General features: G+C 47.4%; 46 protein-coding genes (2 of these 46 cut by a window edge). 21 read left to right on the top strand and 25 right to left on the bottom strand.

All coding sequences use genetic code 11. The annotated features are described in order from the left end of the window. From V8Z93_RS07770 to V8Z93_RS07760, 3 genes are all read left to right on the top strand, one after another. On the top strand, window positions 1-525 hold the 3' portion of the coding sequence (locus V8Z93_RS07770; protein ID WP_439431182.1) for an ABC transporter permease. 723 nt of this gene lie to the left of the window's left edge; the window shows 525 of its 1,248 coding nt (coding positions 724-1,248); its start codon lies beyond the left edge, outside the window; it ends in the stop codon at window positions 523-525. A gap of 165 nt (window positions 526-690) precedes the next feature. Continuing rightward, window positions 691-2,358 (top strand): AMP-binding protein, encoded by a 1,668-nt coding sequence (locus V8Z93_RS07765; protein ID WP_439431181.1) that lies wholly within the window; start codon window positions 691-693, stop codon window positions 2,356-2,358. Window positions 2,359-2,373: 15 nt separating this feature from the next. Further along, complete coding sequence (locus V8Z93_RS07760) at window positions 2,374-4,050, top strand: AMP-binding protein (protein ID WP_439431180.1); 1,677 nt, start codon at window positions 2,374-2,376, stop codon at window positions 4,048-4,050. A 60-nt stretch (window positions 4,051-4,110) separates the two neighbouring features. Here the strand turns inward: V8Z93_RS07760 and V8Z93_RS07755 are convergent, their stop codons facing one another. Together V8Z93_RS07755 and lepA are read right to left on the bottom strand one after the other, a co-directional pair. Further along, window positions 4,111-4,710, bottom strand: coding sequence for a Crp/Fnr family transcriptional regulator (locus V8Z93_RS07755; RefSeq protein WP_299334903.1), 600 nt, complete (start codon window positions 4,708-4,710; stop codon window positions 4,111-4,113). A gap of 40 nt (window positions 4,711-4,750) precedes the next feature. Next, on the bottom strand, window positions 4,751-6,544 hold the full coding sequence (gene lepA / locus V8Z93_RS07750) for a translation elongation factor 4 (RefSeq protein WP_217763178.1): 1,794 nt from the start codon (window positions 6,542-6,544) through the stop codon (window positions 4,751-4,753). A gap of 101 nt (window positions 6,545-6,645) precedes the next feature. On the opposite strand from lepA, the gene V8Z93_RS07745 reads away from it, so the two are divergent. Further along, complete coding sequence (locus V8Z93_RS07745) at window positions 6,646-7,032, top strand: hypothetical protein (RefSeq protein WP_218411806.1); 387 nt, start codon at window positions 6,646-6,648, stop codon at window positions 7,030-7,032. Window positions 7,033-7,364: 332 nt separating this feature from the next. On the opposite strand, the gene V8Z93_RS07740 is transcribed toward V8Z93_RS07745, so the two are convergent. From V8Z93_RS07740 to V8Z93_RS07725, 4 genes are all read right to left on the bottom strand, one after another. Then, window positions 7,365-7,643 (bottom strand): TIGR03905 family TSCPD domain-containing protein, encoded by a 279-nt coding sequence (locus tag V8Z93_RS07740; protein ID WP_439431179.1) that lies wholly within the window; start codon window positions 7,641-7,643, stop codon window positions 7,365-7,367. A 5-nt stretch (window positions 7,644-7,648) separates the two neighbouring features. Then, window positions 7,649-8,392: a YebC/PmpR family DNA-binding transcriptional regulator gene (locus tag V8Z93_RS07735; protein WP_218411808.1), complete on the bottom strand. Its 744-nt coding sequence runs from the start codon at window positions 8,390-8,392 to the stop codon at window positions 7,649-7,651. A gap of 74 nt (window positions 8,393-8,466) precedes the next feature. Continuing rightward, the gene (gene pheT / locus V8Z93_RS07730; protein WP_439431178.1) at window positions 8,467-10,935 is read right to left on the bottom strand and encodes a phenylalanine--tRNA ligase subunit beta; all 2,469 of its coding nucleotides are present in this window, start codon (window positions 10,933-10,935) and stop codon (window positions 8,467-8,469) included. 217 nt (window positions 10,936-11,152) lie between these two features. Then, complete coding sequence (locus V8Z93_RS07725; RefSeq protein ID WP_439431177.1) at window positions 11,153-13,483, bottom strand: transglycosylase domain-containing protein; 2,331 nt, start codon at window positions 13,481-13,483, stop codon at window positions 11,153-11,155. 149 nt (window positions 13,484-13,632) lie between these two features. Between V8Z93_RS07725 and pyrB the strand changes: the two genes are divergently transcribed. The 4 genes from pyrB (at window position 13,633) to V8Z93_RS07705 (ending at window position 17,359) form a co-directional block, all read left to right on the top strand. Continuing rightward, window positions 13,633-14,580 carry an aspartate carbamoyltransferase gene (pyrB, locus tag V8Z93_RS07720; protein ID WP_203040979.1) on the top strand — a complete coding sequence of 316 codons (948 nt, stop codon included), beginning with the start codon at window positions 13,633-13,635 and terminating at the stop codon, window positions 14,578-14,580. Between the two features lie 44 nt (window positions 14,581-14,624). Further along, a complete protein-coding gene (gene pyrI, locus V8Z93_RS07715; RefSeq protein ID WP_203050588.1) occupies window positions 14,625-15,089 on the top strand; it encodes an aspartate carbamoyltransferase regulatory subunit in 465 nt (154 codons plus the stop codon). A gap of 129 nt (window positions 15,090-15,218) precedes the next feature. Continuing rightward, a complete protein-coding gene (gene glyA, locus V8Z93_RS07710) occupies window positions 15,219-16,499 on the top strand; it encodes a serine hydroxymethyltransferase (RefSeq protein WP_203050586.1) in 1,281 nt (426 codons plus the stop codon). A gap of 113 nt (window positions 16,500-16,612) precedes the next feature. Continuing rightward, complete coding sequence (locus tag V8Z93_RS07705) at window positions 16,613-17,359, top strand: DUF5020 family protein (RefSeq protein WP_439431176.1); 747 nt, start codon at window positions 16,613-16,615, stop codon at window positions 17,357-17,359. 221 nt (window positions 17,360-17,580) lie between these two features. On the opposite strand, the gene V8Z93_RS07700 is transcribed toward V8Z93_RS07705, so the two are convergent. From V8Z93_RS07700 to V8Z93_RS07650, 11 genes are all read right to left on the bottom strand, one after another. Further along, window positions 17,581-18,450, bottom strand: coding sequence for a GIN domain-containing protein (locus V8Z93_RS07700; protein ID WP_439431175.1), 870 nt, complete (start codon window positions 18,448-18,450; stop codon window positions 17,581-17,583). 433 nt (window positions 18,451-18,883) lie between these two features. After that, window positions 18,884-19,087, bottom strand: coding sequence for a hypothetical protein (locus tag V8Z93_RS07695; RefSeq protein ID WP_439431174.1), 204 nt, complete (start codon window positions 19,085-19,087; stop codon window positions 18,884-18,886). Between the two features lie 54 nt (window positions 19,088-19,141). After that, window positions 19,142-19,471: a type II toxin-antitoxin system RelE/ParE family toxin gene (locus tag V8Z93_RS07690; protein ID WP_439431173.1), complete on the bottom strand. Its 330-nt coding sequence runs from the start codon at window positions 19,469-19,471 to the stop codon at window positions 19,142-19,144. Beyond that, window positions 19,462-19,752: a hypothetical protein gene (locus tag V8Z93_RS07685; RefSeq protein ID WP_439431172.1), complete on the bottom strand. Its 291-nt coding sequence runs from the start codon at window positions 19,750-19,752 to the stop codon at window positions 19,462-19,464. Before V8Z93_RS07685 ends, V8Z93_RS07690 begins: the two co-directional genes overlap by 10 nt. A gap of 833 nt (window positions 19,753-20,585) precedes the next feature. After that, complete coding sequence (locus tag V8Z93_RS07680; protein ID WP_089544302.1) at window positions 20,586-20,969, bottom strand: hypothetical protein; 384 nt, start codon at window positions 20,967-20,969, stop codon at window positions 20,586-20,588. 10 nt (window positions 20,970-20,979) lie between these two features. Further along, complete coding sequence (locus V8Z93_RS07675; protein ID WP_022328649.1) at window positions 20,980-21,573, bottom strand: C39 family peptidase; 594 nt, start codon at window positions 21,571-21,573, stop codon at window positions 20,980-20,982. Between the two features lie 257 nt (window positions 21,574-21,830). Then, window positions 21,831-23,195, bottom strand: coding sequence for a MobV family relaxase (gene mobV / locus V8Z93_RS07670; RefSeq protein WP_117694495.1), 1,365 nt, complete (start codon window positions 23,193-23,195; stop codon window positions 21,831-21,833). Window positions 23,196-23,385: 190 nt separating this feature from the next. Then, window positions 23,386-24,336 (bottom strand): toprim domain-containing protein, encoded by a 951-nt coding sequence (locus V8Z93_RS07665; RefSeq protein WP_439431171.1) that lies wholly within the window; start codon window positions 24,334-24,336, stop codon window positions 23,386-23,388. Window positions 24,337-24,612: 276 nt separating this feature from the next. Then, window positions 24,613-25,869, bottom strand: a complete 1,257-nt coding sequence (locus tag V8Z93_RS07660; protein ID WP_022121237.1) for a primase-helicase family protein — start codon at window positions 25,867-25,869, stop codon at window positions 24,613-24,615. Window positions 25,870-26,250: 381 nt separating this feature from the next. Further along, entirely contained in the window at window positions 26,251-26,622 is a 372-nt protein-coding gene (locus V8Z93_RS07655; protein WP_089544307.1) for a hypothetical protein, read from the bottom strand. After that, on the bottom strand, window positions 26,619-27,842 hold the full coding sequence (locus tag V8Z93_RS07650; RefSeq protein ID WP_089544308.1) for a site-specific integrase: 1,224 nt from the start codon (window positions 27,840-27,842) through the stop codon (window positions 26,619-26,621). Before V8Z93_RS07650 ends, V8Z93_RS07655 begins: the two co-directional genes overlap by 4 nt. Before the next feature lie 353 nt (window positions 27,843-28,195). Here V8Z93_RS07650 and V8Z93_RS07645 point away from each other — a divergent pair, with 353 nt between their 5' ends. The 10 genes from V8Z93_RS07645 to V8Z93_RS07600 all read left to right on the top strand — a co-directional run bounded on the left by V8Z93_RS07645 (window position 28,196) and on the right by V8Z93_RS07600 (window position 41,655). Further along, on the top strand, window positions 28,196-28,441 hold the full coding sequence (locus V8Z93_RS07645; protein ID WP_439431170.1) for a hypothetical protein: 246 nt from the start codon (window positions 28,196-28,198) through the stop codon (window positions 28,439-28,441). Window positions 28,442-28,445: 4 nt separating this feature from the next. Then, window positions 28,446-28,655 (top strand): hypothetical protein, encoded by a 210-nt coding sequence (locus V8Z93_RS07640; RefSeq protein WP_203040987.1) that lies wholly within the window; start codon window positions 28,446-28,448, stop codon window positions 28,653-28,655. A gap of 459 nt (window positions 28,656-29,114) precedes the next feature. After that, on the top strand, window positions 29,115-31,547 hold the full coding sequence (locus tag V8Z93_RS07635; protein ID WP_439431169.1) for a hypothetical protein: 2,433 nt from the start codon (window positions 29,115-29,117) through the stop codon (window positions 31,545-31,547). Between the two features lie 127 nt (window positions 31,548-31,674). Then, a complete protein-coding gene (locus tag V8Z93_RS07630; RefSeq protein ID WP_439431168.1) occupies window positions 31,675-34,131 on the top strand; it encodes a hypothetical protein in 2,457 nt (818 codons plus the stop codon). Window positions 34,132-34,244: 113 nt separating this feature from the next. Beyond that, window positions 34,245-35,657, top strand: coding sequence for a TolC family protein (locus V8Z93_RS07625; protein ID WP_439431167.1), 1,413 nt, complete (start codon window positions 34,245-34,247; stop codon window positions 35,655-35,657). Beyond that, window positions 35,654-36,841: a multidrug transporter gene (locus tag V8Z93_RS07620; protein WP_439431166.1), complete on the top strand. Its 1,188-nt coding sequence runs from the start codon at window positions 35,654-35,656 to the stop codon at window positions 36,839-36,841. The genes V8Z93_RS07625 and V8Z93_RS07620 overlap by 4 nt, the downstream gene beginning before the upstream one ends. Beyond that, entirely contained in the window at window positions 36,838-38,442 is a 1,605-nt protein-coding gene (locus V8Z93_RS07615; RefSeq protein ID WP_439431165.1) for a hypothetical protein, read from the top strand. The genes V8Z93_RS07620 and V8Z93_RS07615 overlap by 4 nt, the downstream gene beginning before the upstream one ends. 27 nt (window positions 38,443-38,469) lie before the next feature. Continuing rightward, window positions 38,470-39,786 (top strand): glycosyltransferase family 2 protein, encoded by a 1,317-nt coding sequence (locus V8Z93_RS07610; protein ID WP_203050563.1) that lies wholly within the window; start codon window positions 38,470-38,472, stop codon window positions 39,784-39,786. 107 nt (window positions 39,787-39,893) lie between these two features. After that, the gene (locus tag V8Z93_RS07605; RefSeq protein WP_439431164.1) at window positions 39,894-41,150 is read left to right on the top strand and encodes a nucleotide sugar dehydrogenase; all 1,257 of its coding nucleotides are present in this window, start codon (window positions 39,894-39,896) and stop codon (window positions 41,148-41,150) included. Between the two features lie 37 nt (window positions 41,151-41,187). Then, window positions 41,188-41,655 carry a response regulator gene (locus V8Z93_RS07600; protein WP_439431163.1) on the top strand — a complete coding sequence of 156 codons (468 nt, stop codon included), beginning with the start codon at window positions 41,188-41,190 and terminating at the stop codon, window positions 41,653-41,655. Between the two features lie 11 nt (window positions 41,656-41,666). Here V8Z93_RS07600 and pflA read toward each other — a convergent pair whose 3' ends face one another. Then, entirely contained in the window at window positions 41,667-42,392 is a 726-nt protein-coding gene (gene pflA, locus V8Z93_RS07595) for a pyruvate formate-lyase-activating protein (RefSeq protein ID WP_439431162.1), read from the bottom strand. Between the two features lie 241 nt (window positions 42,393-42,633). Continuing rightward, window positions 42,634-44,880: a formate C-acetyltransferase gene (gene pflB, locus V8Z93_RS07590; protein ID WP_439432839.1), complete on the bottom strand. Its 2,247-nt coding sequence runs from the start codon at window positions 44,878-44,880 to the stop codon at window positions 42,634-42,636. Window positions 44,881-45,279: 399 nt separating this feature from the next. On the opposite strand from pflB, the gene V8Z93_RS07585 reads away from it, so the two are divergent. Next, window positions 45,280-47,646, top strand: coding sequence for a beta-galactosidase (locus V8Z93_RS07585; protein WP_439431161.1), 2,367 nt, complete (start codon window positions 45,280-45,282; stop codon window positions 47,644-47,646). An 82-nt stretch (window positions 47,647-47,728) separates the two neighbouring features. Here V8Z93_RS07585 and V8Z93_RS07580 read toward each other — a convergent pair whose 3' ends face one another. The 4 genes from V8Z93_RS07580 to V8Z93_RS07565 form a co-directional block, all read right to left on the bottom strand. After that, window positions 47,729-49,789 (bottom strand): TonB-dependent receptor plug domain-containing protein, encoded by a 2,061-nt coding sequence (locus V8Z93_RS07580; protein ID WP_439431160.1) that lies wholly within the window; start codon window positions 49,787-49,789, stop codon window positions 47,729-47,731. Window positions 49,790-49,827: 38 nt separating this feature from the next. Further along, window positions 49,828-50,637 carry an HmuY family protein gene (locus tag V8Z93_RS07575; RefSeq protein WP_439431159.1) on the bottom strand — a complete coding sequence of 270 codons (810 nt, stop codon included), beginning with the start codon at window positions 50,635-50,637 and terminating at the stop codon, window positions 49,828-49,830. Window positions 50,638-50,725: 88 nt separating this feature from the next. Further along, a complete protein-coding gene (locus V8Z93_RS07570) occupies window positions 50,726-51,733 on the bottom strand; it encodes a hypothetical protein (protein ID WP_439431158.1) in 1,008 nt (335 codons plus the stop codon). 179 nt (window positions 51,734-51,912) lie between these two features. Continuing rightward, on the bottom strand, window positions 51,913-52,896 hold the full coding sequence (locus tag V8Z93_RS07565) for a hypothetical protein (protein WP_439431157.1): 984 nt from the start codon (window positions 52,894-52,896) through the stop codon (window positions 51,913-51,915). 297 nt (window positions 52,897-53,193) lie between these two features. Here V8Z93_RS07565 and V8Z93_RS07560 point away from each other — a divergent pair, with 297 nt between their 5' ends. After that, window positions 53,194-54,858 (top strand): formate--tetrahydrofolate ligase, encoded by a 1,665-nt coding sequence (locus tag V8Z93_RS07560; protein ID WP_203050545.1) that lies wholly within the window; start codon window positions 53,194-53,196, stop codon window positions 54,856-54,858. A 105-nt stretch (window positions 54,859-54,963) separates the two neighbouring features. Here V8Z93_RS07560 and V8Z93_RS07555 read toward each other — a convergent pair whose 3' ends face one another. Beyond that, window positions 54,964-55,569 carry an epoxyqueuosine reductase QueH gene (locus V8Z93_RS07555; RefSeq protein WP_439431156.1) on the bottom strand — a complete coding sequence of 202 codons (606 nt, stop codon included), beginning with the start codon at window positions 55,567-55,569 and terminating at the stop codon, window positions 54,964-54,966. A gap of 213 nt (window positions 55,570-55,782) precedes the next feature. Then, complete coding sequence (locus V8Z93_RS07550) at window positions 55,783-56,919, bottom strand: metallophosphoesterase (protein WP_203050540.1); 1,137 nt, start codon at window positions 56,917-56,919, stop codon at window positions 55,783-55,785. A 445-nt stretch (window positions 56,920-57,364) separates the two neighbouring features. Between V8Z93_RS07550 and V8Z93_RS07545 the strand changes: the two genes are divergently transcribed. Next, window positions 57,365-57,671, top strand: the 5' portion of a protein-coding gene (locus V8Z93_RS07545; RefSeq protein WP_439431155.1) for a NigD-like protein. 443 nt of this gene lie beyond the right edge of the window; the window shows 307 of its 750 coding nt (coding positions 1-307); its start codon is at window positions 57,365-57,367; its stop codon lies beyond the right edge, outside the window.

Genomic DNA, 57,671 nt, shown 5'->3' with positions numbered 1-57,671 from the left:
TATATTATAAATAAGGTGAACCGCACCGTGGACCATTATGGCGAAACCTACAGCAGTGCCACCATCAAGGACTTGAATCCGAACATCTTCCAGTGGCTCGGCCTGATGGACCTCAACGTGTGGATCATCCTCGCCCTGATGCTCATCGTGGCAGGCGTAACCATGATCAGCGGACTGCTCATCATCATCCTGGAACGCACCTCGATGATTGGCGTGCTCAAGGCCTTGGGCGCCCGCAACCGTACCATCCGCCACACCTTCCTCTGGTTTGCCGTATTCATCATCGGCAAGGGAATGCTACTGGGCAACATCATCGCCCTGGCAATTCTAGCAGTGCAGTATTTCACAGGGGTGCTAAAACTCGATGCGCAGACTTACTACGTAAGTACGGTGCCCGTAGAGTTCAACTGGCTCTTCATCGTGGCGCTGAATGTAGCCACCCTGCTCATCAGCGTGTTCATGCTCGTAGCCCCAAGCTACCTCATCTCGCATATCCATCCAGCCAAATCGATGAGATATGAATAGAAATCATCCCATTATTGCCAACTTCAAATGGTAATAATGGGATGAAACTTATCCTTTTTTCCTAGTTTTGCAAATAATTTGCCATTACACTCAAAATAACGCACATATTTTTTTGTAGTGTGCAGTATTTTCCGTATCTTTGCACAAAATTTTGTAAATTGTGCAATGAATTCAATACCAAGTTTTAACTCGTATATTGAGAGAAGCATCATCAAGAACTGGAATCTGGATGCGCTCACCGATTACAAGGGAGCCACCCTGCAATACCACGATGTTGCTAGAAAGATTGAAAAGCTGCACATCCTGTTTGAAAACAGCGATGTGAAGAAGGGCGACAAGATTGCCGTCTGCGGAAGAAATAGTAGCCAGTGGGCAGTAGCCTTCCTGGCCATTATTACTTACGGTGCCATCGTCGTACCTATACAGAACGAATTTAAGCCTGAGCAGATTCACAACATCGTGAACCACAGCGAGAGCAAACTGCTCTTCGTGGGCGATGTGGTGGCTACGGAAATCAATCCCGAAGAGATGCCTACTCTGGAAGGCATCATCTATCTGCCCGACAATTCGCTCGTCATCTCCCGTTCAGAAAAACTGACCTACGCACGTGAGAACCTCAACGCCATATTCGGCCACAAATACCCAAAGTATTTCCGGGCAGAGCACGTAAAGTATCACGTGGATGATCCGGAAGAACTGGCGATGATCAACTACACCAGCGGAACCACAGGGTTCTCGAAGGGTGTGATGCTGCCCTACAGGGCACTCTGGGGCAATCTCGACTATCTCATCGACTCCGTGAGCAAGAAGATAGGAAAGAACTGCAACATCCTCTCTACCCTGCCGATGGCACACATGTACGGACTGATGACTGAGTTCCTCTTCAACATCGTGATGGGTAACCACATCTTCTTCCTCACCCGCCTGCCGAGCCCAACGCTCATCTCTGAGGCACTGGCTGAGATTCAGCCCGACATCCTCTTCGCCGTACCGCTCGTGGTAGACAAGATTGTGAGAAAGGAAGTGTTCCCACATATCCAGACCAACCGTGCCCGACTCCTGATGAACATGCCTGTCATCAACAAGCGCATCAAGGAGAAGGTTCGCGAGTTCGTGCTCCGCAAGTTTGGCAATCGCCCTTACGAGGTGGTTGTGGGTGGCGCACCACTCAACAAGGAGATTGAGAACTTCTTTATCAGCGTGGGCTTCCCTATCGCCATGGGCTACGGAACCACCGAAACCGCTCCACTCATCACCTTCGCCCATCAGGACAACTATGTGGCAGGAAGCTGCGGCGTTGCCGTGAAGCACATGGAGGTGAAGGTATTGAGCGATGACCCTGAAAACGTGGCCGGCGAACTGGTTTGCCGTGGCATCAACGTGATGAAGGGCTACTACAAGAACCAGGAGGCTACGGATGCCGTAATCGATGAAGACGGATGGTTCCACACGGGCGACCTGGCTACGATGGACGCCGAAGGCCACTTCTTCGTAAGAGGAAGAAGCAAGAACATGCTGCTGGGCCCTAACGGACAGAACATCTATCCGGAGGAGATTGAAGACAAGCTCAACTCCATGCCGATGGTGAACGAGAGCATCGTACTCCAGAAGGACGACAAGCTCGTGGCACTGGTGCATCCGGAAATGGACGAAAGCCAGGAGATGGGATTCAGTCAGGAAGACCTCGTCAACATCATGGAGCAGAACCGAAAGGACCTGAACCTGCAGATGCCAAGCTTCGCAAAAATCTCGCGCATCCAATTGCACGACACTGAATTTGAAAAGACGGCAAAGAAGTCAATCAAGCGCTACCTCTATCAGGACGCTATATAAAGAATAAAACGAGAAATGAATAAGAATATGGAAATTCCTAGCTTTAACGCACTTATACAGAAGAGCATCATAGACCATTGGGATATGGATGCCCTGACCGACTACAAGGGAGCCACCTTGCAGTATCACGATGTGGCACGCAAGATTGAAAAACTGCACATCATGTTTGAGAACTCCGGCGTAGTGAAGGGCGACAAGATTGCCCTCTGCGGTCGTAACAGTGCTAATTGGGCGGTGGCATTCCTCGCTACCTTGACCTATGGTGCCATCGCGGTGCCTATCCTGCATGAGTTCATGCCTGAACAGATTCACAACATCGTGAACCACAGCGACGCCAAGTTACTCTTCGTGGGTGATGTGGTGGCTACTCAGGTGGACGCAACCAAGATGCCAGGGCTGGAGGGAATCATCTACATTCCAGACTACTCGCTCGTGGTTTCACGCACCGATAAGCTGACATACGCCCGCGAGCACCTCAACGAAATGTTCGGCATCAAGTATCCTAAGTACTTCCGCAAGAACCATGTAAGCTACTACATCGATCAGGACCCAGACGAACTGGCGATGATCAACTATACCAGTGGTACCACCGGTTTCTCCAAGGGTGTGATGGTTCCTTACCGTGCCCTCTGGAGCAATGCCGATTTTGCCGAGAATGTACTGGGCAAGAAGATCAAGGCAGGTGATTCAATAATCAGCATCCTGCCGATGGCCCACATGTATGGCATGGCATTCGAGTTTATCTTCGAATTCCTCAAGGGCTGCCACGTCTTCTATCTCACCCGCATCCCTAGCCCAGCCATCATTGCTGAGGCATTCGGCCGCATCAAGCCAGCCGTTATCATCGCTGTGCCTCTGGTCATCGAGAAGATCATCCGCAAGAAGGTGTTCCCTAAGATTCAGAACAACCGCATGCGCATGCTGCTCCACATGCCAGTAATCAGCAAGAAGGTGAAGGAGAAGATCTGCGACCAGGTGAGCAATGCCTTCGGTGGCAACTTCTACGAAGTGATTATCGGCGGTGCTGCGTTCAACCGAGAGGTGGAGAATTTCCTGCACAGCGTAGGTTTCAGATATACAGTGGGTTATGGTGCCACAGAGTGTGCGCCTATCATCTGCTACGAGGATTACAAGAACTTCGTACCAGGTTCTTGCGGTAAGGCAGCGCTCCACATGATGGTTCGCATCGACAGTCCAGACCCAGAGAATGTACCGGGCGAAATCCTTGCCAAGGGTCCTAACGTGATGCTGGGTTACTACAAGAATGAGGAGGCTACCAAGCAGACCATCGATGAGAATGGCTGGTATCACACCGGCGACCTAGGCACAATGGATGGCGACGGCAATGTATTCATCAAGGGCCGCAGCAAGAACATGCTCCTGGGTGCATCGGGCCAGAACATCTATCCTGAGGAAATTGAGGACAAGCTCAACTCCCTAGCCCTCGTTGCCGAGAGCGTGGTGGTTCAGAAGGGCGAAAAGCTCGTAGGTTTGGTTTATCCGGATTTCGACGAGGCGCAATCGCTGAACCTTGGCAGAAAGGAACTGGAGGATATCATGGAGCAGAACCGCCAGGAACTCAACACGATGGTTCCAGGCTACAGCAAGCTGAGCGAAATCCGCATCCACGACGAAGAGTTCGAAAAGACGCCAAAGAAGAGTATCAAGCGATACCTCTATACGGCGGAGTAATATCCAATAAACAAATGAGGGTGTGTCATTATTTTATGACACACCCTCATTTGTTATAAATTATAATAATGTATTCGATCTGATTCTCGACAACGTTTCAGGCGTCATCTGCAGATAACTGGCGATATACGTAAGTGGCGCACGGAGCACCACCTGCGGATTCAGTTCGCACAGACGCTTATACTTATTCGGTGCCGTCTCGAATCTCATCAGGTCGGCATGCACCTGCGACTGAATCAGACTCTCCTCCAATATCTTACGATAGAGCATCTGGATATTCACGTTACGCATGGCGGCAGCCTCCAGCTTCGCCTTCGGCAAGGCATATACAAGTGTAGGCTCAAGCGCCTCCACCTGCAATTTCGTAGGCTCTTCCTTGAAGAGACTTTCTATGCACATGAAGATGGAATGATCCACACCCAAATGTTCCGTCACTTCCTTGTCGTTCTTGAAGTAATACTGGCGGATCAATCCCTTCTCAATATACGAGATGTTCTTGCACACCTCGCCTTCAACCAGGATTTTCTCTCCCTTTCCATACTTAATCGGTTCCAGAATTGACTCCAGCACGTCCAACTCGCTATGAGTCATCGTACTGTACTTACGTGCAAGCTCTCGGGCTATGTCGCGCGTTGGGGTGATTACTTTAAATGCATTCATATTCATGTTCCTCCCATTATAAATTTCGGTTTAGTTCATATTAGTCTAATTTCAATACCGCAAGGAATGCCTTCTGTGGCACCTCTACGTTACCAATCTGCTTCATACGCTTCTTTCCCTTCTTCTGCTTCTCAAGCAACTTGCGCTTACGGCTCACGTCACCACCATAACACTTGGCGGTCACGTCCTTGCGCACCTGCTTCACAGTCTCACGGGCCACAATCTTGGCTCCGATGGCTGCCTGGATAGCAATGTCAAACTGCTGACGAGGAATCAAGTCCTTCAACTTCTCGCACATGCGGCGGCCGAAGCTCACGGCATTGTCGCGATGAGTCAAGGTACTCAGCGCATCCACAGGTTCTCCATTCAGGAGAATATCCAGTTTCACCAGGTCGGAATGGCGGAACGAATCGATGTGATAGTCGAAGGAAGCATATCCCTTGGAAATACTCTTCAGCTTATCGTAGAAATCGATTACAATCTCGCCCAGCGGCAGCATGAAGTGCAACTCCACACGGTTACCGCTCACGTATTCCTGGTTAATCAATTCGCCACGCTTATCCAGACAAAGCTTCATAATCGGACCGATATAATCGGCTGCGGTGATGATGGTGGCACGGATATATGGCTCCTCGATATGGTCAATCATCGTTGGGTCTGGCAATCCCGAAGGGTTGTGAACCTCCTTCTCGCCACCCTGCTTGTCGTATACCATATAAGATACGTTAGGCACGGTGGTGATAACATCCATGTTGAACTCGCGGTCCAGACGCTCCTGCACAATCTCCATGTGGAGCAGACCGAGGAATCCGCAGCGGAAACCGAAGCCCAATGCCACGGAACTCTCTGGCGAGAAAGTAAGCGAAGCATCGTTGAGCTGCAGCTTCTCCAATGAGGCACGCAGATTCTCGTAATCGCTAGGATCGATAGGATAAACGCCAGCGAAGACCATCGGCTTCACTTCCTGGAAACCGGCAATCGCCTTCTCGCATGGACGGGCGATGTGCGTAATGGTATCACCCACCTTTACCTCGGTGGCATTCTTGATACCCGAGATGATGTAGCCCACCTCTCCGGCACCCAGTTCCTTGCGAGGAATCATATCCATCTTGAGCACACCGATTTCATCGGCATCATATTCCATGCCGGTGTTAAAGAACTTCACCTTGTCGCCCTTGCGGATAACACCGTTCTCTATCTTGAAATAAGCGATGATACCACGGAAGGAATTGAACACGGAGTCGAAGATGAGTGCCTGCAATGGCGCCTTGTCGTCGCCCTTAGGAGCTGGCACACGGTTTACCACCGCCTCCAGTACATCCTCAACGCCCTCGCCGGTCTTACCGGAAGCGCGGAGGACATCCTCATGCTTGCATCCGATGAGGTCAACGATTTCGTCTTCCACTTCCTCCGGCATAGCCGAAGGCATATCTATCTTGTTGATCACTGGAATGATTTCCAGGTCGTGCTCAATAGCCATATAGAGGTTAGAGATGGTCTGCGCCTGGACACCCTGAGTGGCATCCACGACCAAGAGCGCTCCCTCGCAGGCTGCGATGGAACGGGAAACCTCGTAAGAGAAGTCTACGTGTCCCGGAGTATCGATGAGGTTGAGGATGTAAGTCTGTCCATCCTTTGCCTTGTACTCCATCTGGATGGCGTGGCTCTTGATGGTGATACCACGTTCCCTCTCCAGGTCCATGTCGTCAAGCATCTGTCCCTCAGTAATCTTGATGGTCTGGGTCTTCTCCAACAAACGGTCTGCCAGGGTACTTTTACCATGGTCGATATGTGCAATAATGCAGAAATTTCTTATTTTATTTATATTCTCCATATAATTTTCTCTCTTTAGACTGCAAAGATACTTATTTTTTTTGTATCTTTGCACAAAAGATTGAAAATAATAGAGTTTTTTAGATAAAAAAAGGAAAAATCATGAAGAAAAAGTTGATTTACATCGGTATTTTCGCTTCTTTGCTGGTTTCTTGCACCGAAAGTCTGGAAGATAAGGCGGCGAGAGAGGCGAAGGAATATACGGAAAAGTACTGCCCTACTCCCTACGTGAACGACAGCCGTACGGATAGTGCCACCTTCGATAAGACTACCAAGGTTTACACCTATTATGTAACCTTGAGAAACAAGGCAGACAACAAGCAGGCGATTGATGCCAACAGGGAGAAGCTGCATAAATTGCAGAAGGAGGCGCTGGATAACAACCCGGGCTTGAAGAAATACAAGGAGGCGCATTTCTCCTTCCGTTTCATCTATCATTCAGAGAAAGATCCGAAGCAGGTATTGCTGGATGATAGTTTTAAGTATTAGAAAAGGCACGGATTACGAGTATAAGAAAAGAGGGTGTGTCATTATTCATCGGATTGCGCGGAATAAACGGAACCTTAACCGCCTTCCTCGGATTACGCACGGATTTTAAACGGAAACTCGACCTGACGGTCGTGGCGATACCCCCTAAAGCTGGAAAAAGCCAGCCTATACGGCGCTAGCCCAATGGCCGTAAGGCCAAATCCGTTTAAATTCCGTGCGTAATCCGTGAAGCAAGAATGTTCCGTTAACTCAGCGTAATCCGATGAAGAAAATCGATAAAGAAACGAAAAAGAGGGTGTGTCATGGACTTATGACACACCCTCTAAAAACTCTTAATATCCCATTTCCTGCAAGGCTGTGGCCAGCTGGTCTGGACAGCTTGTAGGCTTGTTACCACAAGTGATACCCTTCAGTCGGGCGATGACTTCCTTAGCCTTCATGCCCTGAATCAAGGCACAAACGCCCTTGGTGTTGCCATCGCAGCCACCGATGAACTGGGCATCCTGCACAGTTCCATCTTCATCAACACTGATGCAGATGTATTTTGAGCAGGTGCCATGAGTCTGATAAGTTACCTTGGTCAACTTATCCTGTTTCTCTTGCTGCAACATAAGGCTTATTCTGCGTCTGCAGGAATCTCTGGCTTCATGTTGGTGTAAACAGTCTGAACATCGTCAAACTCCTCCAACTTCTCAACCATCTTGTCGATAGTCTCGCGCTCCTCAGCAGTAACATCCTTCAAATCGTTAGGAATGTAGGTGAACTCAGCACCAGTTACCTCGAAGCCCTCAGCCTCCAGGTGCTTCTGAATCTCGCCGAAGCTTGTAGGAGCACCGTAGATAGTGATTTCGCCTGTCTCCTCGTCCTCATCGAACTCATCCTCTACACCGTAGTCAATCAGGTCGAGAATCATCTCGTCCATATCCAGACCATCCTTCTTCTTGAATGTGAACACAGCCTTGTGGTCGAAGAGGAAAGACAAAGAACCTGTTGTACCCAAGTTACCGCTGAACTTGTTGAAGATAGAACGAACGTCAGCCACTGTACGGGTTGTGTTATCTGTCAATGTATCAACGAACACTGCAACTCCGTGAGGGCCATATCCCTCGTATGTTACCTCCTTGTAATCGCTGGTATCCTTGCCACAAGCGTTCTTGATGGCACGAGCGATATTGTCCTTAGGCATGTTCTCACGCTTACAGTTAGCGATGATAGCACGCAATGTTGGGTTGTTCTCTGGCTCTGGACCGCCTGCCTTCACTGCAATAGCAATCTGCTTACCCAACTTAGTAAATGTCTTGGCCATGTGGCCCCATCTTTTCAGCTTTGTAGCTTTACGATATTCAAATGCTCTTCCCATTGGAATAAAATTTTAAATGTTTATCGTTTTTTAAATATAATATTATCTTAATTCTGCATTGAGCACCTTCTGCATTATCTCAATTCTGCGTTGAGCTTGCCTGTGAGGTTGGCAATGAGCTTCTTCATGATAGCATCAATCTGCTTGTCATTCAATGTCTTCTCCTCATCCTGCAGGATGAAGTTCACGGCATAGCTCTTCTTGCCCTCTGGCAGGTTCTTACCCTCATATACGTCGAAGAGTACCACGCTCTTCAAGAGCTTCTTCTCTGTCTGATGGGCAATCTGCTCAATCTGTGCAAACTCTACGTTCTTGTCAACGAGCAGTGCAAGGTCGCGGCTCACAGATGGATACTTGCTGATATCTGTGTAAGTAAGGTTCACCTTCTTTACGGTCTTCACCACGTTATCCCAGTGAACATCAGCATAGAATACATCCTGCTCTATGTCGAATGCCTTCTTCAACTTGTTGCTCAGGATACCCATCTCTACCAATACCTTGCCGGCACGGGTCTCGTAGTTCACGCCCTTGGCAAAGATGTTGTTGTCGCTGTGCTTGATAACCAGGTTGTTCTGTGGCATACCCACACGGCGGAGGATATTCTCTACCACTGCCTTCAGCTCGTAGATGCTGCTCTGCTCATCTGCATGAGCCCAACTGCCCTCTACGCGCTTACCGGTGATGAAGAGTGACATGTGAGCCTCCTGAGAGTAAGCCTTGATAGGACTCTCCTCGCTCCACTTCTCCTTATTATATATATAGGTGTTACCCACCTCGAAGAACTTCAGGTTCTGGCTCTTGTGGTTGATGTTGCGGGCTATGCTCTCCAAACCGCCGAAGAGCATGGTCTGGCGCATCACGCCGAGATCTGCACTCAATGGGTTCATCACCTTCACCACGTTCTCCATTGGATACTTGTTCAGCTCCAGGTCTGTGTAGTAGCTAATCTTGGTCAGAGAGTTGTTGAGAATCTCCATGAAGCCCTCGCCTACCAACTGCTCTGCCACGAGGTTCTGGCTGTGATAAGCCTTGTCCTCATCACCCTGAACAGTCAGGGAGCTCTTCAACTGGGTTGGAATCTCCACATTATTATATCCGTAGATACGGAGGATATCCTCTACCACGTCGCAAGGACGCTGAACATCCACACGATAAGCAGGAACCAGAAGGTCGATACCCTCAGCATCCTCCTTCACGATCTTCATCTCCAGAGATGTGGCGATATTCTTGATGGTCTCAGCACCAATTTCCTTACCGATGAGGCGATGTGCATACTCATAGTTCAGGCGAACTGGGAAATCCTGCATTGGCTCTGGATATACATCCTTGATCTGCATGGAAATCTTGCCGCCAGCCAACTGCTTGCAGAGGATAGCTGCCTGCTTCAATGCATAAATCTGTCCGTTTGGATCTACGCCACGCTCAAAACGGTAGCTGGCATCTGTACTCAAGCCATGACGGCGAGCGCTCTTGCGGATCCATGTTGGGTGGAAGTAAGCACTCTCCAGAACCACGCTCTTGGTGGTCTCGTAAGTACCGGAACCCTTACCTCCGAAGATACCTGCGATACACATTGGCTCCTCAGCATTGCAGATGCTCAGGTCGTGCTCACCCAGGGTGTGCTCCTCGCCATCCAGGGTCACGAACTTGGTACCCTCTGGCTGGGTGCGGACTACAATCTTATGACCGGTAACCATGTCGGCATCGAAGCAGTGCAATGGCTGGCCGTATGCCATCATGATGTAGTTGGTGATATCCACGATATTGTTGATTGGTCTGAGACCGATGATGTTCAGCTTATCCTGCAACCACTTAGGGCTTTCCTTCACCTCGCAGTCGGTGATGCTAACGCAGGCATAGCGCTTGCAAGCCTCGGTGTTCTCAATTTCTACATCGATAGGAAGATCCTCGTTGTCTACTACGAATTCATCGCAAGATGGGCGATGCAGACTGGTCTCATAACCATTCTGCTTCAACCAGGCATAGAGGTCGCGAGCCACACCCCAATGGCCGAGTGCATCGGCACGGTTGGCAGTGATATCAATCTCGATGAGCCAGTCGCTCTCCAGGTGATAGTACTCGGCAGCAGGCTGACCTACAGGTGCATCCTCAGGGAGCACGATGATACCGTCGTGAGAAGTACCCACGCCAATCTCATCCTCAGCACAAATCATACCCAAGCTCTCTACACCGCGGAGCTTGCTCTTCTTGATGGTAAAACTCTGGTCGCCGTCGTAGAGCACACAGCCCAGGTCGGCAACGATTACCTTCTGACCGGCAGCCACGTTAGGCGCACCGCAGACAATCTGCTGTGGCTCGCCCTTGCCCAGGTCAACGGTTGTAACGTGCAGGTGGTCGCTGTTAGGATGCGCCTCGCATGTCAACACTTTACCTACGTAAAGACCTTTCAGTCCACCCTTGATAGACTGAACTTCCTCCAAAGCGTCCACTTCGAGTCCGCAAGAGGTCAGCGCATCGGCAGTCTCCTGTGGTGTCAGGTCGAAATCGACGTATTCTTTAAGCCATTTGTATGAAACGTTCATTATAATGTTTTTTTATTATTTTCTCATTGTCAGATGCCAGGGCTTGCAGCCAGCATTCATGCCCGCAGCGCACTATTGCCCTAAAACTTTGCAAAAATACAAAAAATATTGCAGATAAACAAAAAACATCCGCCATTTTTGCACTATTTAAAAGAAATAGAGGCAAAAACGGCGGATAGCCTTTTTTATGATGCCTTGGGGAATACCCCCAAGCCTTTTATTCAAATACTTCGTCGATGGCATCCACCTTCTCGAAGGTGTCTTGCTCGCCGCCGCTGCCCGCATGATAGCATGGGTTGTAATCGGCTGGCATATCGAACTTCACGGTAGGACTGTAGCCCAGCGATGGGTCGGCATAAACCTTCTTCATGAAGATAGCCCAGATAGGCAATGCCATGGTGGCACCCTGACCCATACTCATCGAATCGAAGTGGATATCACGCTCCTCGCCGCCTACCCAGCAACCGCTCACCAGCTGCGGCGTAAAGGCGATGAACCAACCGTCACTGTTGTTGTTGGTGGTACCCGTCTTGGCACCAATCTGTCCCTCCAGTTTATATCTGTAGCGCAGACGGCCTGCCGTACCGTTATCCACCACGCCCATCATCATGTAGAGCATCTTCATGGCGTTGTCGGCACTGATCACCTCGTTCATTCTCGGCTGGAAGGTGGCGATGGTGTTACCCTCGTTGTCCTCAATGCGACTCACGAACATCGGAGCAGTACGGATGCCGTGGTTGGCAAAGGCGGTATAGGCACTCACCATCTCGCTCACGCTCACCTCGCACGGACCCAGACACAAGCTCATAGAAGCGTGAATATCAGGGTTGTTGATACCGTAGTCGTGCAAGAGCTGGACAAACTGCGACGGGTTCAGCTTACTCATCAGATAAGCACTTATCCAGTTGTTACTCTGTGCCAATCCCCAGCTCAGCGGCACCATCTGGCCGTATCTCGAATGGTTGGCATTTCTAGGCGTCCATGGTCTGCCAGCCACCATGTAAGTCTGCTGGCGATTAGGAGCCATATCACAAGGTGAGAATCCGTTAGACATCGCCAGACTGTAGAGGAATGGCTTGATGGTAGAACCCACCTGTCTTCTTCCCAGACTCACCATGTCGTACATGAAGTGAGTATAGTCCAATCCTCCCACATACGCCTTCACGGCACCCGTCTTAGGGTCCATGCTCATGAAACCGCTGCGCAGGAAAGTCTTGTAATAGCGGATGGAATCCAGCGGACTCATCACCGTGTCGATATCTCCGTGATAGGTGAACACGGTCATCGGAATCTTCTTCCTGAAGGCTGCATGGATTTCGTCAGCCGAGAATCCATCCTCCTTCATCTGGCGATAGCGCTCGCTCTGGGTCACGCTGCGGTTCAATATCACCTTAATCTGCTTCGGTGTCAGCTTGTCGCTGTATGGCGAACTAGGCTTGCGTGCCACCTCCTTGCTGAAGGCTGGCTGCAGATAGCGTGCCACATGCTGATACACGGCCTCTTCGGCATATCGCTGCATGCGGCTGTCGATGGTGGTAAACACCTTCAATCCGTCGCTGTAGATATTGTATGGCGAACCATCCTTCTTATAGTTCTTGTTGCACCAGCCAAACAATGGGTCGGTGTTCCAGAGGATGGAATCGGTTACAAACTGCGCATAGTTCCACGATGCATAATCCTTTCTCTCAGGGCGGGTAGCCATCATATATTTGCGCAGATATTCACGCAGATAAGTGGCAGAACCGTCCTTGTGGTCGGTGCGGTGGAAATTGAGCGTGAGCGGTTCAGCCGCATACTGGTTGTATTCGCTGCTGCTCAGATAGCCCGCCTTCTCCATCTGCGAGAGCACCACGTTTCTTCTGTCGCGGGCACGCTCCGGATAGCGCACCGGGTTGAAGAGCGACGGATTCTTGCAGAGTCCGATGAGCGTAGCAGCCTCGGTGAGGGTCAGGTCTTTCGGCTCCTTATTAAAATAGGTGTTCGCCGCCGTCTTGATGCCCACGGCATTGTGCAGGAAGTCGAAGTAGTTGAGATAGAGAGCCAGGATTTCCTCCTTGGTATAGTACCGTTCCAGTTTCACGGCGATGACCCACTCTATCGGTTTCTGCAGCAGTCGCTCCAGCGTGCTCGATGCCTTTTCGGAATAGAGCTGCTTGGCAAGCTGCTGCGTAATGGTACTTCCACCTCCGGCATTGGTCTGACCCAGGATACCGCGCTTCACGATGGCACGCCCCAGCGCACGGAAGTCGATGCCCGAATGCTCGTAGAATCGTTCATCCTCCGTGGCAACGAGTGCCTTTATTAAATAAGGTGACATCTTCTTGTAAGGAATCACGATACGGTTTTCCTTGTTCAGGTTCCATGTACCAAGCACCTTCCCATCGGCAGAGTACACCTGCGTGGCGAATCTGCTGATAGGATTCTGCAAATCCTCGATGTCGGGCATGTAGCCAATCCAGCCAAACCAGACGGCCATGAAGGCAAGTGCCACACTCACGATTCCGGCGGCAAAAATGCCCCATAACGTATAGATAAAATGTCTTCTCATTGTCTATTTTTTCGTCTATTTCTTCAAATACATTGTCTATTTCTTCTAATATTTGTGCAAAAATACATAAAACTTTTGAAATATCGCACATAAATCAGAAATTATATGTAACTTTGGGGGCGATTTTAGAACATTCAATCAAAATTCAAATGGAAAAACATAATTTTGTGACAATTGCAGACCTCTCGAAGGAGAAAATCATGTACCTCCTCGAAATGGCGCAGGAGTTTGAAAAGCATCCTAACAGGGAGCTGTTGAAGGGAAAGGTCGTTGCGACCCTTTTCTTCGAGCCTTCTACTCGTACACAGCTCAGTTTCCAAACCGCAGCCAACCGCCTCGGTGCCCGTGTCATCGGCTTCTCTGATGCCAAGACTTCCAGCACCACCAAGGGCGAGACGCTCAAGGATACCATCCTCATGGTGAGCAACTATGCCGATGTTATCGCCATGCGCCACTTCATCGAAGGCGCAGCACAGTATGCCAGCGAGGTGGCTCCAGTGCCTATCGTCAATGCAGGCGACGGTGCACACATGCATCCATCACAGTGCTTGCTCGACCTCTACTCTATCTTCAAGACCCAGGGTACCCTGGAGAACTTGAACATTTATCTTGTGGGTGACCTCAAGTATGGCCGCACCGTTCACTCACTTATCACCGCCATGCGCCACTTCAACCCTACCTTCCACTTCATTGCACCAAAGGAACTTGCCATGCCTGAGGAGTATAAACTCTACTGCAAGGAGCATAACATCAAGTACGTGGAGCATGAGGATTTCAACGAAGACGTGATTGCCGACGCCGACATTCTCTACATGACCCGTGTGCAGAAGGAGCGTTTCTCCGACCTGATGGAATACGAGCGCGTCAAGAACGTGTATATCCTGAAGCGCGACATGCTCTGCAAGGCGAAGGAGAACATGAAGATCATGCATCCGCTGCCACGTGTGAACGAGATTGCATACGATGTGGATGACGATCCACACGCATACTACATCCAGCAGGCACAGAACGGTCTCTACGCCCGTGAGGCTATCTTCTGCCACTGCCTCGGCATCACACTGGAGGATGTGAAGAACGATAAGACCATTATTGAGTAGTGTTTAGTGATTATTTATTAGTGATTAATTATTAGTGATTAATTATGGGAAACAATAAAAGTCAATTAGTGGTTGCGGCTATCGAGAACGGTACCGTAATCGACCATATACCAGCCGAAAAGACCTATCAGGTAGTGAATCTGCTCCAGTTGGAGAAGATGGATACTCCTGTCACCATCGGCTACAACCTGCCTTCCAAGAAGATTGGCAAGAAGGGTATCATCAAGGTGGCAAACAAGTACTTCACCGACGAGGAAATCAACCGCCTCTCTGTGGTGGCTCCTAACATCGGACTGAGTATCATCAAGGACTACGAAATCGTGGAGAAGAAGACCGTGAAGACTCCAGACACACTGAAGGGCATCGTAAAGTGCAACAACCCTAAGTGCATCACCAACAACGAGCCTATGCAGACCCTCTTCCACACCGTAGACAAGGTGCAGGGCATCGTGCGCTGCCACTACTGCGACAAGGAGCAGAAACTGGGCAAAGTGGAGCTTTGCAAGTAGTTTTTCAATAGAAATATAACAAAAAGTAAGCAATATCACTCAAAATACTTCAATTTATTTGGTAGTTTGAGAGATATTGCTTATTTTTGTACCCGAATTCATTAATATCAACCATAAAAAGTATAAAGAATGGTAAAAGATCAAGAGATTTTCGACTTAATCGAAAGAGAACATCAGCGTCAGCTGAAGGGTATGGAGCTGATTGCTTCTGAGAATTTCGTAAGTGACGAGGTGATGAACGCTATGGGTTCTTACCTTACCAACAAGTATGCCGAGGGTCTGCCTGGCAAACGCTACTATGGTGGCTGCCAGGTGGTGGATATCGTAGAGAACCTCGCCATCGAACGCGTCAAGAAACTCTTCGGCGCTGAGTATGCCAACGTGCAGCCTCACTCGGGCGCACAGGCCAATGCTGCCGTTCTGCTCGCCGTTTTGAAGCCGGGCGATACTTTTATGGGACTGAACCTCGACCATGGTGGCCACCTCTCTCATGGTAGCCACGTCAACACTTCGGGCATCCTCTACAACCCTATCGGCTACAACCTGAACAAGGAGACCGGCCGCGTGGATTACGACGAGATGGAGAAGCTGGCGCTGGAGCACAAGCCTAAGCTGATTATCGGTGGCGGTAGCGCCTACAGCCGTGAGTGGGATTACGCCCGCATGCGCAAGATTGCCGACGAGGTGGGTGCTCTCCTGATGATTGATATGGCTCACCCAGCCGGACTCATTGCAGCCGGACTGCTCGACAACCCATTGAAGTATGCACACATCGTTACTTCTACCACCCACAAGACCCTGCGTGGTCCTCGTGGCGGTATCATCCTCATGGGTAAGGACTTCGAGAATCCTTGGGGCTTGACTACCAAGAAGGGCGAGGTGAAGAAGATGAGCATGCTCCTCAATTCAGCTGTATTCCCTGGCCAGCAGGGCGGTCCGCTGGAGCACGTCATCGCAGCCAAGGCAGTAGCCTTCAATGAGAACCTGCAGCCTTCATGGAAGGAGTATGCAGCTCAGGTGAAGAAGAACGCAGCCGTGCTGGCTGACGACCTGATTGGTCGCGGTTTCGGCATCGTGAGCGGTGGTACAGACAACCACTCCATGCTCGTTGACCTGCGTTCAAAATATCCAGATCTTACAGGTAAGGTAGCCGAGAATGCTCTCGTTGCTGCCGATATCACAGTAAACAAGAATATGGTTCCGTTCGACTCACGTTCAGCCTTCCAGACCTCAGGAATCCGTCTCGGAACAGCGGCTATGACAACCCGTGGTGCCAAGGAAGACATGATGCACCTCATCGCAGAACTCATCGAGGAAGTGCTCAATGCTCCTGAAGACGAGAAGGTGATTGCCCGTGTTCGCGAGAAGGTGAACGAAACCATGAAGGATTATCCTCTATTCGCCTATTAGGCGACATTTTTTTCAATTAGGTTGGAGAGGCTGTGGATGTGATATCCGTGGCCTCTTTTTTGATTTTCAAGATATCATTTAAACAACATTTTAATATTTAAAGAAAAAGATTTATGAAAAAGCTGAAAAGCCTGGTTCTCATGGCATTGGCATTGCTTCCTACAAGCAAGGCATTAGCCCAGACCAACGCTCAGGTGCTCTATGATTTCGGCACCGACCGCAAGTATGTAACTTTGACATTGGAGATGTTCAAGCAGGACAAATGGGGAAGCACGTATTTCTTCGTAGACCACGACTTCAACTACGACAAAATGGACCCCAACAGCGACAATGTTTCCCTGGGCGGAACCTACACCGAGATTTCGCGTGCGCTGAATTTCTGGAAGGATTCAAGCCTGAAAAACTGGAGTCTGCATGCTGAGTACAATGGCGGTATCACCAAGAACTACCCTATCAACAACGCATGGCTCTTTGGTGTGGAGTATCTCATTCACGATGCCACCTACAAGAACACCCTGAACCTGGATGTGCTCTACAAGACCATCCGCAAGAAAGACCAGAATGTTCCGATGCAGCTGACAGCCGTATGGACCTGCAACGACCTCTTCGGCGTAAAGGGTTTGAAGTTTGACGGCTTCGCTGATTTCTGGTGGGAGACCCACGCCACATTCGATGGCGACGGACAGGCAAAGACCCGCCACACGGTATTCATCACCGAGCCACAGCTCTGGTACAATGTAGGTCAGCACTTCGGCTGCGAGAACCTGAGTCTGGGTGGCGAGGTAGAGATTACGAATAATTTCGGCAGCACCGACGGAGCCAAGGTTCGCCCTTGCCTGGGTATGAAGTGGGACTTCTAAGGAATGCTGATAGCTTGACGAGAATTGCTTGAAATAAGCATTTTTTACTTCTCTAGAACAACTTTTGCTCAAATTCGAGCAAGTTAGCTTCCGCTAGAATATATTATATAATATATATAAAAGAAAAATATATAAAAGAAAATATATAACTATACTAGCGGAAGCTAACTTGCTCGTTTGTTTTTTTGAAAGTCAGATTATCTTCCGACTTTCAGTCTTCCTTATCTTCCAACTTTCAGTCCTCCGTCAGAGATGCTTCCCACGCCATCCTTGTGACGGGTATATTTGCCGGTAACACCGCTCAGATGCACGCCGCCTACTCCATCCAGATCCACGTTCAGAACCTGGCAATCCACCTTGGCGCTAACCTTGCCCACGCCATCATTGTTGATCTTCAGATTTCCGCCCTTAAAGAAATCGAGCGTCACGGAGCCAACACCCTCGTTATCCACCTTCAGGTCGCCCATAGCCACACGGCCCACTTTAACGGAGCCTACGCCTTCGTTATCAATCTTCATCACATCGCCCTTGGCTTCATCGATGGTGACGGAGCCAACGCCTTCGTTGGTAACCTCCAGTTTGTTGGCGAGAATCTTGTTGATGTTAACAGAGCCTACGCCCTCGTTATCGATTTCCAGTCGGTCGCTGTTGATGGTCTTGGCATAGAACGAGCCCACGCCTTCCTGTGTAATCTTCACCAGGTCGGGGCTGGTGATATAAATCTTGAGCCTATTCTTTTCAGAGCTGCACATGGCAGGCACCTTGAGTCTTCCGGTGAGACCGATCTTCACCTCGCCGTCACGATAAACCACTTTGAGTTTCTCCTTGAGTTTCTCTGCGAACTCAGCATCCTTGATGGCAGAGTAATCCAGTCGAACGCTGCATTCATCACCATTGTTCTGGGTATAATAAACACTGGCAACCACATCCACGTCGATTGCCTTGAAAGGTTTCTCTCTCAAATCATCCTGCACATAGTCCAGTCCTCCCTTCATTTCAGAAGTAGTAGTAGACCCCATGCTGCAGGAACAGAAGCCCATAGGGGCAAGTAACAAGGCGGCAGCCACCGCCCAAAAACCAAATTTCTTCATATCTTTCCAATTTTACGTTTCAAAATTCTGATGGTTAGACGAAAGAAGTTGCAGGAAAGTTGCAGGGAAAAGAAGAAATTTAAAGAAAAAAAACGAAGTAAGTTTCGTTAGCGATTGAAACAAGCTTCATTGGCGGTTGAAATAAGCTTCATTCCGAATCGAAGTAAACCTCATTCCAAGTTGGTTTGAGCCTCATTCAACCTTTACGTGAGTCTCAGTTAACCTTTACTTGAGCCTCATTCCAGCTTCAAGTAAGCCCCATCTCTGTGACTAACAGAGAATCCTCAGTGAATAAGATAGAATCATTAACAAAGCCCCGATGCATCTCGCACCAGGGCTTCCGAGTTCATTTACTTGTTTATATATGATGCAGTAATCTTTGATTAGAAAGAGACTGCTTTTAAATCTTCTTTCACCTTCTTCCACAGATGTTTTAAATTAACTGTTTATAAACTGGGATACGAATCTTATCTAATTGCTCTGTAGTCAGGGCTTTGACATTATCGTTAACCGTAAAATACACAGTAGGATATCGGTACTTCCCATTCGGCATAAGCACCTTGGTTACCTGCTTGATAATCTCAACACCATCAAGCGTAACTATCTTAGTCTCCGTTTTATCTACTATCTTTCCCATAAGCAGAATTTTTATCAATTGATTCATTTACAATGCAAACAATGGTTCTTTTCGCTATCTATAACTTTCCAATGACCGCATAACAGTTTTATACACTGTCTTAGGAGACTGCTTATAATGCATAACAGCTGTAATTATTATAAAATCACCTTTCACTACATAATAAAGCACATTAGGAAACAGCTGCAAATGCCTAACTGTGAATTGAGAATCCGACAAATCTGAATCTAATATACCGCGATTCGGATTTCTCTGTAAGCTACATACATTAGCATCAAACTTATCTAAGACTTTTTTTGCTGTCATAGAACCATATTCTGCTTCTACAAAATCCAAAATCTCGTCCATTTGTCTTGAAGCTAGCAATGACCATTCTATTTCCATCCTCTTTCCTCTTTGATGCGATTCATAAAACCAGAATGGGAAATGACATTACCACTTTCATGATCCTTCAATGCCATCTCAACACTAGCAGCCAAGACTTCACGAGGTATCTCATTCACAAAAGCATCAACTTTTTCTGACTCTGGAACGACATAAGGATTTACCTTATTCATCGTTGTATAAAGCAACGTGATAAGGGCACTCTTTTCATCGTCACTCCAGTTTTTCACTTCATTCCAAACTGGAGTTGATTCTATATTGCTATAATCTAAAAGTCTCATAATCATCACTGTTTAAAAACATTTTTGCAAAGATACGCTGCTTTTTCGTAACCACCAAATTTTTCGAGAAGAAAACAACATAAAACACAGAATTTTCCGATTTCGGGCTGCATTCGTATCATTTCACAAGTGGTTGAAAGTTCTGTCCGTGACTAACAGAGAATCTTCAGTGACTAACAGAGAATCTTCAGTGACTAACAGAAATTTCTCAGTGACTAACAGAGAAACCCCAACAAGCCATTGGCGAAATTGACTCAAAACAGAGGCCAAAACAAGGCGAAAATGGTGAAGGCAGGGTGTGATGTGAACCCTACTCCCTAAAAAAACTATATTATTTCATATAAAAACCTATATCTAAAACCCTGATATTCATTTCCTTTACCTTTAATAACACGCTGTATATACAAAGTTCGGAAGCATAGGGTTCACATCACAGGCAAAAACGGGGGTACCCAACCAACACCCCAACCCATAAAAAACCTGTTTTTCTCGAAAAATTACGCTAAAATCAGCCGAATAGCTAAAAATGAACTATTTATGAGTTTTTCACCTCAACAGAGGTAATGATTTAGCAACAGTTCTAAATTCTGCAATCTGCATACGTTTGCTGCCTAACAACTCTTTTCGGCTGCAAAAATACAAAAAAATAATGAATCTAAGAATTTTATTAAACAAAAAATATCAAACAGAGAAATATGTTGCAAAAAGCACTGTCTTACTAGTGGTCTGTAAAGTCTAAAAGTTGAGTAAAACGTCGTTCGTCACATACTGATGATTGATGAAATATCACACGTGCCTTACTAAACTTTTAGACTTTACAATCTACTAGTTGTTTATTTTGCGAAATACGTATTTACAACATTTGTTGTTGTATTTTGCAATTTTAGCAACTTGTCGGTAAATTCTAAAACTTTAAACTTAACAGAGAAAGTTTTTGTACCCTTTCCTTCTGATGGAAAAATAACATAAAATGTTTCTACGTTTTCCTGCTGTATTAAGTATGGCTTCTCTATAGTATGAGTCTGTCCATTAAAGGAGAAACTAGTTGTGTATGTCGTATCTTTGAATATAAGACTCGAAGTATAAGACTTTCCTTTTGGCAATTGCAACTCCCATTTTTTACCTTTTAAGCTGTCGATTTTAAATGATTGTGCATGAACTAATTGCCCATTTAGGAACAATAGAGAAATAAAAAAATATTTAAAAATCAACTTCATATTTATTTAATTACTTTATACCTGTTAATACTATATTATAATCTTGTAAAAAATACCCAGCATTAACTGAGTACATACAAGCAAGCTCAGGGTCCATATAAATAGCAGCACCCGTATTGGAGTTATATCCTACACATAACACATTATGGGCAGAGCTTTCTATTTGGCTATTTACATCAGTCATGACGGGATGCTTGGCATCTATTGCAGACTTATAATTTGTAAATGTTTGAGTTTTAAAGAAATGTGTTACAAAAGGCTCGATATAATCCAAAGAAACACCATCAATCAAAGGATTTGAATTATATGTCTGTGTATAATATAGAATATACGCTCCCTCATTTACTGTTCCACCAAAAACTTTATTGTTTGCATACTCCATAATTGATGTTACGCAGGCATTAGGTATTTGCTTTGCCATTGTTGTTGGCAAACTGCTTTTGACAAAGACATCACCTTTTTGTTTTGAATATTTTGTCGGGTTATAAATTATTTGAGTGGAAATCTGTTCTTTCGACACATTGTCTGGCTCGATTAAATCAGTCCCTTCACATGCGACCAAAAAAGTCACAGGAATAAAAAATAACAAATGTTTTATCTTCATATACATTTTCCTTTCCAAATGGTTTCGTCATTCAATTCTTGCACTTGTAGCAACCATCTTTAAATCTACAAGATTCTATATTTTTTTGCAAATTTACAAAAAAAATATTTTAAGTGTTGAAAAATCAAAATTATTTATCCTTTTTAACAATATATCTTTGTTTGCCTAGAAATATCTTTTTAAATTTTGACGCTACAAAGATAGCGTGATTTTTCTGACATATCCAAATCCTGAGCAACTTTTTGTTGCTCAGGTCTTTAGATTTTTTCTTCTTTATTTATCTTCGGATTTAAGGTTCTTCTATCTTTTGAGATATTCCATTGCTCCTTGAACCATTCAACAATAGGCTGTCTATTGATACACAGAAACAATTGGTTCGGTTTGGTAGAATCAGAGAACACCTTGATTTCTGCATTCTCCACATTGAACTTTCTTCTGTGCTTCTCGGAATAGAGTGAACCGCTAAAGTTGAGTGCCTTTCCAGCAAGGAGCACACTAATTTGTTCAGCCGTGAAGCCTATCCTCTTGCACAAACTTTCTATTTGCAAGTATGCCTCCAACATCGGGAACCAACGCTTGGCTTTGCGGATGATGTTGTTGAGCATCGTTACCTCCGTGGAGTGCTTGCTTTTCAAATCAACGACCTCTGCTTGGTGTTTCTGTTGCATCTCGCCGAGTTGTTGGGTGTGGCTGTCCTCCATTCGCTGCATTTTCCCATGGAGTTCGTCAATGTATTGCTCTCTGTCTGTCACAAGCTCGCACAACTTTTGGTTGTGCTGCTCCACCTCCTTCAATTTTCCACTACCTAAAAGAGAACAAATCTTCGACACAAAGGCAGTCTTGGCTTCCGTCTTAGCAGCCTGTAGTTTCTCCGTGTTGATTTCGCTCTTGGTCTGTTTGAGCAGTCGCTCTGCTTCCTCCACATCGGATTGCAGCAGTTTCATGCAGTTTTGAAGTCTCTCCGTCTCTCGCTTGATGTTACGGTAATACTGTGCCGTGGAGGTATGCCTCGCATCCGACCCACGGACACCTCGCTTCAAGCCATACTTGCCCATGGCTTCAGCATAGCTGTCGTGATAGCCAACCATCTTGTCACGGTTGAGCACATCATCGGCACACAACCTCACGACATTGGCTTTCTTGCGGTATGTCCGCTTGCCCTCTTCCGTTGTCTTGTTCTTCGCCTTTCTCCGTTCGCCAGTCACTATCGGAACGATGGAGGCGTGGAGATGTGGCGTGTGCTCGTCCATGTGGAGAACCACCGACACGACATTCTCCTTGCCGAACGTGTCCTGCAACCACTTCAAGCTGTCGTTGCACCAATCGTCAAGCTGATCATTGGCTGCGATGTTCATCATGTCCTCGTGCGTTCCAGACAGCACGGTTCTAATCACCCTCACCTGGTCATTGGTTATCTTGCGCTTGATGCCTGCCGTCTTGATGCGGTGGGCGATGGCTTCGTCACGACCATACACACCGCTCGGCATCTTGACAAGCTCACGGTTGAGGTGAGTTCTCGTAGGGTCAGCGTTGTCGGGTATCACCTTGCGCTCTATGTGGTCTGACTCCCTTGCGTCAGAGCTGCCCTTTGCCTTCTTGAAATCCAAACTGAAATGTCCCATAATAAACTTGTTTTTGAGTTGTACAAATCCGCTTGCCGCATTGCGTCCTGCGCATGGCTCACGGGGTTTCAAAAGGGGATGCCCCTTTGCTCAAATGGGTGTTTTTAGCGGTGGCGTGCCACTGCGTCAAGAAAACGCCCTATTGAGCTATGGCTTTTCCGTTCAGAATAGCTATTGGAGCAGGAACCGCCTACATACCTAAGGCTGCGCCTTTCTTCCGAGGTGGAGCAGTCCGCTTAACAGGCTGTACTTGGTGTACCGACTGTTTGGATTTCACTCCGCACAGATAGTCGTTCAAGTCGTTGTACTCGCTGTACAAGTGGGATGCATCCCTCACACGGTAGCTGAGGGCGTTCTCGATGGCAAGCGTTGCCTTCCGCCCTGCCTCGTCGTTGTCGAGCAGACAACTGATGCGCTCGTAGCCGTGGAGTGCGTCAACAGCCTTGTCCACATTGCTTGTGGAGTTGAGTATCACGTAGTCCTGCGCTTCCAATGACGGACAAGACGGAAACTTCTCCATGCGTAACGAGAGAAAGGAAAGATAGTCCATCATGCCCTCGAAAACATAGCAAGAGTATCTTGGCTCGCCTTGCTGTCGGATATGTGTGATGTCCTTGGGGGACATGCAACCCTTGAAGAATCGGTTACGAACCTCGTAACCGCCCGACTTGTTCTTGAAGCCGATGACGAAGTAGTTCTTGCCATTATGCGAGAAGTGGAGTTCCACACATTCCTTTCGGGCTATGCACAGGTCAATATTCCGCTCGCTCAGATAGCGCAGGAGTGCAGGGTGGTTGAGCTCCCTAACCTCCAATCTCTCAAAACTCGGCTCGGAAGCTTGCTGAGGGAAAGAAAAGTCGGTCGGGCGTACATGGGGCGCTTGCTTCTCCATCTTGTCCAAGAGATATGGCAAGTTGTCTGATGCGTAAAGGTATGACGCAAGGGTGATGATGTTGCCGCCCTTGCCCATTCCGAAATCGAACCAACTGTTCATCGTGGTGTTCACCTTGAAAGATGGCTCGCTCTCGTTTCTCAGCGGTGACTTGTACCAAAGGTTTGCACCCTGCTGTTTGACAGGGTGGTGTCCCAAACTTAGCAGATAATCTGCAATCTTGATTTGCTTTGCTTCTTGAATATTCATGTCTTACTGTGGATTAAGTGGTGTATGTATTTCTGATGAATTGTTGAAAATAGTATGTATTGGTATGATAACCAAAGGCTTATCTTCTCAACAAACTCTCAACAAATGGTTCTTTTCAACAAAATCACTGGGCAAAAGAGAAAGACAGGCATTAGCGGTCATGTTTTCTCTTTTCAACAGTCTCTTTCTTTTGTTGAGAGATTTGTTGAGAAAATGTTGAGCCTTAAATACTTGATATCCAACACTTCTTTCGTCATATTCAACAATTCAACAAAATTATATGCTATTTAGCTTGTCCCTCGTTACAGTGTAGAACCTGCCCACACGTTTTGTTGGCGAGTAGTGACCGCTGCTGTTGTAGTTGTACTCGTATGAGGTGTAGGTGAGGGCGTTCTCTGAAGGTTGCAGCTTCCAACAGTCCTGCACTATCTTTCGCACAAGGTGCTTCTCCGCTTTCACGTGGTTGCATTGCAACAAGGCGATTGCATCATTGAGGCAGAATTGCAAACTGTCGGTTTGGGTGTTCTCCATGACCTCAAGGAACAGCTCCGACATTTCCACCTCAAGTCGGTTGCGGTTGCAGCGTATGATTCTCCTCAGAGCATCGGTCGCTATCTGTTCGGGGGCGAACCACATACGGCTCTTCCGCTCTGTGGACAGCGTTCTGCCTTGCAGATGGAACAGAAAAGCGGGTATCTCCGCCTTCAGTTTCTCCAAGAAGTCGGTATCGTCAGATTGCAACGATAAAATCTTCCTCACCCAATATCGGGTCTCGCCCTCGTCAATGATGACAGGGAGTGATTCGTTGTTGGAGCACAGCACGAACTTGGCAAAGAAGGAAATCTCGTTCCTGTCCTTGCCCTTGGCTTCCACCTTGTACGAGAGTGTGGTGCTGAGGTTCTTCAACCGCTCGGAATCCTCCCTGCGGCTGAGCAATACCTCGTCCACGACTATGAGCAGTTTGCCAGCCCAATCGGAGTTGAACTGACTGCGGAAGTCCTCGTTGGTGTTGAATGTCACGTTGTCCTGGAACAATGCCTTCAGAAAGTTCAAGAACGTGGTCTTGCCTGTGTTTCTTTCCTCTGATACAAGCAATAGAATAGGCAGCTTCTGCACTGGTCTGAGATAAAGAAGTTGCAGGTAGTCCATGCCAAGCTCATATTGCTCACCGAAGATGTGACTAACCAACTTCTTGATATTTGGGAAGCCCCCTTGCATCGGCTTATGTCCTATCGGCTCGTATAGGTTGAGGAAACCGTCTATCACCGTGCGGTGGTTCACATGTTCGGGAACAGTACAGAAGCCGTCATACTTGTGAACGTACTTGATGAACTCCTTGCCGTAGTCCTGACGCAAGGTCTCCATGTTCCATGGGATGCGCTTTCTTACCTTTCCTCCATTGATGGTAGGTTGGTCAACCACCTTGTACAAGGTTGTGCCAACACGGATGAACACCTCGTTTGTCGGAGGTGCAGCCTGTGGCTTTGCATTTGCCACGCCTACAAGCTGATTGTTGTCGTTTGTCTTGCTCATAATCTAACCTTTGTGAGTTGATAAATTAAAGTTGCAAAGGTAAGGGCGGAAAATCAAAACGCAAAACACAAACTTGCGCAGAATGGAGAAGTTTGCACCGACAATGTTAAAAGATTGGAAATCAATGTGCTTGATGTAGCCTTTCGGGATAAGATAAAACGAAAAATCCCGAAGAGAGGCTTCCTTGCAAACCTTTCCTCGGGATGAACAAAAATGTATTCCTGCATGTCATACGTTTTATATGTCATACGATAAAACTGTAAAACGTTTGACATCAGCAGTTCTTCGTTCTTCACAGAAATGCTTGATACGACAGTGAATCAGTACGTAGGCAAGTCAATACGACAGTGAATAATAGAAGCGTCAAAGATACAACCAATCTCAGCTAATGGCATTTGTCCCTCCGTAGAGTTGTAGGACAATGGCTGCTTTCTCTTTTGCTCCGTACAGCCTCTTGAAGATGGCATTACGAAGTTGCATAGCCCCATTAGAGGTGAGACGGAAGCAAATGGCAACAACCATAGGGAATCCATACAATGTTTGCCAAATACCCTTGGAAGTTTCTTGTCTTTGTTGGACTTCCGACATAGACAACATGCCTTCTTTATATATGACTTGTATCACAGAGTTGAGTTTTGGGGCGGTAACATGAAGCATATTGACCAATTCTCCCTCACTCATCCACAAGTTCTCCAAGTTGGACGGAATGGAAAGTATTCCATTTCCGTCCACGGTGATTACAGTCCTTTTCATACCATTCCTCCCATAACAGGCAAGTGCCCCTTGATTCGACTTTCAAAGACTGCTATGTCATGGTCAAGTTTGTTGCTTGTCACCTTGGCGTATATCTGCGTCGTGGTGATGTTTGTATGGCCAAGAATCTTGCTCACGCTCTCTATCGGCATACCATATTCCAAGGCTAAAACAGCCCAAGAGTGGCGAGACACGTGAAATGAAACCCGCTTCTTGATGCCACACATTGCAGCAACTTTCTTGATGCGCTTGTTGATGTTGCTAAGATTGCCGATATTGAATACGTGGCTTCCTTTTCTGAAAGACTTGTATCTCTCAATAATCTGCATGGGAATATCCATCAACTTGATTTGAAAAGGTACACCAGTCTTCTGACGCTTGGACACAATCCAAGGAGCACCGTTTATCATGCTGATGTTATCTTCCGTCAAGTTCTTGATGTCGATGAAAGAGATACCTGTCCAACAACCAAAGAGAAAGAGGTCTCTCGCAAATGCCATATTCGGGTCTTCCAACTTCATCTCTGTCATGGCGGTAAGCTCGTCCAAGGTCAAGAACTCACGTTCCTTGTGATCTGGGTCAACGTGGTACATGGCAAACGGATTTCTTGGTATCTTGCCGTTGTAGTGAGCTGCCGTTACGATATGTTTCAGTGGTATGGAGTAAATCCAAATAGAGGACTGCGCAAGTCCTACAACATTCTTCAAGTACAGACAATAGTCACGAATGAACTCCTCTGTAAGCTCATTCATGGACATATCGCTGCGCTTGTACTGATACTTGATGAACTCGGCAACATACTTTCTTACCGTCAGATACTTGCGGTAGGTGTTCTTGGCTCTGTCCTTGCCTACACGCTTGGCAAAGGCTGCGTTCTCCTTGTCAAAGGCTCTGAGCAAGGTCTCGTACTCTGTGCCTATGCCTTGGTAGGCATTTCTCACCATCTCAGCTGTAACGAACGCCTCACGGTCGGAAAGGCGTTGGTAATGCTTGGCGATTTGAGCCTTGATGTTGTCAAGCGCAAAGTTCACCTCCTTGGCTTCCTTGCTCTTGCCAATGGCTCTGTTGCCCTTGGCATCCCAGATAGCCTTGGTCACGCTCTGCTTGCAACTGAACTGTGCGATAGTTCCGTTGATTGTCACTCGTCCCATGATAGGGACAATTCCGTTTCTCTCCTTGCTTCCATTTATATAGAAGACTGTCTTGAAAGTGCATCTCATAATTCTTACTTTTTTGTTCGGTGCAAAATTAAACTATGAGAGCTGCATGACAAAACCAAAACTTACGCAGAATGGGGAAATATGAACCGTCACCGTTAAAAATGCTTATTAGGGCGTTTCTGCGAGGTAATGATTTGAAAGCGTTTCTATTTCATCAATCTGCGTTTTCCGCATTTCCTTGTCTGTGCCACTTAAAGCCAACGGCTGCCACAACCACTTGAAACTCAAAATAAAAGCATCATTCTGCTATTTTTTGCTTTTTTAGGCGTTATTTTCTAGCAAAAAACCGCTTTTCCTTGTAGGTTTCACAAAATAATCGTATATTTGCAGCGGTTTTTAAAACGAAGAGAATTATGACAGCATTAGAGTTACAGTCAGAATACCAATCACTCGTCAGCAGAATAGCCAACGAGGATTACGAGACGATAAGTAAGGCAGTCAAAGCACTGAAGAAAATATTGTCTCCCAACAAGGCTGTGTCTATCAACAAGTCAAAGACTAAGAAAATAACCAGGGCAGACTTAGTTATAGACCCAAGAATTGCAGCCATGACTAAAGGCATCAACTCACCAGAGTCGTTCGACTACAAAAATGAATAGAATTATGATTTCAGAAAAAGAACTAAATAGCTATCGCTTGACAAGCATGGAAGAGCCAACAGACGAAATGCTGGCCCAGATTATGCATGAGGCTGCGGACTTATATCGGAAAGAAAACGAAGACGCAAGCAGAAGAGTAATCGACATGATCAAAGAAGCTTCCAACGAAGCAATAACACAATATCAAACCCGATATGGCAGACAACATGCATAAACCCGTCCTAACACAGCATGATTTTCGAGACAGAATTGCGGAATAGCATCGCAATACGCCGACCGCACCTACGTCTACGATAATTCTACAGACGGCGTAGAGGCTCAGCTCCTCTTCCGAATGACCGACGGCAAGGTGTTCAAGGAGTACGTAACAGAAATACCGGAATGGGCACAGGGCATCTCTGGCAAGTAAATACTCCCTCGTTATCGTGCACAACAAGTCAACATGGTGGCAATCAGCACAAAACATGAAGAATTAAGCTTATTTAACGCAGAAAATTGACTAGTTTTGGAATATTTACATTAAATTTGCACCCGATAAGAGCAGGTATGAGTAAAATAGCGTAGCAACTAAATACACTATCAAGCCCATAATCTACTGGGTGTTAAACCAAAAACAAGTTACTGAACGTAAAAGATAATAAATTCGTAAGTACAATTTAAACTTATAATAGATATGAAAGTAATCAATTCTAAGCTTGCTGCCATCGGTTTGGCAGCATTCGTTTTCGCATCATGTAGCGACAGCAACAGCGATCCAACCAATTCTGGTTCTACACCAGCCAAGGTTGACGCGACTACTATTGACCTCACCAGCAATAGCGGCGAGTCATTGATGTCTAACGTCATCAACTACAAGAACACTACTGCTAATGCACGTAAGTTCTTTGGTACTAGAGCAGCTAATGACGCAAATTTCGCAACTACATTCAACATGCCTGTGCAGAAGAATACCGATACCCAGGTTTATGGCAAGTGCAACCTGGATGGCGGCAGATACTATCTGAAGAAATCTGCAGGCGAATGTGACTTTACTAAGAACACCATCAAGAATGCAACTATCTTTGTAAATGGAGATGCCAAATTGCACTACTCTGCTACAACTTTCGAGAACACAACAATCGTTGTTGAGCAGGGCGGTTCTTTGATTTTTGAAGGCGAAGGCTCTATGATTAAGCCAGGCGTTACCGTCTATAACGAATTGGGTTATATCAAGACTAAAGAATCAACACAAGACATCGTCATCGAGGGTAACCTCTATTCTTCTTGGAGAGGTTTAAAAACCGGAAAAGACGAGAATGGCAACGATGTAACTATCAAGGAACTCAAATCTGGTTTAGGACAGCTCAAAACAGACAAGACGGCTCCAGCACAGAAGATTACCTTCAAGAACGGATCTAACGTTTGCATCATCGGTTCTATCCGTGGTACAGAAGTAAACGTTGAGGAAGGTGCCAATGTATATGCATCAGCTCACGTTTGGAACGCTACTGATGTTAACATCGATGGTAACTTGCAGATAGGTGGTTTCCTTACAGCAGCAACCCTCAACCTCAACAACAAGGGTTACTTGCAGTGTGGCGACAACAGTACCATCAAGGTTACCAAGGCTTTGACTATGAATGCAGGTTCTCAGATTGATGCAGACTACATCAATGTAACCAACAACGAGAAAGATGAGCACAACAAGGTTACCAAGGTAGGTGAAGCTCAGCTCAACCTCAATGGTGCCTGCAAGATCAACCTCGACAACAAGGGCGTTATCAATGTGAACAAGCTGGTTACCGACAACGCAGCATTGGGTCAGATTTCTCTGGATAAGACTAATGGTGTGGCTGTCATCAAGGCAGACGAGTTCCATTACAGCGGTGATGAGGCTATCCAGGCATTCGCTACTCCAGCTGAAGGTGCTACATTCCTCTTCCAGTTCACCAAGTGCTTCCAGGGTACAACCCAGCTTAATTCTGCCGAGGATCTTGACATCTCTGCTTCATACCTTGACTACGACAAGGCTACCACTGGTGATTTAGTTAAGCTGAAAGATGCCAAAAACGAGCAGTATGGTTATGAGTTGACAGTAAAGGCTGAAGACTTGATTAAAAAGCCAAAGCTCGATTTGTTCTCTGCTACAGGTGTTAAGCAGAACACCCTCTCTGCCACATCTATCCAGGCAGCCAACGACAAGTTGTATGTTACATACCACACCCAGGGCAATGATAAGAGTCATATGGGAGGCGGATTGGAAGTTGCTCATATTGACGGCAAGAAGCTTATTCTCGATCAGGCTGTTTCAGCTCAGGGAGGATTGGATGTAAACTATGGCATGATTGACGGCAACCGCTTCTATGTTGCTGCTACATCTTACAAGGAAGGTGCTTTCCTGGGTTATGCTAATCTGTCAAATGGTCAGTTGAGCGACACCAAGCTTGTTACCTACCCTATCGACAAGACAAATCCAGACAATAAGATTGATGCCAACTGCGTAGCTAAGTACAACGACAACTTCGTTTTGGCAACCAACAAGGGTTATCAGGTTTACAACTCTACATTCACCCAGCGTACTCCACACCTTACAGCAAACGACGTGAAGTTCGTTGCCGTTGGCGGTGACAAGCTCTATGGCTTGGAGGCAAATGGTACAACTACTGGTACAGTCAACATCTTCGACAACACAAGCCTGGATGCTCCTCAGAGCTATACCACTGTAGGTAAGGTGGGTGTTCCTGATGGAAAGAACACCATCGCTGTAGACGGCACAGACCTTTATGTATGCCAGGGTGACGGCGGTCTTGTACGTTACGATGCACAAGGTAACGGTACCGTTCTGTTCGATGCCCCAGTAGGCGAAAAGAACAAGATTATCGGTCGCGTTAATGGTGTTGCAGTAGATAACAACTATATCTATGTAGCATGTGGCGGTTACGGCCTCGTTGTATTGGACAAGACCTTGGCTAAGGGTAAAAATGTAGTTGCTCGTCGCCGTGCATTCTTTGATGGCAAGGAGAGCTACAACTCAGCTAACTACGTAACCCTGTATAAGGATTACATCTGTGTAGCTTATGGTCGCAGCCGTGTCCAGATCTTCAAGTTGGTAAATACGATAAAGTAATCAACTAAAATATTCTTTTCTCCCACACTCACCAAAAGAGTGTGGGAGAATTAAAACTTTTAGAGCTAGGATATAGCCCGAAAAGCCCCAACCAAATTATACATAAAACTATAAAAGAAAGATTAACATGAAACATTATTTTTCAAGACTTGTTACTTTCTCTTTTGCAGCAATGCTTCTGGCATCTTGTAGCGATTCAAATGACACGCCAATAGATCAGAATCCTGGTAATGCCATAAAAAATGTGGTAGGTGAAGAAGTAATTTCCATCACCGACCCTCAGGAGTTGGCTGGTAGCGTTATCAATTACAAGGCGAAAGCAGCAACAAGAGCTGCCGGCGCAACAGAGGCTAATCTGAGCGACGTCTACGGAATGCCTAGCCTGCCTAGCCATGACGGAGCTATCGAAATCAAGAATAACGATGGATGTAAGGGACTGGATGGTTCCAAGACCTACATCATCAAGAAAGGCACAAAAATAAGCAGTGGACTCAATCTGAACGGAGCCACTCTGTTTATCGAAGGCGAACTGACTACACAAAATATATGGGGATGTTCAGCCTGGATAAACAATGCCGCACAAAAAGGAAAAATCTACATCCTCGAAGGAGGAACATTACATATAGACAACAATAACACTGCACTTTTCCAGAATTCAGGAATATATTGCTACAATTATGGTGGAACTCTGAAAAAAGAGGGCAGCAACATGTATCTGGAAAGTAATGATGCCTATTTTACTACCGGAAACATTGAAGTAAAAAATGAACTGAAAGTTCAAGGATTGCTTTATGTGGGCGGCGATGCCAACGTAGGCAAGCTGTCAACTGAGTCTAATGCCAAGATCAATATTCAAGGCAATCTTCTTGGTACAGAAAATCAGGATTTGTCCGTAGATGGATGCATCCTGAACATCAACGGAAAAGCAAAAGTCAACAAGCTGACAATTCAAGGTTCTGCTCCAAAACTTTATGCTTGTTCATTTGAAGTGACAGACAAGACGGTTCTCAATTCAAATGGCGCTGAAGCGCACATCAATAATCTGAAGACAGGAGCTATCGACCAGTGTGCAGGAAGTACCATTTATCTGGTTAACAACAGCGTCATCGACTGTAAGGGTACTTACAAGAATGACAACAATGGCAACGACAGTAGAGTCATTCTTCAAGGAGACAATGCAAATGCCATCTTCAGAGCAGCAGAGGTGAAATACAACGGAAATAATGATGCCGGCAATATTCTTATTGCTCCGGGAACCTACGAATATTTCTCAACCTGCTATATCTTCCGAGCTAGCGGAAGCGGAGGCGTTATCTATATGGACTGCGATAAGTTTACCAATAATGGTCATTCGGCAACTTATACTTATGCTCCAGGTCTTTCAGACAATACAAAGAGATATGATATGTATAATGACCCTGTTGTCCCAACATCATGTGACGGTACGACACCAGACCCCACACCAACTCCAAACCCTGAACCAGGCAAGAAGATTGATGTGATTTCCGTGATTGATTATACAAATCATACACACGACATCTCTGCTACATGTATTCAGCCACACAATGGCAAACTATACATGTCGTACCACACCAACGAAGAGAACCAGACAGATCCAAACAAGAAGACGGGTGGTTGTATAGAAGTGTTTGAAACAAAGAACGACCAGACAACCATGTTGCAGTATCTGCAGGACAAGAAAGAAATCTACGACTTCAACCACCTCATGGTGGACGGCAAGGATGCTACGAAGTACGTATATATTGCTGGTCACTCAACCAACGGTGGTATGATGGGTAGAATCGCTTTGGATAGCAACGGACTTCTTGACACAGACATCAAGGATATCGATGATTCTACAAAACTGAACCCTCTCACCATCGTAGATTGGGAACATACAGGTTTGGCAAAATCAGACGAGAACTGCATCGTAAGAGACGGAAACAATCTGATGGTGGCAACAACCAAAGGATACGGAGTATATGATGCCAACACGCTGGATTTAATCGGCAAAAAGGAAACACCAGGCAAGGCTAAACACATCGCATTGGACAACCAACACATCGTTACCCTCCACTACAACAACCCAGTAGAGAAAGATAAGGAGGAAGTAAGTGGTACACTGCAAGTCTTCCCATTAGGTGCAGACATTCTTACAGCCACACCAGCAAAGACCATCAACGTAAGCAGCATTGCTCCTAACGACGGTAAGAATACAATAGCTATCGACGGCAATCATATCTACGTTTGCCGAAGTGCTAAGGGATTGTCTTGCTACGACCTTACCACTGGCGAAGAGGTATGGAACTGGGGAGCTCCGCTCACTGCCAACACCAAGGTACCGCAGGGATATGCAAACGGTGTAACTTTCGATGCTAATTACATCTACCTGGCTTGCGGAAGCTACGGTCTGGTAGTTCTCGACAAGAACAAGATGGAAGACGGCAAACCTGTAAAGGTTGTGAAGAAAAGAGCAGAAGCCGGCATGTCTGCCAACTATGTCACACTGGATGGAGGCTACATCTATGTGGCATACGGCAAGAGCCGACTCCGCGTAATGAAACTCATAGATGGAGCTAACTAATGCCCAATAGCAACTAGGAAAACTCCATAGAAAACATAGAATTCAAAAGACACTAGTTGAATGCAGCTGCAACAGCTTGCGGCTGCATTCATAGTGTTTAAACCAAAAAAACAATGAAGCAAAATTTGATACTATATACGACTACTGCTCTCCTCATCACACTCGGAGGACAAAGCACTATGGCTCAGGCTCAAAGGCAGCAACAGCTGAAGAAAAAGAGCTTTAGCCCTAAAATGCTCGTATATGAAAATCTGAAAAACAACAACGTGCTCAGACACTTCAAACAACGCTTCGCACAACTCGACACCCTACTCAATAACCCAATATGGGTAAAATCACCGGTCATTGACCTGGGACTCAACAAACAACATACAGCGGATATCAAAAAAACTGATTCCCTGTACTGGGCGAAGACGGCACACGAACAACTCGCCGTCAACCGACACAACGGACTGGAAGTAACCGGACAGGTTTATGCCCGGCCAGACGCCTACTTTGACTCAGAAAACGACGACGCCGAACAGGTATCAAAATATAAGGCTAAGGTTCAAGCCGAACTGGGATGGAACATCATCAACAGCAAGTTCTACCAGGGAAAAGAAAAAAGAACCAAGGTGGCTCTAGCCAACGAACTCTCAAGACTGCAAGGCAAGAAGAGACAGACGGCTGACATCTACGAAAAAGCTGCCGATGACCTCACCGAACAGTATAACTTCTACATCGGCACAGTGATAGCCCACCGGCTGGACAACCTCGACATCATGAACGAGGCATACCAGTACATGCTGGAGAAAGACCGAATCAGCAACGACAAGATGCTGAAAGTGATGAACGAAAAACTGGAAGCAGAATACGACATCTCTATCCTCTGCTCCGACCGTGACATCTCCAACAAGCCTATCTACAGAATGAAGCCATCAAAAGTGCTCGTAGATACGGCGGCCCTCTGGCGACACATAGACGAGGAAAGCATCGACGCACGAATCGTGATGGTGAAGGAACAGATAGCCGACAACGACAGCAAGCTCTCGAACTATCTGGGAACAACAAGAATCACACCCTTCGCCAGATGGTCAAGCTACTGGCAAAGCAACAACAAGATAAGCAACAACGGCGACGTGGGCGTAAGATTCACCTTCCCTATCTATAACGAGAATCCCCGAAAGCGCAAGGCACTGGAAACGGAGAAGGAAATCATCAGAAGCAGCCGCAACACCGACGTGAAGGAAATCAAGCAGTCGGTAAACATCCTGCTCAAGAGAATAGAAAATCTGAACCAGGCCATCGCCACCGAAGCTTACCACATCAACCAGACCAGCAAATACATCGACATGCGAAGATTTGCCTACAAGAACCAGAAGCAGGGGTACAACTACCTGATGCGAATGGACGAATATACGGGACTCCTGGAAAGCATGGAGAGAATGTATAAGCTGATGTTAAACCGCGGACTCGCCATCATCAACATTGAGAAGGCAGTAAGCATCTACGACAACAACAATATATTCAAGGAAATAGAACTATGAATGAGTTTCAATATAATAATACGCCACAAGAACAGGCTATGGCCGACTTGCTGAAGTCGCAGAGCCACCGACTGGCCAGGCAGCAGATTATCTTCGCGCTGATCTTCCTGCTGGTCATCGTACTGGCGGCATATTATATCATCACCCGAATGATATGGGTTATCTACGACGGGTATATCACCATCGACGAAAACCATATCTCAGCCGTAGATGACATCTACATATTGAAGGTGAACAAGGAAATAGGCGAAGTGGTACACAAGGGAGACACACTCTACTCCTACGTGCTGCTGGGAAACATCGTAAACCAGTATGACCCCAACATCCTGCCTACTGCTGTGAAGGAAACCCACGACATGGAGGTGCAGGCACAGCTGGCTAGAGAAGAAATTCCCGTGCTCAGAACCCGACTCGCCGAACTGAAGAAGCAGAAAGCCTCTGAAACATCAGACATCTACTACGGACTCACCGACAACAGCAAGCGAAACGCCCTGGATGCGGAAATTGCCGAAGTGGAAGAAGAGCTGAGAAAACAGGCCAACAAGGTGGAAATCTACGCACGCGCCAAGAACACCACCTATAACTTCATGGCAAAGAGAGGTGCCAACATGCAGAGCGCATCGATGCCTTACTCCAAAACCAGCATCTACAACGAGGGACTGATACACTACTGCTGCGCACCAGCCGACGCCTACATCGCCAAGATTAACGTGAGCGACAAGACGCTGGTGTTCAAGAGCGAAGAGGTGATGACCATTCAGCACACCGACTATGCAGCATGCCACCTGGGAGTAATTACCTACGTGCCCAACTCGAAGGTGAAGTACATGGAGAGTCCTGACGATGCAGACATCATCATCAACAACGACCTGGAACTGAAGGCGAAGCTGCAGATGGTGGGTCTGAGAGTGGAGGAAATCCCCAAGCACCTGCAGAGCAACTTCTCGCACGATGCCAACGCCGTGGTTGCCATGTTCACCTTCCGCCCCAACCAGCGAGTTCCGGCATGGGTGATGAGCAACCGACTGCCAGTGAGAGTGAGAATCAACAAGTTGAGTGCCATGCTCGACCCAAGACCGCTGCCGATGTACACCATCCCAGTGGATAGAAACCAGAACGTAGTGAGAAGCTCGAAGCTGATCTCTACAGAAAATAAAGAAAAAGACAACACAGAGAAGAAATGATTGGACTCAGAAGAAACAAGCGTGGAGACATGGTGCTGACCATCGACAGCTTCATAGATGTTGACTCAACACCAGATATCCAGTCCGACTACTTCGATTGCATATACATCAATACGACGAGTGAGCGTGCGTTCCATGCAATCATGTTTGGAGCCAGCCCTATCCTATCGTATAAATGCAGCTACAAACCGTTATTCGCCAACACGGCCTTATCGGGAAAGGAACAGATGATTGACTACATCGTGGATGCTTACGTGAGCGACATGAGCAACGAGAAGGTGTACGAGATTATCGACAAGATTAAGAAAGCCAAGGAGAAATATGGCATCAAGCAGGAGTTAGCACGACCTACGCAGCCCAACCAGCTGTTCTCCAACATCCTGAGATACCTGCTATCCAGAGACCAGAGAGTGCTGGGCCACCGACTGATGGAGAAATCGTCGCTGGGTTACATCAACCCTATCTTCGAGCACTACCACAGCATGAGCCTCTTTCATCTTGCCGAAATGTTTACCTTCAAGGACAGTATGGTGGAATGCGGAGCACTGCGCAAGAGTCACTACCTCATCAAGGAGCACCTCTGCCCTAAGTGCAACCACAGCCATCTGCTCTACACGGAGTGCTGCCCCAACTGCGGCAGCTCTAACCTGAAGATTCAGAACATCATCCACCACTTCTCCTGCGCCAACGTGGCTCCGGAAAGTGCCTACAATGTGGGTGGTATGCTCATCTGCCCGAAGTGTCACAAGAAGCTGCGCCACATTGGTGTGGACTACGACCGTCCGGCGGTGATTTACTCCTGCAACGACTGCGAGAATTCGTTCACCACCCCACTGACCAAGGCCACCTGCTGCTACTGCCAGAGCACCTATCCGGTGAATGCACTGGTGCCGCGAGATGTGGTAGACTATGAGATAACGGAAGAAGGAATCCGTATGTTGACAAAAACTGGACTCATGTTCAGCAACATGTCGAACACATACGATAACTATATGGAATACTCGCTGCTGATCAGCCGCCTGCGCCGCCAGTTGCTGGAGACATACCGCAAGGACGAGCTGACCGTGATGGTGGGCAAGATATGGATACTCGACAAGAACCAGGAGACGGTGAGAATCAAAGAGTCTATCCAGGCTCAGTTCTGCCGCCTCTTCAACAGTCACAAGGTATCCTACAACAACAACATCTTCTACGTCACCTTCATGGCGTTCGACGACATGAGCGTGGAAGCGGCACAGCAACAGCTGAGCCAGGAGATGTCGAAGGCCATCCGCAAGATAGCTACCGACATAGAACCGGAACAGATAGTATGCTGCGTGCTGAGCACGAAGAGAGCACTGACCAGCGGACAATATGAAGACTTCTTCAACCAGATGAGCTTCATAGAGCTGACGCCGGATGACTACTGCGGCTACGCAGAATCGCCAATATCGGAAGAAGAGGAAGTGAAACCACAACAGGAAACACTCGACCTCACGCCGAAGGAAGACGACAAGATCATGAAGCGCGTGAAACTCTACAAGCAGCTGGTAGCCGTGCTCATCCTCATCGCCGGCGTACTGATACTGCTTTCCATCCTGACGCTCACCGTGCTGAGATAAGTAAACAGAAGAAAGGGAACTACGCCTATGTTTAACATTGCAGAAAACTTGAACCACTTCTGGGACTGGATATCGACACTCTCGCTGTCGAGCATCGTGAGCACCTACTGGTTTCTCTTCTACATCGAGATGCCTAGATACTACATCCTGGAATACCTGGTGATCTTCTGGCGACTGATGGACAGGAACAAGAGAGAAAAGGAAAATGAGATTGCCAAGTTCTATCTCTACCGCGAGAATCCCCTCATCAGCATCCTGGTGCCGGGAAAGAACGAAGGCAAGAACATCTATAAGATGGTGAAGTCGCTGAACGAGCAGACCTACCGGAACTACGAAATCATCGTGGTGGACGACGGTAGCGACGACGACACCAAACTGATATGCACCGACCTGTATCGTGCGAAACTCATTACGCACTATCTGCGACTGGAAACCCGTGGCGGAAAGGCAGCAGCCAGCAACTACGGAGCCTACATGGCAAGGGGCAAATACATCGTGAGCCTCGACGCCGACTCCTCGCTCGACCGCGACGCCCTGGAGAAAGTGCTCATCCCATTCTATCTGGATGGAGAGGTGAAAGCCGTGGGTGGATGCATTGAGGTGAGAAACTACAAGGCAAGCATCTGCTCGTCGCTGCAGGCTTTTGAATACCTGAAGCGAATACAGGTGGGACGCATCGTGACCAGCGAACTGGGCATCTACCATATCATTTCGGGAGCCTTCGGCGCTTTCGAGACGCAGACGCTCAAGGAGGTGGGATACTGGGACATAGGACCGGGACTCGACGGCGACCTGACGCAGAAGATAAGAAAGGCAGGCTACAAGGTGAAATTCGTGGAGGATGCCATCTGCATGACCAACGTGCCTACCAAATGGTACAAGCTCTATCACCAGAGAATAAGATGGTCGCGATCGCTCGTGAGATTCCGCCTGCGCAAGCACATCGACATCCTGCTGCCTACCAAGAACTGGAGCATCCTGAACTGGATATCCAACATGGAGAGCGTGATGTTCGACTGCTTCCTCAACTTCCTGTGGCTGTGGTATATCATCAACCTGGCGATTACCTTCAACACACACATCGTGGAGGTGCTGGCTCTGGGCTACTTTATCCGAGTATGCTTCTCGCAGTTTGCCTTCCTGCTGGTGCTTCTGGTAACGGAAAGAAAGAAGACGGCACTGTTCCTCTACAGGTTCACGCCGCTGATGTCGCCATACACAGGTTACTTCCTGCGCTTTGCCCGACTCTCGGCACATCTGCAGGAGCTGTTCTTCAGAACATCCTACAAGGATGCCTGGAATCCGAAAAAGACCTCCCGCTATGCTCAGCTGGAAGGTATCTAAGGTTTACTGACCTGGGAAACAGATGACAGGGAAACGGAGGCCTGGGAAACGGACGCCTGGGCAATGAAAATCAAAATAGAAATAAACAATTAATAAAACGATATTATATGATAAACAAATCTTTTGAGTTTAAGATAGGAGTGATAGGATTGGGTTATGTGGGTACCCCCCTTGCCTGCTTATTCTCAAAGAAATATGAGACATGGGGTTACGACATCAATGCCGCCAAGGTGGATAAACTCGCCAACAGGCAGATGTCTGACAACAAGCAACTGTCGAAGGCTTTGGCTCACGGGCTGAAGTTGACGAGCGATATAGAAAACCTCAGAACCTGCAATGTGTATATCATCGCAGTGCCAACGCCCGTCAACAAGTCGAACAAGCCAGACATCAGTTGCGTAAGAAATGCCACACGCTCCGTGGGCAGCATTCTGAAGGAAGGCGATATCGTGGTATACGAATCAACCGTATATCCGGGACTCACCGAAGAAGTATGCGCCCCACTGCTTGAGGCAACCTCAGGACTAAAACTTAACCAGAGTTTCTACGTTGGTTTCTCACCAGAGCGCATCAATCCGGGCGACACGGTGCACACCATCGAGAACATTGTGAAGGTAACCAGCGGTTCTACCCCTGAGGCAGCCGCGATTATCGACAGTCTCTATGCTTCGGTACTTACCCACGGCACCCACAAGGCGCCAAGTATCAGGGTGGCAGAGGCCTGCAAACTGATGGAAAACTGCCAGCGCGACGTGCAGATAGCCTTCTTCAACGAGATGGAGAAAATCTTCGACAAGATGGGCATCAGCATTGAGGACGTAACGGCAGCGGCAAAGACCAAATGGAACTTCGTTCCTGCCACACCGGGACTGGTGGGCGGCCATTGCATCGCCGTGGATCCTTACTACCTCATCAACAAGGCACAGGAGGTGGATGTGGTTCCGTCACTCCTCTCTACGGCACGCGAGGTGAACGAGCAGATGGCGGTTTGGATGGCGGGTAAGATCAAGAGTGCCTGCGAGAACAGAAAGTTCGTGGCTCCCGAGACCAACGTGCTGATTCTGGGCTTCTCTTTCAAGCCCGACAGCGACGACATCCGCAACACCAAGGTGGCTGACCTCTACATCAACCTGGTGGGAGCCGGCTACAAGACGACCCTCTACGACCCATTGGTAGACAGAGACGAAGTAAAAGAAGAATACGGAATTAAAGTAACCGGCGACGAGACGGTGCTCAACAAGCAGTATCAGATTGTCGTAATCGGAACGAACCATAAGATATTTAATAACATAGACATGAGTAAGATTCTCACAGACAAGGGTTTCATTTGCGACATCTATGGAATTCATAAAGCGAGAACTTAGGCATGCCCTAAAAAACGAGAACTAAAATAGCATGAGTATGAGTAAGTGTAGAGTTTTAATAGTAGATGACATTGCTGAAAACATAGCACAAATGGTGAATATGCTCAGCAATCTGGACATCGAAATCAAGAAAGCCTACGGTGGCAAGGAAGCCATCCAGCTGGTAGAAACCTTCAGACCTAACATCATCTTGCTCGACTTGATGATGCCAGAAGTTAATGGTTGGGATGTAATTGAGCATGTAAGAGCCCGTTACGACAAGAATGAAATGATTATCATCATCACCTCCCTGCTCAACAACAAGGACAACATTGATGAGTGTTACGAAATGGGTGTGAACGACTATGTGGAAAAGCCTATCATTCCGGGCCGCATCATCAGCTCAGTAGAGACCCAAATGCGAAATGTGAAGTTTGCAGAGTATGAGCCTAAGGCTGAGCAGCATCAGCTGAAGACACCGCCTGCATCAGTAGTAGAAATGGATCCAGCCAAGCATATTGGCTGAATCCATTGAAATTATTTTTGAAGTATCGCATTAGCATGATCAATGCGATCCTTTGAAGGAGACTCTATCCCTTGCAAAGGGTAAGGGATACCGAGTTTCTCGTACTTATATACACCCAGTGTATGATAAGGCAGGATATCTATGCGCTCGATGTTGGTGAGCGTATCCAGGAAGCTGCGCAGCTGCTGCAGATATTCATCCTTATCCGTGATGCCTGGAATCAGGACATGACGAATCCATACCGGCTTGTGTATATCGCTGAGATAGCGGGCACAATCGAGTATGTTCTTATTGCTATGAAGCGTCAGCTTGCGATGCTCTTCATCATTGATATGCTTGATATCAAGAAGAACGGTATCGGTAACGGCCATCAGACGCTCGAATTTCTCAAACATCTCCCCTTCTTTCCTAAAGGGTTGCGCCGAGGTATCAAGACAGGTGTTGATGCCACGCTGATGGGCTTTCTCGAAAAGTTCGATGAGAAAGTCTATCTGCATCAGGGCTTCTCCGCCGCTCACGGTGATGCCGCCCTTGTCTCCCCAATAACTCTTGAATCGCTCTGCCTTATCCAGCAAGTCATCGGCACTCCACTCTTCTCCTACCCCCGTCTTCCAGGAATCCGGGTTGTGGCAGAACTGGCAGCGCATGGGACAACCTTGCAGAAAGATCAAAAATCGGATGCCTGGTCCATCTACTGAACCAAAGCTCTCTATGCTGTGAACAAAACCTTTAGTCATTATAATCAAGCCTGCATTTTACGATAATCATTATAAGCCCATAAGGTAAATATACCTGCTAGCAAAGCAAAAAAGCCCATAAATATCAATAGTTCCATAACTTATTTTCCTTTCTTTTGAGACTAGAATGTTAAGCTAAATTGCCCGCTAAATATCCTCGGAAAGAAAATCTAGCGGGCAATCTATATGTTACAAAGAGACAAGAGAATTCTTCACTCTTCCCTCTTCATTCTTCACTTCCTTAGAGTCTCTCGTGAGCCTGACGAGCGATTACGTCGAGCTGCTGCTCACGTGTCAAGTCGATGAACTTAACAGCGTAACCACTTACACGGATGGTGAAGTTCTGGTACTCTTCCTTCTCTGGGTGCTCCATCGCATCCTTGAGCTTGTCGATACCGAATACGTTCACGTTCAGGTGGTGAGAACCCTGGTTGAAGTAACCATCCAATACACCTACCAATGTCTGGGCACGCTCCTCATCGTTGTGACCGAGAGCACCTGGACTGATGGTCTGAGTATTAGAGATACCATCGAGAGCATACTCGTATGGCAACTTAGCTACTGAGTTCAATGAAGCCAAAAGACCGTTCTTCTCTGCACCGTAAGATGGGTTAGCACCTGGAGCCAAAGGAGCACCGGCTGGACGACCATCAGGCATATTGCTGGTGTACTTACCGTATACTACATTTGATGTGATAGTCAAGATAGATGTAGTAGGCTCAGAATTGCGGTATGTATGATGCTTCTTGATCATGTTCATGAAGGTCTTGAGCAACCATACTGCAATCTCATCAGCACGCTCATCATCGTTACCGTAACGTGGGAAGTCGCCCTCGGTCTTGAAGCTGAGAGGGAAACCGGTCTCATCACGGATGATGTTTACCTTGGCATACTTGATAGCTGAGATAGAGTCAACCACGTGGCTGAAACCAGCGATACCTGTAGCGAAAGTACGACGAACATCTGTATCGATGAGCGCCAACTCTGCTGCCTCGTAGAAGTACTTATCGTGCATGTAGTGGATGAGGTTCAATGTCTTCACATAAACGCCAGCCAACCAGTCCATCATATCCATGAAACGTGGCATGAACTCCTCGTATGTCAATACATCACCCTCAACGGCGCGATACTTAGGACCGCACTGCTCGCGTGTCTTTGAGTCAACACCGCCAGAAACAGCGTAGGTCAAGCACTTTGCCAAGTTGGCACGTGCACCGAAGAACTGCATCTCCTTACCTGTCTGTGTAGCAGATACACAGCAGCAGATGCTATAGTCGTCACCCCAAACTGGGCGCATTACATCGTCGTTCTCATACTGGATAGAGCTTGTCTTTACAGAAATCAGAGAAGCGTAGTGCTTGAATGACTTTGGCAAGCGAGAGCTATAGAGTACAGTCAAGTTTGGCTCTGGTGAAGGACCCATGTTCTCCAATGTGTGGAGGAAACGGAAGTCGTTCTTGGTAACCATTGAGCGGCCATCCTGACCCATACCACCTACCTCGAGAGTAGCCCAAACTGGGTCGCCAGTGAAGAGCTCGTTGTATGAAGGGATACGAGCGAACTTAACCATACGGAACTTCATAACCAAGTGGTCGATGAGCTCCTGAGCCTCATCCTCGGTAAGAGTACCCTCGTTCAAGTCGCGCTGGATATAGATGTCGAGGAATGTAGAGATACGACCTACAGACATCGCAGCACCATTCTGAGTCTTCACAGCTCCGAGGTAACCGAAGTACAACCACTGAACAGCCTCGCGAGCGTTCTTAGCAGGCTGGCTGATATCGTAGCCATACAACTGAGCCATCTCCTTCAAGCCCTTGAGAGCCTTGATCTGCATAGCAACCTCTTCACGAAGACGGATAACGTCGTCGATCATCTCACGGTCGCCCATGTTAGCGAGGTCGTTCTTCTTCTCCTCGATGAGGAAGTCGATACCATAGAGAGCTACACGACGGTAGTCACCTACGATACGTCCACGACCGTATGTATCAGGAAGACCAGTAAGAATATGGTTATGACGCACGAGTTTCATCTCTGGAGTGTAAGCATCAAACACGCCGTCGTTGTGAGTTTTGCAATACTTGTGGAAAATCTCATGCAGTTTCTCTGATGGCTGGTAGCCGTATGTAGTACAAGCCTGCTCTGCCATCTTGATACCGCCGTATGGCATGAAGGCACGCTTCAAAGGCTTGTCGGTCTGCAGACCAACCACCTTCTCCAACTCCTTAGTACCCTCGCCGATGTAAGCAGCACCATAAGCTGTCAATCCTGAAACCACCTCGGTCTCCATATCGAGCACACCACCCTTGGCACGCTCTTCCTTCTGGAGCTCCTTCAACATACCCCAAAGGGTATTGGTAGCCTGAGTAGGTTCTGCCAGGAACGACTCGTCGCCATCGTAGCTTGTATAGTTGTGCTGGATGAAATCGCGAAGATTCACCTCACTCTGCCACAAGTTTCCCTTGAAACCTCTCCATTCTGTTTTCATCATTTTGATATCCTTATTTTATAAGTTAATAATATATTTATTTTGTACACACTATTCCTTTGTCATCAGCGGAATCTATATACCTTTTATAGATTATAAAATTCTGCTATCGTAATTTTCGATGCAAAGGTACTACAAAAAAACGAAAACAGAGAAGAAAACCCGATTATTTTCTCCTTTGCCCCCTAAAATCATCATTTATAAGTACACTTTCTGCACAAAAGAAATTCAATGTGCAATGTAGATATGCCACAAATCGGTCATGTGATTGCTTTTTTAACGAAAAGTACTCTTATTTGAACGATATTTCAACGTCGATAAGAGATTTTTTCAGTAATTTTGCAACCACATTCGAATCATATAAGAAGCAATTCAGAAATTAAAAGTAATTTAAGATATATGACTTTATCAACTACAATCAAGACACTCGCCTTTGCCTCTATGCTGGCTATGGCTCCATCACAGATGATGGCAGCACAGAAAGGCGGTACTTTCACTACAGGCGACAAGACTTTCCTACTCAATGGCAAGCCTTTCGTGGTGAAGGCTGCCGAGTTACACTACCCACGTATTCCTCGTGCCTACTGGGAGCATCGCATCAAGATGTGCAAGGCTCTTGGCATGAATACCGTCTGTCTCTATGTGTTCTGGAATATCCATGAGCAGGAGGAAGGCAAGTTCGACTTTACAGGTAATAACGATGTGGCAGCTTTCTGCCGACTGGTTCAGAAGAACGGCATGTATGTCATCGTTCGTCCGGGTCCATACGTTTGCGCAGAATGGGAAATGGGCGGTCTGCCTTGGTGGCTTTTAAAGAAGAAGGACATCCGCCTTCGTGAGCAGGATCCCTACTTCATGCAGCGTGTTGAAATCTTTGAGAAGGAAGTGGGCAAGCAGCTGGCTCCACTCACCATCCAGAATGGTGGTCCTATCATCATGGTACAGGTGGAGAACGAATATGGTTCTTACGGCAAGGACAAGCCATACGTGAGTGCCATCCGCGACATCGTTCACAAATCAGGCTTCGACAAGGTGAGCCTCTTCCAGTGCGACTGGTCATCCAACTTCCTGAACAATGGTCTCGACGACCTTACCTGGACCATGAACTTCGGTACAGGTGCCAACATCGACCAGCAGTTTAAGCGTCTCGGCGAGGTTCGTCCGAATGCTCCTAAGATGTGTTCTGAGTTCTGGAGCGGTTGGTTCGACAAGTGGGGAGCCCGCCACGAGACCCGTCCTGCCAAGGATATGGTAGAAGGAATGGACGAGATGCTGAGCAAAGGCATCAGCTTCTCTCTCTATATGACCCACGGCGGAACCAGCTTCGGCCATTGGGCAGGTGCCAACTCTCCTGGTTTCCAGCCAGACGTAACCAGCTACGATTACGATGCCCCTATCAACGAATGGGGATTGGCTACTCCTAAGTTCTACGAACTGCAGAAGATGATGGCGAAATACAACGACGGCAAGAAGTTGCCAGCCGTGCCTAAGGCTCCAATGCAGATCATCAAGGTGCCTGAGTTCAAGTTCACCGAGTACAAGCCTCTGAGCTATGGCATCGGAAAGGAGAAGGAAAGCAATGCTCCTCAGAGTTTCGAGGATATGAACATGGGATGGGGAACGATGGTTTACGAGACCCAGGTTCCTGCCATCGAAGGCATATCAACCCTCACCGGTGAGTTCCACGATTTTGCCCAGGTATATGTGAATGGTAAGTATGTTGGCAAGATAGACCGTGTGAAGAACGAGAAATCACTCGAATTGCCAGCCATACCACAAGGTGCTCAGCTCACCATCGTGGTAGAAGGTATGGGACGAATCAACTTCGGCCGTGCCATCAAGGACTACAAGGGTATCATCGGCAACGTAACCCTCACCACTCAGAAGGAGGATTGCGAACTTGCCCTCACCCCTACCCGATGGAACAACAGTACCATCGCTGATGATTATCAGACAGCAGTGAATGCACTCGCCATGCCAACCAACAAGATGCGTGGTCTGCAAAGCAAGGCAGGTTACTATTGCGGCTACTTCAACCTGAAGAAGGTGGGCGATACCTTTATTAATATGGAGGCATTCGGCAAGGGACAGGTTTATGTAAACGGACATGCCCTCGGCCGCTTCTGGCAGATTGGTCCTCAGCAGACCCTCTATCTCCCAGGTTGCTGGTTGAAGAAGGGCAAGAACGAGGTGATTGTTCTCGATGTAGTAGGTCCTAAGGGCGAAGCAGGCAAGCCAGGTTCTACCGTGGCTCCTACTGCTTTCTGCCAGGATCATCCGGAGCTCGACAAGCTGAATCTCGAAAAGAGCAACAAGCACAACGAGCCAGGTCATCGCATGGATCTCAATTCTGCGACTCCAGTATTGAAGGGTGAGTTCAAGGCTGGCAACGGCTGGCAGACCATCAAGCTCGACAAGCCTGTAACCGGTCGCTACTTTGCCATCCAGGCAGAAAGCAGCCAGAGCGGCGACAGCCAGATTGCCATCGCCGAGGTTTATCTTCAGGATGCCAACGGCAACCGCATCGACCGCAACAACTGGGTAGCCTTCTATGCCGACAGCGAGAAGGGCAATTCAACACTCGACAAGATGTTTGACCTTCAGGAGAGTACCTACTGGCAGACCGAAAAGGGAGCCAACTTCCCACACCTCGGCATCGTGGATATGGGCAAGGAGGTTACCATCTCAGCCTTCGAGTATTTGCCACGTGCCGAGCAGGGTGCTCCAGGCAGCGTGAAGGCATTCAAGCTCTATGTAAAGAAATAATAGTTTTATCATAAGTTAGTAGAGAATATATTGCGAAAGTTAGTTAGAATGATAAAGAGGCGAGTCGTGAGACCCGCCTCTTTTAAAACAACTTGTCAATATCTACAGATAATCCTACCTGAAGATTCACGCCATCGGTGATAGGACTGTTCAGATAATAATACTTCGGCTTATATCCGAAGAGATTATCCAGCGCCGCAGTCACCTTCACCGCCTTGCCGATGCGCTGCACCAGCGAAAGCTTCCAGATGGTGTAGGCAGGATAGCTCACCGTAAGGGTGCCCTCGCTTACATTATAATAGTTCTTATACTCCACATTCTCTACGCCCGAAAGATAGCGGCCGCTCAATCCGATGTTCAGACCATAGTTCTTGGTAAACTGATGGTCGTAATCCATGCGGGCATTGAAGGCATGCTCACGAGCCGGAATATACTGGTTGTTGATGGTGTTGCCATCCTTATCCTTCGCCAACTGCTCCTTGGTATAGGCATAGGTGAAGCGGGCAGAAAATCCGTTGTTCCATCGTGCCTGCACGCCTACCTCTCCTCCACACACGCTGTAGGAATCCAGATTGGTATAAGGCAGATAAGGCAACTTATCCTCTACACTCTTGAAATAAGGAGCCGATGTAGACAGCTTGTTCTTCACCTTATTATAATAGAGGGATGCCGTATAGTTGTAATGTCCCTTGGTGTATTCGGCAGAGAGATTGAAGTTGTGGCTCACTTCCGCCTTCAGATGCTCGTTGCCTTCCACAATCCAGATGCCGCTCATATCGAAGTTGTAGTATTTCTCCTTCAGCGATGGGGCACGGAAGCCCATACCGTAACCTGCTCTCAGCGAGAGATTGCGTATCGGGGTATAACGGAGATTCAGCTTCGGGGTAACATGAGAATCCTTACCATCCGAGAAATAGTCGTAGCGCAAGGCGCCCACCATCTCCCATTTTTCAGAGATGCGCCAGTCATACTGCGCAAAAACATCGAAGGTATCCTGCTTGCGGGTGCCATTGCTCAGATTGGTATTCATCAGATAGTCGTGCATATAGTCTGAACCGATGGTCAGCACGTCGCCGCCCTCGAATGCGTGGTTATAGAGCAGGCGGAACGTGTTCTGCACATTGCTGTAGTCACGGATATCCAGATGGCGAATCTTCTGATAATCAGACTTATCATACTGATCGAAGGCATAGTTCAACTGCAAGGCATCATCCGTAGTGATATCCCAATTCATCTTCAAGCCACCCGAGAAATCACGATAACGCTCAGGTAAATCGGCTGTTCTCACGGTTTCACGAAAGAAATAGCCGGCACGACCGGTGAGACTGAAGTTCTGGGTTGGACTCCATACCAGCTGGTTCTTGAAGTTGGCGGTCTTGTCGCCATAAACGGTGGCAATGACGCGGGTCACGGGATTCTCGGCGCTATGCACATCGTAATTATCCAGACGGTTGAAATTTGCCGTAAACATATTGTTCCAATGCTTGCTGTTCAGTCCGAAGGAAGCGCCATATCGCTGCTCGTTGTGCTTGGCAATTCTGCCGTTCACATTCAGCGTCCAGGGTTTCTTGCCCTTCTTGGTGATGATATTGATGACGCCGCCCGTGGCATTGCTGCCGTAAAGGGCAGAAGCCGCACCCTTCACAATCTCGATGCGCTCCACATTATCCATGTTCAATCGGGTGAAATCCACATCGTCCATCGTCTCTCCTGCCAGTCGCTCGCCATCTACCAGAAAGAGAACGCCCTGTCCGCCGAATCCGGAAAAGTTGAGATGGGTCTGCTGGTTCATCGCATAAGAGAACTCCACACCCGGCAATTCCTGCTGAAGCAAATCCTGCACATTGGTGGCATCGAGCTTGGCGATATCCTTGGAGCCAATCACTCGGGTCTGGATAGGTGTATCCTTCAGGAACTTAGGGGTGCGGGTGCCCGTAACCACCACCTCGGTGAGGTCAAACTGGCGACTGATGGAATCGAGATAAGCCTCGTAAGCCAGGGAGTCACGGATGCTCTTCTGGTCTACGCCCGGCACATTGTCATGGGTAGGCACATTGTCGGCGCTGGCAGAAAGAGCAGCGCCAGCCGGAAGAACCGCCATATTGGCTAATAATATCGAGTATAACAGATATTTCTTCTTCATTGTTTTCGTAAGGATACAATTAATATGGATACTTATAATTAATATGGATATTTATAATTGATGGTCATCCAGCACTTTACGCCTTTTGGCGAGAGATAGTTTTCAAGCTGGATAGCGGCGTATGTTCCATCCTTCAGTCGGAGGATGAACACGTGGTTGTTGAGCGAGAACGATGGCGGCATCGGTGGAATCTCCATCGAGAGCCAGGAAGACAACACCTTGTTTATGGCGATGCCCTGCGATGGCACGGAACCCAGAAGCATCTGCTCCTGACTATCCCAAACCTCATTCTCCGACCATTCATCTTCGGTAAACTGCTTGTTATGGAAGGCTTCGCTGGTTTCAGGCAACTGGTCCATGGAAGTATAGCTGGTTTCCAGAACGGCTCCGCCATTGGTACGCACATTGTTGCGATGAATGGCAAGGGTCCATTCGCTTGGTGCCCCCTGCTCGGCAGTAGGCACGAAATAAGTAAAGGTATTCTTCCTGATGCCTTCGCCGAAGACATCAAACCAATACATATATTGTCCAGCCTTTCTGCCCGCAGTGGCAGCAGCATGCCCGGCTTCCGATTCATCCTTCTCGCCCGTGGCAGTCATCGGGATGGGATAAGCCTCAAACTCGGTCTGCGCCTTCAGCAGGGCAGCCTCATCACCAGCCTCCGTCAGTTTCTGCAACTTTGGTAAATCCACGTAATACCAATCCGTCCAACTGGTGGCATTCATCACAATCTGTCCCTTAGCCGGCACAATCTCTTCCGGCTCATCATATATATCATCAAAAATACCGTTGCAGGCAGTAAGCATCAGCATGCCCAAGCCTGCAACGGTCATTTTCAGATGATTCATTTTTATCCAATTCGTCATCTATTCTTATTTGTATGATAATTGATACTCTATTTCCTGCGAAATATCGCTTTTTTGAAATCTTTCAGTTTTATTTCTTGAAATATTTCTTGCCGTTTACGATGACTACACCCTTGTAGCTCTCGCTGACAACCTGACCGTTGAGGTTGTACATCTTGCCATCGTTCTTCTTCTGAACATCGTTCTTGACAGAAGAGATGCCGGTAGCCGCGCTGTTGAAGCTTGAAACGATGCCGAAAGGCATGGCACCCATCTGGAAGGTGTTCACGATGTCGGTAATTTTGCTGCCGTTATACTTCACGAGGATGTTATTATCCTTCTGTGCATTGAACTCATAGTCGCCATCCATGGTCTTGTTGCCATTCTGCTCTGCTGTGAAGTGGAAGCTCAAGCCATCCTCCTTATAATCACGGTAGAAGCCACCCTTCTCCTCATCGTAGGTCAAGCCCTTCACGGTGTAAGTACCCAGAGTCAGGTTGCCCATCAGGGTGTTATCCAGTGTATAGGTAGGAACCTCAACATCCACCTTCTGCACATCGCCATCCATATACTTGCGTACATTGTAGGTTACGCCCTCGTTGGCATAAGGGAACATGCCGCCTACATTCACGTTGATAGCGCTGGTAACAGCCTTAACATAATAAGACTTGATGTTGTAAGTCATGGCAAAAGGCATGGCACCATACTGGAAGACAGCCTTCAAAGTAAGCGAATTGTCTGCCATGTTGTAAGTGCCAGAGATAGATGAACCTGTGATGTTCTTCTCTACGCCATCCACGGTAACCTTAGAAGTAAAAGCCTGGTCAGCCATAGTGATTACATGATTCTCGCCCATGGTGAAAGCCACGTTCTTGATGGTGAAGGAAGGAATGGTACCCATGCCCTTCATGGCAGGAAACGTGATGTTGCCAGCACTCATGCTAGCCATTTCAAACTTCACTGTATCACTGGCATTCTCAATATTCATAGTGGAAACATTAACAGATGAAGCACCTGCAAAAGTCAAGGCACCATGCATCTGTGCCATCATATTACCTGCCAACATTGTGGCGAAGACGAGAGTAAAGAATTTCTTCATATCTATTCTATTTTCTATTATTTGTTTATTAAAATTATTATATCTATTTTGTTTCACTTATCGTTTTGGGGGTGCAAAGGTACGGAGTTTCCTCCATACCTGCAATACCCATAAATAAGGATTCTCATCAATACCTACTTTTAGGTATCCAATGAAAGAAGCAACTCGAAAGAAGCTTCTTACTCCTTTATTTCAATCTCTCCCCCGTTATCCTTGGCGTTGTAAAACCAGAAACCGAGAATCAATCCTACAAAGACCAGCAGGATGCCTACCATCTCTGCAACATGGTTGCCCGGATCCACCCAAATCTCCTTGAAGAATCCGTTGCGGGCTGCAATCTCCACAGCCGTCCACAATACGATGACGTTGGCAAGCGACATGCGCAGGTTTCTACCCCAATGACCGATGTACAACTGCTTCTTGAAGATCATGCCCGAACCGATGAGACAGAGAATGCCGATGGCATAAGTCACAGGATGAGTGGTGCCGAGGAACACCGGGTCGTAGCAGAACATTAATAATAGGTATAAGCCCCACATCATGATGTTCCACTCCATAAAGGTAACGATGCTGGCATGATGAGCCATCGGACGAAGCTCTACATTGTTCTTCACGCCGCAATGATTCTGAATCCAACGGATGAAATTACAACCCGTCTTGGTGCAGAATATATACATCACCAGGAACATCATCCACATGCCGAAAGTGGCAGGCATAATGAGATATTCAGGACGAGAACCACGGATTTCCTTCAGTTCCGCACGGCCGAATTCCTCCAGCGGAGTGCCGTTGATGGTGTAAGTATGATGCACGCCGATGCCATTCACATATTCCGTGGCAGTCTCTACCACGCCATTGCCTACCAGGTCGCAATGCACACCATAGCGCTGGGCATAATAAGCCAGCAGGAACTCCACCCAGCCAGTCCAGAACAGCAGGGCACCCGCCATACCGAACACGGTCTGTTTGGTATCACCCTTCACGAACACACCCCAGATAGTAATCACCAGTCCCACGAAACCCATGGCAAAGGCAGAATAATGCAAGGTAGTAGGCTGCATGGTATGCTCCATGATAATCATCAGCGCATGGCCCAAAGGCATCAACAACAAGATAATCAATATAGACCCTATGGTCATTCCCAAGTTTTTTGTCTTCATCATGTTTTATTTCTATTTATTACTACTTATTACTATTTATACTGTTCATTATTATTTCAAATTGGGTTGCAAAGATACAACTATTTAGACTTTTTCGCAATACCTAGAAATAATGATTTGATTTCGCTCGGTTTATCACCATAAATGATGATTCAAATTCATCAGCCTCATTACGGGTAAGCTCCCCATAATTGATGATATAGCCTGATATTCCGCCCGTTTTGTTTTTTTTATACTTTCTTATGCCGCAATCTGAATACTTTTGCGTATCTTTGCACCACAAATACAAATTCATTATTTATGTTGACAGATATTGAAATAGCTAAATCAGTTAAACTGCGCCCTATCAATGAGGTAGCAGCAGAACTAGGAATTCATGAAGACCAGGTTGAAAACTATGGCCGCTACATTGCCAAGATTACTACTGGCGACATCGATCCTAACAAGTTCAAGAATCATCACCTTATCCTCGTTACCGCTATCAGTCCTACCAAGGCAGGTAATGGCAAGACCACCGTATCTGTAGGTCTCGCCCTGGGTATGCAGAAGATTGGCAAGAAGGCCGTTGTGGCTCTTCGCGAACCATCTCTGGGTCCTTGCTTCGGCATGAAGGGTGGTGCTGCAGGTGGCGGTTACGCCCAGGTTTTGCCTATGGATAAGATCAATCTCCATTTCACTGGCGATTTCCATGCCATCACTGAGGCTAACAACATGATTGCTGCCCTCCTGGATAACTACCGTTTCCAGCACGAGGCAGAGGGATTCAAGCTGAAGAAGATTCTCTGGCGCCGCGTGATGGACGTAAACGACCGTGGCCTCCGCCGCATCATCACCGGTATCGGCGATAAGAACGGCATCGAGACAGAGGCAGGCTTCGATATCACTCCTGCTTCTGAAATCATGGCTATCATGTGTTTCGCAACTAGCGTTGACGACCTGCGTCGCCGCATCGACAATATTCTCCTCGGTATCACTGAGGATGACAAACCATTCACCGTCAAGGATATGGGTGTAGGCGGAAGTATCGTGGCCCTGCTCCTCGATGCCCTGAAGCCAAACCTGGTTCAGACCACAGAGGGCACTCCTGCCTTCGTTCACTGCGGTCCGTTTGCCAACATCGCCCATGGCTGTAACTCCGTGATGGCTACTGCTGCCGCTCTGGAGTATGGCGACTATGCCATTACAGAGGCTGGATTCGGTGCCGACCTCGGTGCAGAGAAGTTCTACAACATCAAGTGCCGCAAGACCGGTCTGCAGCCAGACCTCACTGTGCTCGTGGTAACACTCCAGGCATTGAAGATGCATGGTGGCGTATCTCTGGAAGATATCAAGAAGCCAAACGTAGCTGGCATGGAGGCTGGTTACTGGAATCTCGACAAGCACGTGAAGAACCTGCAGAGCTTTGGTCAGACCGTGGTTATCGCCTTCAACAAGTTTGCTACCGATACCGACGAAGAGATTGATGTATTGCGCAAGCATTGCGAGGAGATGGGTTGCGGATTCGCCGTGAACAGTGCCTTCGCCGAGGGTGGCAAGGGTGCGATGGAATTGGCAGAGCTGGTAGTGAAGACCATCGATGAGCATCCATCTGCTCCTCTCTACTTCACCTACGATGACGATGAGCCAGTGGAGAAGAAGATTGAGGATGTAGCCTTCAACCTCTATGGTGCCGGCAGCGTTACCCTGAGCGATTCTGCCAAGGCTATGATTGAAGAAATCAAGAAGTTGGGTGCAGAGAAGTTCCCTATCTGTATCGCCAAGACCCAGTACAGTTTCTCTACCGATGCCAAGGCATACGGCCCTACAGATGGATTCGAGCTCCACGTTCGCGACATCACTGTGAACATGGGTGCCGAAATGATTGTAGTCATCGCTGGTCCTATCATGCGAATGCCAGGTTTGCCAAAGAGCCCACAGGCAGAGCGCATCGATGTGGTAAATGGCGAGATTACAGGTCTTTCTTAAGTCCCACAGATTTCACAGATTCACACAGATTTTTATATAAAACAGATCGCCCTGAAAGAGCAAAAGCTTTCGATAGACAATGCTTTTGCCTTTCAGGGCGATTTCTTATCTCATGCTGAATTCACAACCGCAATATAGCTGGTTGTAGAAATCATTCTCTTTCAATAATTCTCCTCGGCGATTCTGCAAACCGCCTTTTCTCCAGTTCATATCCCACCACTCTACATCTGGGCATCCCTCAACGGCGATATGTCCGGCAGCATCAATCTGCTTGATGTTCTTCCATCTCGAAGAAGCCAGCGTTGTGGTAAGTAGATGGAAACCATGCTCCTGCGCATACTTGGCCGCATGCTTCAGGCGATAGAGGAAACAAGCCGAGCAGCGGCTTCCCCTTTCCGGTTCATTCTCCAAACCCTTGATGTTGGAAAGCCATTCCTCATGGTCGTACTCATCCTCCACGTATGGCACGCCCTGCGCCTCCAGGAATCGCATCAACTCGTGCTTGCGAATCTCAAACTCCTGCTGCGGATAGATATTACTGTTGCTGAAATACACCGTAGGCTTCATACCATTACGAAGCATACACTCCACGATGGCAGACGAACAAGGGGCGCAACAGGCATGCAGCAATACGGCATGACCATCGGCCTTGCTTCCATCAGGGAGAGAAAGTTTCACGAATTTATATTGTTCTTCTACTGGAATCTTCATTTTTATTTTGAACTTTAAACTTTGAACTTTTTACTAAAAAAAACAAATGGAGTACAATCTCTCGACACCCCCCATTTGCCCAAATATATGCGAAAACTAGTGCAAAGTTACGATTATTTTCCGAATCACCAAATTTTTAAGCGATGATTTTTCAAATTAATCTGTTTTTCTCGCCTTTTTTACCAAGGCTTAACACTTTGCGCCAGTTTTTAACTATCGTAGCTCTCGCTTCAGGGTAATCACGGTCATTTCAGGCCATGCTCCCAAACGGAACGGGAAGGTACCGCCCAGGCCTGCAGATACATAAAGCAACTGCCTGCCCTGCCAGTATTCGCCGCCCCACTCCTTGAAAGCCATCTTGGCAGGAGTCAGATTGCCTATCTTCAACTGTCCGGCATGAGTATGACCAGCCAGTGTCAGGTGGGCACCCGTCTTCTGCACCTCTCTGCGCCAATGATGCGGGTCGTGGGTCAGCACAATCTTAAAGGCATCCTTCTCTACCCCCTTCATCGCCTTCTTCAGATTACTGCGGTTGGTAAACGGCGGCTGTCCCGCATTCTCCACACCGATAATCTCTATCGAAGCCATGCCATGCGATATGGTGAAATGCTCGTTCATCAGCTGGTGCCATCCCATCTGCTCCTGCAGACTGAACAGCAGTCGTCTGTTCTTTTTCAAATCCCTGATGCCATGATGCGTATTGTATTCGCAATAGTCGTGGTTTCCCCACACCGAGAAGATGCCATCGGGCGCATGCAGTTTCTTCAAATCATCCACATAAGCCTCCACCTCGCTGGCATCATTGTTCACCAGGTCGCCGGTAAAGAGCATCATCTCCACCCCCTCGGCATTGGCACGTTCTACCACCTGCTTCACGAAGTCAGAACCCTTAGGGAAGGTACCCAGATGGAAATCGCTGAAATGCAGAATCTTGTATCCGTCGAAATAAGGAGGAAGATCGGGCGATGAATAAGTAACATATTTCACCTCCAGCCGCTTCCAGCCCGCCACGAAGCCAAAGAGGAACCACCCCATCACAGCCAGCGCCGGCAAGATGGCGAAGAACCAAGGCATGATGAAATCGAAGAGGATGAACACCACCTTCGGCATCACGGAGAAGAGAATCAGCGTGAAGAGCACCCTCACTGACTCCCGATGAAACTTGCCCAGCTGCAGTCCCATCTCGGCAAGGAGGATGAGCAGCGTGGGAACCCACCAGAGGATGGCAAGCGGCAGGGGCCATTCGCTCACTCCGATATGCCAGAGCCACATATCGGGAACCATCGAAAACGCCACGACGCCCACGACATACAATATCGATCGAAATATCTTTTTTATAATCTTATTCATATACCTATTATTATAGATAGCAGCATCTGGTTTATTACAGATTGCTACATCTTGCTGCAAAGGTACTGCAAAACGGAGACACTACAAAATAAATCCCCATTTTTTTATCCTACAAGGCATAATATTCCATTTATAATGCAAGCCCATAAAACCCACTTCTCCTTATTTAACTTTCTTTTGCTAAATCTCACGCAAGTTTTTCCTTCTTTCTTCATTTTAAAGACAGAAAACAATATCAAGCATGCTGATATTATTTCTAAGCTAGGGGATAACGAAAGGGCGAAAAGGAAACAAGCAAGCCATTCCCCACACGCCCTGAAAGGGCAGAAGCACCTAGCCCAGGGTAACACCCTGGGTAAAGACAAATTTCCCCTGGCGCCCTGAAAGGGCAAAAGCTTTAAAAACAAGTAAGAATTAATAAAGAAAAGAAAGGAAAAGAATAAGTATGAGAAAAATAGATTTCAAGAAGGCGTGGCTGGCAGTGGCACTGCTCCTGTCAGCCCTCACCTTCCAATCGTGCAACAACGACGATGACACCGATTGGGATCGTATTTTACCAAACGCATTGGTAACAGTAAAACAGAATGGCGATGCCTGCTATTTGCAGCTCGACGACAACACTACGCTGCTCGCCAAGAACCTCAACAAGCCATTCGGCGACAAAGAGGTGCGTGCACTCGTCAACTACTCCGTCACCAATGAGATGAACGACAAGTACAACCAGGTGGTTCATGTAAACTGGATAGACAGCA

The organism is Segatella copri (assembly GCF_051861805.1).
Taxonomy (GTDB): domain Bacteria; phylum Bacteroidota; class Bacteroidia; order Bacteroidales; family Bacteroidaceae; genus Prevotella; species Prevotella copri_M.
Note: the sequence above shows the minus strand (reverse complement) of the source record. Positions and strands in the feature narration are given on the sequence as shown.

What these genes read in the sequence shown, in the direction of transcription:
- V8Z93_RS07765 (WP_439431181.1), top strand. Translation starts at nt 691, where the DNA reads ATGAATTCAATACCAAGTTTTAACTCGTATATTGAGAGAAGCATCATC.
- V8Z93_RS07760 (WP_439431180.1), top strand. Translation starts at nt 2,374, where the DNA reads ATGAATAAGAATATGGAAATTCCTAGCTTTAACGCACTTATACAGAAG.
- V8Z93_RS07755 (WP_299334903.1), bottom strand. Translation starts at nt 4,710, where the DNA reads ATGAATGCATTTAAAGTAATCACCCCAACGCGCGACATAGCCCGAGAG.
- lepA (WP_217763178.1), bottom strand. Translation starts at nt 6,544, where the DNA reads ATGGAGAATATAAATAAAATAAGAAATTTCTGCATTATTGCACATATC.
- V8Z93_RS07745 (WP_218411806.1), top strand. Translation starts at nt 6,646, where the DNA reads ATGAAGAAAAAGTTGATTTACATCGGTATTTTCGCTTCTTTGCTGGTT.
- V8Z93_RS07740 (WP_439431179.1), bottom strand. Translation starts at nt 7,643, where the DNA reads ATGTTGCAGCAAGAGAAACAGGATAAGTTGACCAAGGTAACTTATCAG.
- V8Z93_RS07735 (WP_218411808.1), bottom strand. Translation starts at nt 8,392, where the DNA reads ATGGGAAGAGCATTTGAATATCGTAAAGCTACAAAGCTGAAAAGATGG.
- pheT (WP_439431178.1), bottom strand. Translation starts at nt 10,935, where the DNA reads ATGAACGTTTCATACAAATGGCTTAAAGAATACGTCGATTTCGACCTG.
- V8Z93_RS07725 (WP_439431177.1), bottom strand. Translation starts at nt 13,483, where the DNA reads ATGAGAAGACATTTTATCTATACGTTATGGGGCATTTTTGCCGCCGGA.
- pyrB (WP_203040979.1), top strand. Translation starts at nt 13,633, where the DNA reads ATGGAAAAACATAATTTTGTGACAATTGCAGACCTCTCGAAGGAGAAA.
- pyrI (WP_203050588.1), top strand. Translation starts at nt 14,625, where the DNA reads ATGGGAAACAATAAAAGTCAATTAGTGGTTGCGGCTATCGAGAACGGT.
- glyA (WP_203050586.1), top strand. Translation starts at nt 15,219, where the DNA reads ATGGTAAAAGATCAAGAGATTTTCGACTTAATCGAAAGAGAACATCAG.
- V8Z93_RS07705 (WP_439431176.1), top strand. Translation starts at nt 16,613, where the DNA reads ATGAAAAAGCTGAAAAGCCTGGTTCTCATGGCATTGGCATTGCTTCCT.
- V8Z93_RS07700 (WP_439431175.1), bottom strand. Translation starts at nt 18,450, where the DNA reads ATGAAGAAATTTGGTTTTTGGGCGGTGGCTGCCGCCTTGTTACTTGCC.
- V8Z93_RS07695 (WP_439431174.1), bottom strand. Translation starts at nt 19,087, where the DNA reads ATGGGAAAGATAGTAGATAAAACGGAGACTAAGATAGTTACGCTTGAT.
- V8Z93_RS07690 (WP_439431173.1), bottom strand. Translation starts at nt 19,471, where the DNA reads ATGGAAATAGAATGGTCATTGCTAGCTTCAAGACAAATGGACGAGATT.
- V8Z93_RS07685 (WP_439431172.1), bottom strand. Translation starts at nt 19,752, where the DNA reads ATGAGACTTTTAGATTATAGCAATATAGAATCAACTCCAGTTTGGAAT.
- V8Z93_RS07680 (WP_089544302.1), bottom strand. Translation starts at nt 20,969, where the DNA reads ATGAAGTTGATTTTTAAATATTTTTTTATTTCTCTATTGTTCCTAAAT.
- V8Z93_RS07675 (WP_022328649.1), bottom strand. Translation starts at nt 21,573, where the DNA reads ATGAAGATAAAACATTTGTTATTTTTTATTCCTGTGACTTTTTTGGTC.
- mobV (WP_117694495.1), bottom strand. Translation starts at nt 23,195, where the DNA reads ATGGGACATTTCAGTTTGGATTTCAAGAAGGCAAAGGGCAGCTCTGAC.
- V8Z93_RS07665 (WP_439431171.1), bottom strand. Translation starts at nt 24,336, where the DNA reads ATGAATATTCAAGAAGCAAAGCAAATCAAGATTGCAGATTATCTGCTA.
- V8Z93_RS07660 (WP_022121237.1), bottom strand. Translation starts at nt 25,869, where the DNA reads ATGAGCAAGACAAACGACAACAATCAGCTTGTAGGCGTGGCAAATGCA.
- V8Z93_RS07655 (WP_089544307.1), bottom strand. Translation starts at nt 26,622, where the DNA reads ATGAAAAGGACTGTAATCACCGTGGACGGAAATGGAATACTTTCCATT.
- V8Z93_RS07650 (WP_089544308.1), bottom strand. Translation starts at nt 27,842, where the DNA reads ATGAGATGCACTTTCAAGACAGTCTTCTATATAAATGGAAGCAAGGAG.
- V8Z93_RS07645 (WP_439431170.1), top strand. Translation starts at nt 28,196, where the DNA reads ATGACAGCATTAGAGTTACAGTCAGAATACCAATCACTCGTCAGCAGA.
- V8Z93_RS07640 (WP_203040987.1), top strand. Translation starts at nt 28,446, where the DNA reads ATGATTTCAGAAAAAGAACTAAATAGCTATCGCTTGACAAGCATGGAA.
- V8Z93_RS07635 (WP_439431169.1), top strand. Translation starts at nt 29,115, where the DNA reads ATGAAAGTAATCAATTCTAAGCTTGCTGCCATCGGTTTGGCAGCATTC.
- V8Z93_RS07630 (WP_439431168.1), top strand. Translation starts at nt 31,675, where the DNA reads ATGAAACATTATTTTTCAAGACTTGTTACTTTCTCTTTTGCAGCAATG.
- V8Z93_RS07625 (WP_439431167.1), top strand. Translation starts at nt 34,245, where the DNA reads ATGAAGCAAAATTTGATACTATATACGACTACTGCTCTCCTCATCACA.
- V8Z93_RS07620 (WP_439431166.1), top strand. Translation starts at nt 35,654, where the DNA reads ATGAATGAGTTTCAATATAATAATACGCCACAAGAACAGGCTATGGCC.
- V8Z93_RS07615 (WP_439431165.1), top strand. Translation starts at nt 36,838, where the DNA reads ATGATTGGACTCAGAAGAAACAAGCGTGGAGACATGGTGCTGACCATC.
- V8Z93_RS07610 (WP_203050563.1), top strand. Translation starts at nt 38,470, where the DNA reads ATGTTTAACATTGCAGAAAACTTGAACCACTTCTGGGACTGGATATCG.
- V8Z93_RS07605 (WP_439431164.1), top strand. Translation starts at nt 39,894, where the DNA reads ATGATAAACAAATCTTTTGAGTTTAAGATAGGAGTGATAGGATTGGGT.
- V8Z93_RS07600 (WP_439431163.1), top strand. Translation starts at nt 41,188, where the DNA reads ATGAGTAAGTGTAGAGTTTTAATAGTAGATGACATTGCTGAAAACATA.
- pflA (WP_439431162.1), bottom strand. Translation starts at nt 42,392, where the DNA reads ATGACTAAAGGTTTTGTTCACAGCATAGAGAGCTTTGGTTCAGTAGAT.
- pflB (WP_439432839.1), bottom strand. Translation starts at nt 44,880, where the DNA reads ATGAAAACAGAATGGAGAGGTTTCAAGGGAAACTTGTGGCAGAGTGAG.
- V8Z93_RS07585 (WP_439431161.1), top strand. Translation starts at nt 45,280, where the DNA reads ATGACTTTATCAACTACAATCAAGACACTCGCCTTTGCCTCTATGCTG.
- V8Z93_RS07580 (WP_439431160.1), bottom strand. Translation starts at nt 49,789, where the DNA reads ATGAAGAAGAAATATCTGTTATACTCGATATTATTAGCCAATATGGCG.
- V8Z93_RS07575 (WP_439431159.1), bottom strand. Translation starts at nt 50,637, where the DNA reads ATGAATCATCTGAAAATGACCGTTGCAGGCTTGGGCATGCTGATGCTT.
- V8Z93_RS07570 (WP_439431158.1), bottom strand. Translation starts at nt 51,733, where the DNA reads ATGAAGAAATTCTTTACTCTCGTCTTCGCCACAATGTTGGCAGGTAAT.
- V8Z93_RS07565 (WP_439431157.1), bottom strand. Translation starts at nt 52,896, where the DNA reads ATGATGAAGACAAAAAACTTGGGAATGACCATAGGGTCTATATTGATT.
- V8Z93_RS07560 (WP_203050545.1), top strand. Translation starts at nt 53,194, where the DNA reads ATGTTGACAGATATTGAAATAGCTAAATCAGTTAAACTGCGCCCTATC.
- V8Z93_RS07555 (WP_439431156.1), bottom strand. Translation starts at nt 55,569, where the DNA reads ATGAAGATTCCAGTAGAAGAACAATATAAATTCGTGAAACTTTCTCTC.
- V8Z93_RS07550 (WP_203050540.1), bottom strand. Translation starts at nt 56,919, where the DNA reads ATGAATAAGATTATAAAAAAGATATTTCGATCGATATTGTATGTCGTG.